Here is a 53,309-nt window from a genome sequence, read left to right on the forward strand (position 1 = left end):
CCTGCCGTGACGCGACGGCAGGCCGCCCCGGCCGCCCCGGCGGCGATGCCGACACCGGCCTCCGTCCGCTCCCGTCCCCTCCCGCCCCCGAGCCCGTTCCGTCCGATCTCCGCCGCGCCGACCCGGCCGATCCCGGCCTGGCGGTGCCGGCCGCACGCCATCACTCCCACCCGCCCCCGCCGGGACGGCAGCCCGGCGGGGTGGCGGCCCACCCCCTGTGAGGAGCATCCGCATGAGACGACGACACCCAGCCCGCCGACCGTGGCGCGGGATGTGGTCGCTGCTGTTGGCAGCGACGCTCTCGCTGCCCGTGGCCGGCCTCGTCCCCGCCGCGTCCGCGGCCGAGCCGGCCGACCGGGCGACCGCCTTCGCCGCAGCCGACCCCGACGCCCAGGTGCACGGGCTGAAGGGCGAGTACTACCGGATGTCGGCCCCGGGCGCCCGCGACTTCGCGGAGCTCGGCGGCGTCTCGCTCGACCCGAGCATCGACCTTCCCGGGCTGGCCGGCGCCTTCCAGGAGATGACGGGACGCCAGGAGAACACCACGGCCCGGTGGACCGGCCGGATCGAGGCCCCGACGACCGGCGACTACACCTTCTACGCGATCGGCGACAACGGCTTCCGGCTGTTCGTCGACGGTGCGCCGGTCATCGACCACTGGGTGCCGGACTGGGACCGCGAGCAGACCAGCGCCGTCCTGCACCTCAACGCCGGTGAGCGGCACGACTTCCGGCTGGAGATGTTCCAGGACGTCGGCGGCGCCAACATGTTCCTGCGCTGGTCGGGCCCGGGTCTGCCGAAGCAGCTGGTGCCCGAGTCGGCCTTCACCCCGCCGGACGGCTTCAGCGTCTACCCGGTCGCACTGGACGTCGCCGGGGACGGCCTGCGCCTGCAGGCCACCTTCAAGGGCAAGGTCGGCGGCACGGCGGGCCTCGCCGAGCACCTGCGGATCGAGGCGGACACCACGCCGATGCCGGTGAAGTCCGTCGCGGTCGCCGCCGACGACAAGCGGTCGCTGATCGTCAGGCTCGCCGAGCCGGTGCAGAAGGGCCAGCAGGTCCGCTTCCGCTACGACGGCACGGGCACCCTCACCTCCGGCGGCGAGGCCGTGCCGCAGATCGCCCGGACCTCGGCCAACGCCTCCACCCACCGCCTCACCACCCCGTTCGGCGACAAGGTCGACCCGAACCACCCGCTGCCCGAGTACCCGCGCCCGCAGCTGGTCCGCGACGACTGGCTGAACCTCAACGGCCCCTGGCAGTTCGCCGCCGCGGCCGCCGACGAGCAGCCGGTCTTCGGCAAGGAGCTCGGCGAGAAGATCGTCGTGCCGTACCCGGTCGAGTCCCTGCTGTCCGGCGTGGAGCGGCACGAGGACCACATGTTCTACCGGCGCACCGTCACCGTGCCCAAGGGCTGGAAGATCGGCAAGGACAACCGGCTGAAGCTGAACTTCGGCGCGGTCGACTACCGGGCGACGGTCTGGGTCAACGGCACGAAGGTGGCCGAGCACACCGGCGGGTACACCGGGTTCGGTGCCGACATCACCGACGCGGTCAAGGGCACCGGCCCGCAGGAGATCGTCGTCGCCGTCACCGACACGGCCGGGGCGAACCAGCCGATCGGCAAGCAGTCCAACACCCCCGGCGGCATCGTCTACACCCAGTCCTCGGGCATCTGGCAGACCGTCTGGATGGAGCCGGTCGCCGCCGCCTCGGTGGAGAGCCTGACCGCCACCCCCGACATCGACTCCGGCACCCTCGCGCTGACCGTCGACTCCCCCGGCGCGCCCGCCGGAACGCTGGTCAAGGCGGTCGCCAAGGACGCCAAGGGCAACACCGTCGGCTCGATCAGCGGGCCCGCCAACACCCTGCTGCACCTGCCGGTGAGCAACCAGCACCTGTGGACGCCCGACGACCCGTACCTCTACGACCTGAAGGTCACCCTGACCGGCGGCGGCTCGACCGACACCGTCAAGAGCTACTTCGGCATGCGGAAGATCGCGCTGGCCGACGTCGGCGGGTACCGGAAGATCGTCCTCAACGGGAAGCCGATCTTCTCGCTCGCCCAGCTCGACCAGGGCTTCTGGCCGGACGGCCTGTACACGGCGCCGAGCGACGCCGCGATCGCCTTCGACCTGAAGACGCAGAAGGACCTCGGCTTCAACGCCGTCCGCAAGCACATCAAGGTCGAGTCGCCGCGCTGGTACTACCAGGCCGACAAGCTGGGCCTGCTGGTCTGGCAGGACTTCGTCTCCGGCGACTACAGCACCGCCGCCGGCCGGCAGGAGTTCGAGGACGAGGGCGCGGCGGAGATGAAGCTGCTGCACAACTCCCCCTCGGTGATCGGCTGGATCGTCTTCAACGAGGGCTGGGGCGAGTGGGACCGGACGGAGACCGGCAAGCTCACCGAGGCGGTCAAGGCGGCCGACCCGTCCCGCCTGGTCAACGCCCACAGCGGGGTCAACTGCTGCGCCTCCAAGGGTGATTCCGGCAAGGGCGACATCATCGACCACCACGACTACGGCAACACCGACCCGGCCTTCCCGGACGCCACCCGGGCCGCCATGGACGGCGAGCACGGCGGCTTCACCCTCCGCTCCCCCGGCCACATGTGGCCCGGCGCCCCGACCGTGATCTACAGCGGTGTGGCGGACAAGGCGGCGCTCACCCAGAAGTACGTCCAAAACACCGAGACCTTCTACCTGGCGGCGGCCGGCGCCGAGCTCTCCGGCTCGGTCTACACCCAGGTCACCGACGTGGAGAACGAGCTCAACGGCCTCTGGACGTACGACCGTCGGCAGATCAAGGTCGACGCCGCCCAGGTCCGCGCGGTCAACCTCAAGGTCATCGCGGCCGGCGCCGCCGCCGGCGCCCGCTCCGAGCTGCACGGCGGCGCTTCCTGGGCGCTCGACGAGGGCACCGGCCCCACCGCCGCCGACCAGGGCCCCAACCACGCCGACCTCACGCTGAACGGCGCCTCCTGGGCGCCGGGCGTCAGCGGCAGCGCCCTGAAGGTCAACGGCCAGGGCCAGTACGCGCAGACCGCCGGCCCGGTCCTCGACACCACCAAGAGCTACTCGGTGTCGGCCTGGGTGACCCTGGACGCCCTGCCCGGCAACTACGCCTCCGCCCTCAGCCAGGACGGCCGGCGCGTCGAGAACCCCTTCTACCTGCAGTACGGCCAGGGGGCGTTCGCCTTCAGCCTGCCCGGCGGCAACCGAGCCCGGCTGCCGATCACCCCGCAGCTCGGCCGCTGGTACCACCTGGTCGGCGTGCACGACGGGGCGGGCAACACCATCCAGCTGTACGTCGACGGCGTCCTCGCCGCGTCCGTGCCCTCCGGCCCGGCCGACGTCAGCACCGGCCCGCTCGCGATCGGCCGCGCCAAGTACAACGGCCAGAACACCGACTTCTGGAACGGTTCGGTCGACCAGGTGCACGCCTACGACCGGGCCCTGACGGCGGCGGAGGTGAGCGGCCTGCACACCGCCGAGACCCCCGCGTAACGGCGGCATCCGGCCCCGGCCCCGGCAGCAGCACGCCGCTGCCGGGGCCGGGCGCATGTCTTCGAAGGCGCTCGGGCGGTCACTCCGGGGGCGCTGGGGGGTACCTCCCTGTGGTGCACCCGTGAGCTCTGAGGACGCGCCCGCGGGCCGCACTCGTCCGGACGGCTCGCGGCAGCGGGTCAGGGCGCGGCCGGTCCGAGGGCGGTGCGGGCGGCGGCGAAGAGGCGTGCGCAGCGCTGCGCCATCGCGTCCGCGGACTCCTCGGGGTGCTTGATCCACCAGCGGACCAGGGCGGTGGCCAGGCCGCGCCAGGCGTGGGCGAGGGCGTCCGCGTCGAGCGGGTCCGGTTCGGTCCGGTCCGCCCCGGGGTCGTCGGCGGGGCCGGTCCGGTGGAGGAGGTCGAGGGTGCCGGCCGCGGCGAGGTCGTCGACGGCGACCCGGTAGCGGGCGGCGAGCCGGGCGGGTTCGCTGTCGGGCGGCAGTGAGCCGTCGTAGAGGACGAACCAGGCCTCGCGCTGCCCCTCCAGTGCGGTGAAGAGGTTGTGCAGCACCCGCAGGGGCGTCGGCGGCCGGTCGTCGCCGTCCGCGGCCATGGCGGTGCGGACGGCCTCCAGCAGCCGGTCGCCGACCGGGGCGAGGCAGGCGAGGTAGAGGTCCTGCTTGGGGCCGAAGTACTGGTGCAGCAGGGTCTTGGTGACGCCGACGCGTGCGGCGACGGCCGCGAGCGAGGTGGCCTCGTAGCCGCGGCGGCCGAACTCCTCGGTGGCGGCCGCGAGGATCTGCCGTTCGCGGTCGGCCCGCGGGACGCCCTTGGTGCCGGCCCGGGAAGGGGGGATTGCCATGCCCTTGATCTTACCCTACGGTAATTTACCGCTTGGTAAGTTCCTGCCACCGCCGCCCGAGGGAGCCCCATGGCCGAGGCCGCCGCACCCCGCACGCACCGCACCCGCTCCTGGTGGGGCTGGGGTTGGGCCGACGCCCACCCGGACGACGCCGAGTGCGTCGCGATGGGCGCCCTCGTCCCCGGCACCCTGGCCCGCCCGCTCCCCCTCCCGCGGATCGCCGACCTGCGGATCGGCCCGCCGGCGGCCACCCCGCCGGCCGCCCTCGCCCCGCTGGTCACCGACGACCCGGCCGCGCGCGCCTCGCACGCCATGGGCAAGGCCTTCCGCGACGTGGCCCGCGCGCTGCGCGGCCGCCCGGGCCGGATCCCCGACCTGGTCGCCCACCCGCGCTCCGACCGGGACGTCGCCGACCTGCTGGAGTGGGCCGGCGAGCAGGGCGTGGCCGTCGTCCCCTACGGCGGCGGCTCCTCGGTCGTCGGCGGCGTGGAGTACCGCGGGGACGCCCACCGCGCCGTGCTCTCCCTCGACCTCAGCGCCATGGACGCCGTGCTGGAGGTCGACACCGCCGGCCGCTCGGCCCTCGTCCAGGCCGGCATCCTCGGCCCGGCCCTGGAGGACCGGCTGCGGCCGCACGGGCTGACGCTGCGCCACTTCCCGCAGAGCTTCGAGTTCTCCACCCTCGGCGGCTGGCTCGCCACCCGGGCCGGCGGCCACTACGCCACCGGCCGCACCCGGATCGACGACTTCGCCCAGTCCCTGCGGGTGGTCACCCCCGCCGGCGCCGGCACCTCCTGGCGGCTGCCCTCCTCCGGCGCCGGCCCCTCCCCCGACCGGCTCTTCCTCGGCTCGGAGGGCGCCCTCGGCATCATCACGCAGGCCTGGATGCGACTGCAGGAGCGCCCGCACCACAAGGCTTCGGCGGCGGTCGCCTTCGCCCGCTTCCAGGACGCCCTGGACGCGGTGCGCGCCGTCGCCCAGTCCGACCTGCTGCCCGCCAACTGCCGGTTGCTGGACGCCGGCGAGGCCGCGCTCTCCGGCGCCTCCCACGACGGCTCGGCCGTCCTGGTGCTCGGCTTCGAGTCGGCCACCGCCCCCGTCGGGGACCGGCTCGCCCTCGCCGTCGACGCCCCCCTCGCGCACGGCGGCACCGCGGACCCGACCGGCGGCGACGGCGCGCCACCGGACGCCGCGGTCGGGGCCTGGCGCAGCGCCTTCCTGCGGATGCCGTACCTGCGGGACGGACTCGCCCGCATGGGGGCGGTCGTCGAGACCTTCGAGACGGCCGCCACCTGGGACCGGATCCCGGCCCTGATCGACGACGTCCGCAGCGAGGTCGGCGCGGCGGCGCGGAAGGCCACCGGCCACCCCGCGCTCGTCAACTGCCGCCTCACCCACGTCTACCCCGACGGCGCCGCCCCCTACTTCACCGTGATCGCGGGCGGCCGGGACGGGGACGAGGACGCCGTCTGGGACGAGCTCAAGGCCGTGGCGGAGGACGTGCTGCACCGCCACCGCGCCACGATCACCCACCACCACGCCGTCGGCCGCGACCACCGCCGGTCCTACGACCGGCAGCGCCCGGAGCCCTTCGCCCTGGCGCTGCGCGCCGCCAAGGACGCGCTCGACCCGCACGGCGTCCTCAACCCCGGGGTGCTGCTGGACGCCTGAGGGCCGGGCGGCTACAGCGGGTCGCCGAGCGGCCCGTACCGGCCCTCCAGGCTCCGCGCCCAGTGGGCGGCGAAGTCCGGCTGCGTGCCGTCGACGTCGGTGAACCCGTACTCCCGGTACAGGCCCCAGGTGGCGAGCGCGCGGCCGCTCTTGGCCATGACGGCGGGGTCGGCGGCGAGGGCGGCCACCGCGCGGCCGAGGTAGGCGGGGGTCTCGGAGTGGGCGAAGTCCGGGTCCTTCGCCACACCGTCGCGCCAGTTCGCCTCGGTGACGCCGAAGTGGTCGAGCATGGCCTCCGAGCGCAGGAAGCCCGGAGTGATCGCGACCGCCGCGACGCCGTGCGGCTTCAACTCGGCGGCCTGCGCCACGGCGAGCCGGATCACCGTGGACTTGGCGAGGTCGTAGAAGAAGCTGCCGCGGTAGCGGGCGGTGTTGCCGTCGGTCACCTCGACGACCAGGCCGCTGCCGCGGGCGACCATCAGCGGCAGTGCGTGGCGGCTGGTGATCACGTGGGTCTCCACCGCCCGGCGCAGCAGGCGCAGTCCGGTCTCCAGGTCCTGCTCCCAGAGCGGGTGCTCCCAGTCGGTGAGGGCGTCGCCGCCCCACACGGAGTTGACCAGGAGGTCGAGCCGGCCGTCCTGCTCGGCCGCGATCCGGTCGACCAGGGCGCGGACCTCCTGCGGGCTGCCGTGGTCGGTGCGCACGGGGATGCCGAGGCCGCCGGCTTCGGTGACCCGCGCCGCGGTCTCCTCGATGGTCTCGGGGCGGTCCAGGTCCGAGCGGCCGGCCGTGCTGCTGCGGCCGGTGACGTACACCGTGGCGCCGGCGGCGCCGAGTTCGACGGCGATGCCGCGGCCGCCGCCGCGGGTGCCGCCGGCGACCAGGGCCACCGTGCCGGCCAGCGGCCGGGTCTCGATCGTCATGCTTCCTCCGGGGTGCGGGGGCGGTCGGGGTGGCGGGGAGCGTCGGAGTGACGGGCGGTCGCGTGCGGGGCGGTAGCCGACGAGGCGGCCGCGTGCGGGGCCGTCGTGTGCGGGGCGAGCAGGGCCCGCAGCTCGTACTCGACCCGCTCGGCGAGGGTGCCGCTGCGCTCCAGCGCCCAGGTCAGGCCGGCGCCGGTGGTGACCGCCTGCACGGAGCCCGCGAGGGCGGCGGTGTCCGTGCCCTCGCGCAGCTCGCCGGCGGGTGCGGCGGACGCGAGCAGCCGCTCGACCGCCCGGCGCTGGGCGAGGTGGGCGGCCAGGGCGTGCCGGTGGAGCTGCGGGTCGGTGAGGTCCAGGCAGAGGAAGGCCAGGTGGTTGGCGAAGCGCTCGGGGGTGTCCATGGGCGCCAGCCACTCGGTGACCAGCGCGGCGAGGGCGTCGAGGGCCGTGCCGTGCTCCGCGCGCGCCCGGCCGGCCGTCGCGTCGGCGTCCTTGACGGACTGCTCGGCGAGCGCGACCAGCAGGCCGCGCTTGGAACCGAAGCGCTGGACGAGGGTGCCGGGCACGAGTCCGACCTCCCGGGCGACCGCGGCCAGCGTGAGCCCGGCCGGGCCGACCCGGCCGATCACCTCCGCGGTCGCGCGCAGGATCACCACGTCGTCGACCCCGCGGGGACGCCCGGCCATGTCCGCTCCTCCCATTAATAAATGCCTGTTCATTCATTAAAGCGGGCGGCCGGACGGAACCGCAAACCGCGGCACCGGTGTCCGCTGAGCGGGACCCCCCGTGTCGTGTCCACGGCCCTGCGAACTATCATCGGCCGGGTACAGCGTCCCTCCGGAGGTCGCCCCGGCATGCCCGGGCGGCCTCGGCGGCCGGAGGCGACTCATCTCACCGGAGCGGGGCCTGTGAGAGCCCTCGGACTGCCTTGTGTCGTCGTGTCCCGAACTTGCCGCGCTCTGAAACGACTTGGGAATACGATGACTTCTCTGCCCGGGCGCGGCCGCACCGCCGTCACCGCCGTCCTCTCCTCCGCCCTGCTGCTGAGCGCCTGCAGCGCAACCGGCTCCGGCAAGAGCGAGGCCGACCTCCACGACCAGCTCCCCGAGGCCGTCAAGAAGGCCGGGGTGATCCGGGTGGGCGCCTCGCTCACCGCCGCCCCGGTGATCTTCCGCGGCACGGAGGGCCAGCCGGACGGCCTCGACCCCGACCTCGGCGCCGCGATGGCCAAGGTCCTCGGCGTCAAGGTCGAGTTCCAGGACGCCGGCCCGTTCAGCAACGTGCTGCCGGGGCTGCTGGACAAGAAGTACGACGTCGCGATGTCCGGCATCACCGACAACCTCAACCGCCGCCAGGGGCTGGACAAGACCGGCAAGCAGGTCAACGACGGCGTCGACTTCGTCGACTACTACATGGCCGGCATCGGCATCATGGTCGGCAAGGGCAACCCGGCGAAGATCGCCAAGATCGACGACCTGTGCGGGCACGGCGTCGCCGTCAAGAAGGGCACCACCCACAACGACCTCGCCGTCCGCCAGAAGGCGGTCTGCGACGGCCAGGGCAAGCCGCTGAAGGTCGAGGAGACCACGGACGACGCCGGGGCCATGGAGGAACTCCGCAGCGGACGGGTCGACGCCTACGTCACCGACTACCCCAAGGCGCTCTACAACTCGCAGACCGCGGCCGGCGGCAAGGCCTTCGACATCGCCGGCCCCCAGCTCCAGCCCAAGCCGTACGGCATCGCCCTGCGCAAGAGCGACCAGCAGCTGCGCGACGTCCTCGCCAAGGCCATGCGGCGGATCGTCGCGGACGGCACCTACGACGAGATCCTGAACCGCCGCAAGCTCACCGTCGGCGCCATCCAGAGCCCCGTCGTCAACGGTGGCACCAGCTGACGACGCCCCACCGCCCGCGGCGGCGGCCTTCCGCGCAGCGGCGTGTGATCCAGCGGAACGATCGTGGAGGAACCTCTCACTGCACGGCACCAAGGGCTTGCCGCCGGAAGGGCCGATGCGTGGTGCTACTCGGCGACCGGGTGGGGGATCCGGTCGGTGTCGAACTTCCCGCTCGCGATCTCCCCGGCCAGTTCCGCGAGCCGGAGCCGGTGCGCCCGGGCATAGGTGCGGAAGGCGGCGAACGCGTCGTCCAGGGAGAGTTGCCAGCGCTCGGCGAGGACGCCTTTGGCCTGTTCGACGGCGATCCGGCTGGTCAGCGCGGACTGGAGCTGGCCGCGTTCGAGTTCGCTGTCGTCGAGGGTGCGCTGCCGGAGGATGGCGACGGTGGCGACGTCCGCGAGGGCCTGGGCGAGCATGATGTCGTCGGCACTCAGCCGGCCGGGTGTGCTCTGGAACAGGCCGAGGGTGCCGATCACCCGGCCGCGCAGCCGCATCGGGATCGCGTTGGCGGTTACGAAGCCGATCTGCAGGGCCTGGGATGCGAAGGCCCGCCATTCCGAGGCGACCTGCACATCGGTGAGGTCGATGCCGACCCGCGCGGTGCCGGTGCGGTAGCAGTCCACGCAGGGACCCTGGTCGTGCTGGAGGGCGAAGAGTTCCAGCATGTGCGTGCGCTCGTCGGAGGCGGCGATGGTCATGAGCCGGCCCTGCTGGTCGGTGAGCAGGATTCCCGCCGCCTCGACGTCGAGGAGTTCCACGCAGCGCTCACACAGCTGCTGCAGGAATTCGATGACACCGAAATCATCGGTCAGCGAGTTGGCGACCTCCACGAACACCTCGGTCAGTCGTTGCACACGCGTCATGGAGCCGGTCCTTCTCGCCCGAAGCTATTCCTTTCCTCATTCTCGCCCAGCCGGAGGCGGCGGTCGACGATGTCGCGGGAGATGTCGCCGACCGGCCGCCCGGACGCGTAGGCGCACGCGCAGAGCCTGGCCAGGGCCTCGGACAGCGGGACGCCCAGCTGCACGCTGAGCATGCCGGTCGCCTGGTGGACGACGGCCCGCAGGAGCGCCGGCGGGTCCTCCTCCGGCGTGCCGGCGTCGTGGTCCGGGACGGCCAGGCAGAGCGAGGTGATCGCTGCGGCGAGGGCGAAGGCGTCGTCGGTCTGGGCTCCGGTGAGCGGTCCGCGGGTGCGGCGCACTGCGGTGAGGGTGCCGAGGTGGACGGCGCCGACGCCGAGGGGGAAGCAGAAGACCGCCAGGACAGGCAGCGGCGCCGACTCGGCGGCCAGCATCGGCCAGCGCTCGGCGCGGGTCGCGGCCAGGTCGGGAACCAGGACGGGCCGGCCGCGGGCGGCGGCCTCACCGCTCGGGCCCGACCCGAGCACGTATTCGATGTCCTCGAAACGGCGCGCGAGGGCGCCGGAGTACCACAGGGGCTCGCGTCTGCCGGTATCGGTGGTGAGGAGCGAGACGGCGAGGCAGTCCACACCGAGAGCGAGCCGCCCCGCCTCGCGGAGCGCGTCGAGCTCCAGGGTGCCCGCCTGTCTTCGGAGCCGGGGCAGGGTCCGGGCCATCAGGTCGCTGATCATGACCGCTCACGACGCGTACCCGGCCGCGGCACTCGGCGCGTGGCCGGGTGCGGCCGGGGGCGGGCCCGGTGCCGGGATCAGGTAGTCGGTGGTGTCGGTGAGGTCCAGCAGGCGGGCCACCGAGGCGGATGGGCGTCGCACCGTCAGGATGCCTCCGGCCGAGGCAGCCCGGCGGGCCGCGATCAGCAGCAGATTGAGGCCGCGGACGTCGCAGAAGGTGATGTCCCGGGTGTCGATGTCGATGGTGCTGATCCCCGCGCTCAGGCAGCGGTGGAGCGCCTTGCGCAGCGGCGCCAGGGAGTCGAGGTCGAGCTCGCCGGCCACGTGGACGGTGGCGCGCCGGGCGGGCACGGAACGCAGAACGGTGACGCGGAGGGCCGGAGCGGGGGTGGGCATGGTGCGGCTCCAAGTGATCAGGACAGCCGTCGGGTTTCGAGCCGGCCGGGGACGGGCCAGCGGACGTCGTGCACCCAGCCGAGGCGCTCCAACAGGCGGATGACGGCGGCCGTGGGGTCGATCTGTCCGCGGTCGACGCCGTGGCGGGCGCAGGTGGGGTCGGCGTGGTGGAGGTTGTGCCAGCTCTCGCCGAAGGACAGCAGCGCGAGGGGCCACAGGTTGGTGGCGCGGTCGTGGCGGCGGGTGCGGAAGGGGCGTCGGCCGATCATGTGGCACAGCGAGTTCACGCTCCACGTCACGTGCTGCAGCAGGGCGACCCGGACGAGGCCGGCCCACACCAGGGCGGTGAGTGCGCCGTGCCAACTCCCGCTGACGGCCCAGCCGAGCCCGAGGGGCAGCGCCAGGGAGAGCGCGCACAGGGCGGGGAACGCCCGGGAGACGGCTCGCAGGTCCGCATCGGCGAGGAGGTCCGGTGCGTAGCGGGCGGGCGGGGTGACGTCGGCGGTGAACAGCCAGCCGACGTGGGCATGGACAAGACCGCGCAGCTCACCGGCGAGGCTGGTGCCGAACCGGAACGGGGAGTGCGGATCGCCGGGGCGGTCGGTGAAGGCGTGGTGGCGGCGGTGGGTGGCGACCCAGGTGATCACGTCACCCTGGAAGCTCATCGACCCGGCGATCGCCGTCGCGATCTTCACCGGGCGGTTGGGTGTGAAGCTGCCGTGGGTGAGGCCGCGGTGGAAGCCGAGTGTCACGCCGAGGCAGGTGAGGCAGTAGAACGCGGCGGCCAGGATCAGATCGGTCGGGCCGACGAGGCTGCCCCACAGCCATCCGACGGCGATCACCAGCGCGATGAACGGGAACGTCACCACGACTGCGGTGGCAGCCAGTTGCCATCGGGGGATGCGGTGCCGGTCGGCGGGGTCGACACGAGGGAACGGCGAGACCCCGTCGTAGGGCACCGGGACGGTGCTGCGTTGCGCGGTGTCGGTGCCGCCGTCGGAGAGTGATGAGGCGCGGCGGTCTGTGACGGCCATCCCGGCTCCTTCGCCATTGGTGCGGCGCAGCCGGGGTCTGGGGCGGCAGATCGGACCCGACGAGTCTCCCGCCCGCAGAAGGGGGAGGCGTTCGTTCGGGTCTCCTCCGACGGTACGCCCGTCGCGGCCCCCCGCCAAGCATTCGCCCGCGTGCCCGCCCCCGTGCGGCTGGCGAACGCCGGATCCCGGCGCCGGCGGCCCGCACCGCGTCCGGCCGCCGGCCGTACCACCTACCGGCCGACACGCCGGTCCCATGCCGAGGTCTCGACCTCGGCCACGCCGGGCCGCCCTGGCCGCGCCTCGACCGGCGGTGACTTCAGCGACTCCACCGCGGACCGCACGTCCTGCGCCGTGAGGTCGTGTGGGGTGATGAGACTCAGGCGAACTCCGCCCGTAGCAGCGCTTCCGCCAGGAATCGGAGGTCCTCCCTGCCGGCGGCCGCGACGTCCACGCCGATCTCGATGCCGTCGTCGCCGATGAAGAGACGGACGGGCTCCACGGACCGGTGGGAGTGGGTGCCGAGGATCCCCTCGCCCGGACGCTGCGCGGGGCCCGCCCCCGGTCACCGGCCGCAAGCACCGGCGGACGCGGCACTTCGACGCTTGCGGGCGAGGCGGCCGTCGGGGCATGGGGCACGCCTGCCCGGTGACGACTCCGGTTCACGGCCGGGGACCGTTTGACGGTTCACCAGGTATGGGCGACGGCCTCCGGCCTCGTGGCCGACGGCTCCGATGATCCGGAGGATCAGTCCGATGAGGAGCGGGACAAGGCCGATCGTCCACGGGAAGCCGACGCCGGCGACCGGGCCGATGACGAGGAGGATTGCGACGCCGCGGACGATCATTGCGGCCTCCGGCGTGACGCCTCCTCGGCCGGCCCAGTCCGGCGCTGCACGGCTGCGGAGCGGGGCCGATCCCCGGGCAGGGGCCTTCGGCAACGGGATCGGGAGCGATGTACGGCTGTCCGGCGTGCCTTTGCGGTCAGCGGAAGATCGCGTCGGCGGCCTTCTTGAGCGAGCCGGGCTGTCGGGGCCGGCGGGGTGCCGTGGCGCGGGCCTCAAGCATGCGGGCCCCGATCTCCTGGAGTTCCCTGCGGCCCAGGGCGTCACGGACCTGGGGGAACCAGTCGTCCTCCTCCTCCTGGATGTGGTGGCCGACGGCTTCGACGAGGACGGTGGTCTTCGCGTCGAACCGCTCGTCGTCCGGGTCCATCGCGTCGAGTTCGGCGCACAGCAGGTCGGCGACGTGGTGCTCCTCGAAGGACTCCAGGATGTCCTGTTCGAGTGCGGGAACGAGTTCACGGATCGCGGGGTACATGACTTCGTTCTCGATGAAGGTGTGGACCGTCAGTGCTTCCACGATCCTGCTCACGAGGTCCGACTTGACCTCTTTGGCGTTCTCGTCGGCGGCTTCGAAGGCCCGGAAGAGGCGGCGCACCTCCTTGTGGTCCTCCTTCAGCAGAACAATGGCATCAGTGGACATGGGCTGGTTCCTCCGTAGGGCGAGGCATGGCCTCGCGTCTGCCCGCCGGGCTCGGGCTCACACGTCCGGTGCCCGCCGATCCCGTGCCGTCCGATCCCGTGCCGTCCGCGCCTGACAGGCTGCCGGGGGCGACCGACCTGCTGCACCTGCTGGACCGGCGGGTGAAGGGCGACCGGCCCGTTCACGGCGTTCGTCGAGCCCGGGCATGGAGTACGGCTTCCGGTCCGGCCGTGACCCGCGCCGCGCGTCACGGCCTTCGCCGGATCGGGTCGGTCGGGGATGTGCCGGTGCGGCCCTGCACGCCGCTGCCCGCACGTGGTCGTCCTGTGTGTCTTCGGGTTGCTCCCCATGCCCGGGAGCGGTGACGAGTGCACCGTCGAGGCGGGCAGTCGGCTTCCGTCCGGCCTGTGCCGCACCTGCGTGCCGAGGTGTCAGTCCGGCGGCGGGAGGAGGGTGCCGAGCGGGCCGAGGTCGAGGTTGAGGTCCTGAAGGGTCAGGCCGTAGCGGGTGCAGAGTTCGGTCATGCGGTCGTGGAGGGCCATGAGGGTGGCGCCGAGGGTTTCTTCCTGAGCGTCGGTGAGGTCACCGGACTCGACGCGGTGGAGTGCCTGGCGTTCGATGAGCTGGCGCAGGAGTTCGACGATGGTGAGGACCAGCTTCATGAGGTCGCGTTCGACGGTGTCCGGACCGGTACTGATCCTCCGGGCCGGGCCCCGGGGCCCGGGGGCGAGGAGCCGGGGGTCGTCGCGGGGCGTGGCAGGCAGCAGTCGGAAGGCGCGGGTGGCCGCTTCGGCGACTTCGTCGAAGCGGTCGGAGGGACGGGGTGTGTCCGTCATGGCCGTCCGGGTGGTTGCGGGACGCCCGTGGCCCACGGTGCGGGGTGCTGTTCACTGATGGACACGATGAGTGCTCGCAGCGATATCCGGACGAGGTCGATGTCCGCGATGGACAGGACGATGTCGCCGGTGAGGACGACGCCGCTGCCGAGCAGGCGGTCGAGCAGGTCGATGAGGGCGACCTGGCGCTGCGGCAGGGGGGCGTCGGGGGCGGCCGATCGGTCGTTGGCTGCCCTCACGGCGCGGTGTCTTCCTCTTCGTGCGGGGCGGCGAAGGAGTAGGGGGCCCAGGGGCCGGTGACGTCGACCCGGATCCCGGGCAGGCCGTCGGTCGACCGCATCACGTCGGCCCGGAAGGCCTCCGCGCGTTCCACGGGGACGAGGTAGGCGTCGTTGGTGACGTTGGTGCCGGGCCCCGGAGCGAGTTCGCCCTGCTGGACGCGGTGGCGGACGCGGTCGACGGCGTGGAGCCGTGCGGCTGCGTCGATCCGCTCGGCGGCCGTCCGGGCCGCGTCGTGGCTGTCCTGCCGGAGGTCCTGTTCGGCCCGGCGGTGGTGGAGGTAGGCGCGTCCGGGGCCGAGGTCCGCCGGTGGGGGCGGGGGCGGGGTGGCAGGGGCGTCGAGATAGAGCTTGACGCCCCACTCCAGCCGGTCGGCCAGCTGGGTGAGGCGGTCGAGGAAGGTCTCCTGCCGGGCGTCGAGCACGGCACGTACGCGGCCGTCGTCGAGGTGGACGGTGGCCAGCCGCAGCGGCAGGACGGTGGTGTGCGCGGCGATCGCCTCGATCACGCCGTGGTGGCTCCGGGCGACTTCCTCCAGCCACGCGAGTTCCTCCAGGTGGCGCCGGAGTGCGGTCTCGTCGAAGTCCTCGGCCGGCACCGGGCTGACGGCGGCCACCGGGTCACGGCCGCGCGTGGGCTGCACGAGGTGGACACGCGAGGCGGCCACTCCGGTGAGGGCCGCGACGACCTGCGCGAGTCCGTCGGTGTACCGGGCGATGGCGTAGGTGTAGGCGAGGTGCGGCCCGGTCATGGCTCGTCCCCCGTGTCTGGCCGGGTGCGGGGCGGTGTCCGCTTCGTGCGTGCGGGCCGGCGCGCAGGCTTCTCGTCGGCGGCCGCGGCGGGCGGCAGGCCCTTCTCGGCCCGCAGGGCCTCGAGCTGTTCGCGCAGGCGCCGGTTCTCCTCCTCCAGCGGCTCCCTGCTCCCGGCCCGGGAGGACAGTGAGGGGTCGTGCTCCCACCAGTCGATGCCCATCTCCTTGGCCTTGTCCACGGAGGCGATCAGCAGGCGCAGTTTGATGGTGAGCAGTTCGATGTCGAGGAGGTTGATCTGGATGTCCCCGGCGATGACGATGCCCTTGTCCAGCACGCGTTCCAGGATGTCGGCGAGGCTGGCCGAGGACTGCCCCCCGGGCGGCGCCGATCTGGAGGGGAAGGAACCCAGGCGGTTGGCGACGGGCTCGGTCACGGTCGTTTCGCCTCCTTCTCCGGCCGGGGTTGCGCGGTGCACTGTCAGGTGCCGGTCTGCTGCCTGTGGGCCCTGATCTCGTCCAGGCGGTCGAGGAGCTCGTCCTCACGCCGGTCGAACGTCTCGTCGTCGATCTCACCGGCCAGGAGTGCCCGCTCCAGAGCGCCGAGTTCCTGCTGGACGGGTCCGGGATCGTAGTACTCGTTCTCGGCGGTCTCCACCACGCGTTCCAGCACCCAGACCGTGCCGCGCAGCGGCGCGAGCGGGAGGGTGAGGATCTGGGTGAGCAGGCCCATGGCGGCTTCCTCCTTCCTCAGACGAAGCTGTAGGCGGGCAGCGGGCCGTGCAGCCGGAAGTCGAAGTCGTCGCCGAGTTCGGTGGTGAGGCCCTTCTCGGCCGCGAGGAACAGCTGCTCGTGCTCCCGGTCCACCAGGAAGGAGACGTTGAGGAAGTCGTCTCCCGTCGGCTCGGAGTTGACCTCCTGGCGGGCGTGGGGCCGCAGGGCCTCGGTGATGCCGGTGGCCAGCGCGTAGTGGCGGGCCCGGACCTCGTTGGCGACCAGTTCGCCGAGGGCCAGCGGCAGGTCCGGGTTGGTGTTGCCGCCGGTGATCTCGTCGTTGAGCTGCCTGGCCTCGGGGGAATCCAGCAGGATCTGGCGCAGCAGGGCGCTCTCGTCGATGGCCGCCTTCAGGTGGTACTCGGCGCAGCCCTCCAGGGCGGTGAGGCGCTCCAGGTACTCGTCGTGGCGTTCGGTGAGCGCCGCCCGTACCGCGTCGTCGTCCGGGGCGGTGAGGCCGAACTGCAGCGGCAGCACGGTGCCGTCGGACATCAGGCGTTCCTGGACGCTCTGGTGCGCGGTGAGGTCGCGGCGTTTGGGCCGCAGTTCGTCGGGGGCGTCGCTGACGACCGCGCAGAGCGGCCCGGCGCACACGCTGCGGAGCGTCGAGGGAGGCTCGCCCACGCCGACGAGCCCGGCCAACTGGCGGGGGTGGGAGGCGGCGGTGATGGAGTACACGTACACGGACACGTCATTCCTCCCGGCGCCGGGCGGGCCTGCGGGCCGGCCGTTCACGCTTGGGCGCGGGCTCCTTCTCGTCCTCGTCGTCGCTTCCGAGGTGGAGCGCGTCGGTGACGGCCTCCACGGCGCCGGACAGAGCGCCCTTGCTCTTGCCGTGTGCACCTCCCTCGGTGACCTCGCCGACGATGTCGGTGAGCTTGCTCGGCGCCTTCCGCCCGGCCTCCAGGTCGAGGCGGTTGCAGGCCTCGGCGAACCGCAGATACGTGTCGACGCTGGCGACGACGATCCGGATGTCGATCTTCAGGATCTCGATGCCGACCAGGGAGACCCGGATGAAGACGTCGATCACCAGCCCGCGGTCGAGGATCAGCTCGAGAATGTCGTAGAGACTGCCGGTGCTCCCGCCACGGGAAACGCCGGCTTGGCCTTGCGGCACCACCGTCACGGGTGCCTCCCTTCACCGGCCGCCGGTGCTTCCGGCGGGTGTGCCCCCACTGCAGCCGGGTGAGTGTCACGTCGGCCGGTCGACCTGCCCCCTGCTGTAGCGGCGGATCCGCTCGTAGCCGAGCAGTTCGCCGTCCTCGTCGAGCGTGACGCGGTAACTGGCCATCACGCTGGTCGTGTCCGGGATCCGTTCCAGTTCCACCACCTCCACGTCGGCCTGCCAGCCCTCCTCGGTCGGCTTCAGCGCCGACACCGACTCCGGCGGCCGGCCGAGCAGTTCGGCGAGTTGCTCGGCCGCGTAACGGATGGCACGGGGGGCCGAGACCCGCCGCGCGGGCTTGGCTACACGGCGGCGAGGGGCTGTTCGCGGCTCGTGGGAGCCTTCACGGGCACGCCTACCGGCCGTGGCACCGTGCTCACTGCCTGCGGCCATCTGCCTGCTCCGGAATCGGGCGTATCGGTTGCACCCATCAGCGCTACTTCCGTCCTGCTGTCCCATTGTCCCCTGCCCGGATCGGCGGCGCAGCCGCGCACGTCCGATGCACGGGACGACCGTTGATGTCGGCCCCGGGCCCACCGGGACAACATGGTTTGCCACACGCCGCCGCCGTACAGAAGCTCCGTACCCCGCGTGCACTCACCGGGCCGACTGACCAGACTGGAGATACGGCTCGCCGCGGCCCCGAGCGCCGAGAGGGTCCGTCCCTCGCGGTGTCACAACGCGGTTGACGGGGTGCGCGTGAGTGACGGGACGTCATGACGCCCCGCGCGCCGGGGTGGGTCAGGCCCTCCGGCCGCACCGCGTGTGCCCGCTCGCCGGGAACGTGGTGGCGAGCCCGGTGCAACGCTCCCGTCGCGGGTACGGGCCCTCGCGCCGCCGTGTACGCCCCTGGACGCGGTGCCCGATCGGGAAGGGGGACACGAGCCGAAGGGATGACTTCATGAACAACACCACCAAGGTCGCTCTGGGCGCCGCGGTCGCCGGCGGATACGTTCTCGGACGCACGAAGAAGGGGCGGCTCGCCTTCGCCGTCGCGACGTACATCGCCGGAAGGCGGTTCGGCCTCGATCCGAAGCAACTCGCCACCGAGGGGCTCCGGAAGCTGGGCGAGGTTCCGCAGGTCGCGGAGCTGGGCGAGCAGGTCAAGGGGGAGCTGCTGGAGACGGGCAAGAAGGCATTGGTCGCTGCGGCCAACCGACGCGTCGGCGAGTTCGCCGAGTCCCTGCACGAGCGCACGCTCAACATCGGCAAGCCGAAGGAGGAGCCCGAAGAGCCCGAGGACGAGGAAGAACCCGAAGAGCCCGAGGACGAAGAGGAGCCCGAGGAACCCGAGGACGAAGAGGAGCCCGAGGAGCCCGAGGACGAGGAAGAACCCGAAGAGCCCGAGGACGAGGAAGAACCCGAGGAACCCGAGGACGAGGAAGAGCCCGAGGAACCCGAGGACGAGGAAGAGCCCGAAGAGCCGGCGCAGGAGCGTGCTGCGCGGGGCCGCGCTGGTCGCACCTCGCGGTCGGCCCGCAGGGCCGAGCCTTCGCCTGAGCCCTCGCCTGAAGGCAAGCCGGCGAAGAAGGCCCCGACCCGGAGGCCGACCACGGCCGCCAAGAAGGCCCCGGCGAAGAGACCCACTCCAGCCAAACGCTCGACGGGTCGCGCGGCGCCGGCCAAGAAGGCGGCAGGACCGAAGGCGTCCGCCCCCGCGAAGAAGGCGCCCGCCAAGGGTGCCGCACCCGCCAAACGCTCGACGGGTCGCGCAGCGCCGGCCAAGACTGCGGCCAAGAAGGCGGCAGGACCGAAGGCGTCCGCCCCCGCGAAGAAGACCGCGGCCAAGAAGGCCCCCGCGAAGAAGGCCGCGGCCAAGAAGACCGCAGCGAAGAAGACCGCATCCGGCAGGTCCTCGACCCGCTCCAGCGGCAGGAGGTAGGCCATGGCCACGACGGAACGTGAGTCGCGCGAAAAGTCCCCGGAAGAGTCGTCCGAAAAATCGGGTTTCGACAAGCTGCGTGAGGAGGCCGTTCACTATCTCGGGGCGCAGATGGAGCACCTGGTCGAGAAGGCCGGTGACAAGGTCTCCGACCTTACGGGTCAACTCGGGGAGGTCGCCGAGAACGGGGGGGTGCTGCCGAAGGTCGGCGCCCGTGTCCTGCAGGGTGACTCGCCGATCAAGGCCTTCCTCGGCGAGAAGGCGAAGAGCGTCAAGGACAGCGTCGTCGACAAGGTCAAGGGGGCGTTCGGCGGGGGCGGCAAGCCCGGGCGGAAGTCCGGCAAGAAGCCGATGAACATGATCGAGGCCCTCGACGTCGGCGTGCCCGTGCGCACCGCGTACGACCACTGGACCAAGTACGAGGACTTCAGCGGCTTTGCCAAGGGAGTGCAGAGCGTCTCCCAGGGCGACGAGGTCACCACCGACTGGAAGGTCAAGGTCGGGCCGTCGAAACGGAGTTTCAAGGCCACCGTCCAGGAGCAGGTGCCGGACGAGCGCATCGTGTGGACCTCACAGGGCGCCAAGGGCAGCACCCGCGGCGCTGTGAGCTTCCATGAGATCACCCCGACGCTGACCCGCATCGTCCTCGTCGTCGAGTACTACCCCGCGGGCTTCTTCGAGAAGACCGGGAACATCTGGCGTGCCCAGGGCCGCCGCCTGCGGCTGGACTTCAAGAACTTCCAGCGCTACGTCTCCCTCACCAACGACGAGGCCGAGGGCTGGCGCGGCGAGATCCGCGACGGCGAGGTCGTCAAGACCCATGACGAGGCCGTGGAAGAGGAGGAGGCCGCCCGGGAGCGGGAGGACCAGGAAGGCGCGGACGAGGAGTACGAGGACACCGAGGGCGAGTACGAGGAGGAGCCCGAGGAAGGTGACGCCGAGGGCGAGTACGAGGAGGAGCCCGAAGAGGGTGACGCCGAGGGCGAGTACGAGGAGGAGCCCGAAGAGGGTGACGCCGAGGACGACTTCGACGACGAAGCGGAGTACGAGGAGGACGCTCCGGAGGACGACGACGAGTACGAGGACGAGTACGACGAGGCCGACGACGACGAGGCCGAGGGCTTCGAGCCGGATGAGGAGGAGGACGACGACCGCGCCCGCCGATGACAGTCCTCCCCGAGCTCCCTCCCTGGCCGCCACGATCGACGAGCGGAGTGGCCTGACCACCCGGATCACCGTGAACCCGGCCCGGTGGCCGGGCAACCGCGAGCGAGCTCCTCGCCGTGGAGGCGGACGGTGGCGCGGCGAAGCCGGTGAACGGTTCCGGTTTCCCGCCGGCGGCGGTCGCGCCCGCTGACGGACCGGGTGAGGCCGGCGTACGCACGGGCTCACCCGGAGCCGGGCCATCTCATGGACTGGATCCGCGTGGACGTTCTGTTGCTGATTGCCGGCAGCCACAGCGCCGGCCGATTCGTCCCGCAGGTGGAGGGCGCGGCCCGGGATCGGCTCCCGGGCCGCGCCCTCCAGCAGCGGCGCACCGAGTGTGGTAGTCGACATGCATGCCGATGGAGCCCCCCAGCGCTGCAGGCCGTCCGTCTCCGTATCGACGGCTGCGCCGGTGGATCCGCCGGTCGCCGGTCGGGCGTGGCTGGGCACGGGGCGGGGATCTGCAGCTGTCTCAGCGGGCGCTGGGCTTCGCGGCGCTCGGGTTCCTCACCCTGGTTCCGCTGCTGATCGTGGTCTCGGCGGCCGATCCGGACCGCGGGCGGGGGTTCGCGCAGTGGCTGGGGGACGGGCTCGGTGTGTCGCCGGCTTCCAGGCAGGAGGTCGAGCGGCTCTTCGGGCGGCCCGGCCAGGCGTTCCGGACGACGACGGCCTTCGGCCTCGCCGCCCTGGCGGTGTTCGGCCTGTCGTTCGGGGCCGCGGTGCAGAGCGGTTACGAGAAGGTCTGGGATCTGCCGCCGGCCCGCTGGTGGGCCCGGTGGCGGCATGTGCTGTGGCTCGCCGTCCTCATCGGGTTCCTCTTCCTGTTCGCCACCAGTACGCTCGTGCGCCGGTCCGAGGCCGGAGATCTCGGGGCGGCGCTGGGCGCGGTGGTGTTCGTCTGGTGGTCGCAGTGGCTGCTGCTCGGCGGGCGGGTGCGCTGGGGTGCGCTGCTGCCCGGGGCCGTGGTGACCGTGGTCGGACTGCTCGGCCTGCGGCTGTTCTCCCGGCTGGTCTTCTCACCGCTGATCGCGTCCAACACGGTGACCTACGGCCCGTTCGGGACCGTTCTGGTCATCCAGTCGTGGCTGGTCGGCGTGGGAGTCGTCGTCTTCGGTGGCGCGCTGGTCGGCCGTCTGATCCACGAAGACCTTCCGCGCGTGACGAGCGTGCTGAAACGATGGAAGTGAGACCCGACTCGGCAGCGCGGCCGTTGCGGGAGGGACATCCGCACCCGCGCCCGCGCCCGTGTGTGGAAGCCGGCCGGCCGGTCTTGACCGTGATCAGCCGGTCTTGACCGTGATCAGGAAGTGCGGCGCCCGTGTGCGACCGGAACGGCAGATGGCATCGCCCCGACCGCGGCGTGTCGTGACGTCGGGCAGGTGGGCTCTCGACAGCGCCGGCGGCTTACGCGGAGCGCCGCGGCCTCGGATCTGACGGCCCGGCGCCGCGGTCGGAATCTGCTGTGCGGATTCGCGATCGTGGCGCCGGGCCTTGGGAAGGGGCGCAGGTTGCGGCTCAGTAGTAGTGGGGGCGGCTGCCGACCTGGTGGCCGACCGCGCCCATGATCCACAGGATCAGGCCGATGACGACCAGGACGGCGCCGATGGTCCACAGGAATCCGATGCCGGCGACGAGTCCGATGACGAGGAGAATGGCTCCGAGAATGATCACGATGGTCTCCGTTGTGGTTTCCCCCCGTGGTTCTCCGTCAGTGCGGGGAAGGTGCTTTGCCTTTCCTGTTCTCGGTCTCCGTTCCAGAGGATTTGCGTCTTCCGGCCCCGGTCGTGGTCCGCGGGGTCCGGTGCCCGTGTCCGGCGTTTGTCGGTTTTCCGGGCCGGGGGGGTAGGGGTGGTGGTCAGGCCGGTGAGGAGGATGTCGAGCCCGCGCTCGAGTTCGGCGGCGCCGTCGTAGGTGGCGAGAGCGGTGGCGAGGGAGCGCAGGAGGGGGAATTCGCCGAGCGGCAGGCGGTGGAGCCCCAGGCGCAGCAGGTCGTCGGTCTCCTCGGGGTTGTCGACGAGTTCCTGGAGTTCGTCGAGGACGTGGCCGTTCAGGAATCCGAACAGGGCGCGGTAGATGTGCAGCGCGCCGGGGCCGTCGAAGCCGGCGCGGGTGAGCAGGGTGAGAACGGCTTCGAGCGGACGCAGTGTGCCGCGTGGGCGCAGGGCCAGTGGGGTTGCCAGGGGGCGGGTGACCAGGAGCGGTACGACGTTGGGGTGCTCGAGGGCGAGCCGGCGGTAGTCGCGGGCGACTGCGCGCAGTTGGGCCGCCCAGTCCGGGTCGGCGGAATCGACCGTGAGCTGACCGAGGACCGTCTCGGCGACACCGTCGAGCAGGGCGGCCTTGTTGGCGGCGTAGCGGTACAGGCTCATCGGGTCGTGGTCGAGGGCGCGGGCCAGACGGCGCATGGACAGTTTCTCGACGCCCTCGCGGTCGATGATCTCCAGGGCGCAGGCGAGCATCCGCTCGCGGCTCAGTTTTCCGTCCGTGTGTCGAGCGTGTTCCCGGACGGCCGGGTCGGCCGGGGTCTGGGGCATGGCGGTCCTCCTGTCACTCTCGGCCACCGCCGACGAACTTGAAGTTCGTAGACCTACGGTGTAGCTATTACCCTACTCCAGGAGTTAGCTGTATGTATACACCGTAGATCGTCTGGAGTTGCCATGATCCTTGTCCTTCTCGGACTTCTCGTTCTGGCGGCCGCGACCGTTGTCGCAGTCGCCGGAATATTCACCAACACCGGCGCCGTACACGAACTCACGAATTCGTTCTCGGTCTTCGGGCATCACATGACCGGCTCCACCGGCACACTCTTCCTCTTCGGAATCATCGTCGGGGCGGCGGGCATGCTCGGACTCGGACTCCTGTTGACCGGCGCGCGCCGCACCTCGCGTCGCGGCAGCGAGGCACGCCACGGACTGCGCGACTCCCGCCGCGAAACGGCGGCCGTCGCCGAGGGCCGCGACGACCTGGTCGAACAACGCGACACCGCACGTGCGGAGGCGACCTCGGCCGGCCGGGACGGCATCGCCGACGAACGCGACGACCTCGCGCGGCAGCGCGACGACCTCGCCGAACAGCGCGACGCCCTCGCCCGGCAGCGGGACGAGCTGATGAGCGATCAGCCCCGCTCCTTCCACGAGCAGACGGCCGGCACCCGCGTGGCCCCGATGCCCCCGGAGGGCGACGGCAACGCTCGCGCGAACGGCGAGCCGGAGCCCGACGGACAGCGCGCGCCCCACCTGATCGGGCACCGTTCCGCCTCCCAGTGAGGCCGGCGGCGACTGTCACCACGTCACGACACGCACGAGAAGGAGATCAGCCATGGGTATGGGCAAGAAGGCCGCGCACAAGGCCGAGGAAGTCAAGGGCGGGGCGAAGAAGGCCGCCGGCGCCGCCACCGGCAACCGCAGCCTGGAGGCCGAGGGCCGCGCCGAACAGATGAAGGGCGCCGCCAAGCAGGCCGGCGCCAAGGCGAAGGACGGCGGCATTCCCCGGACGGCACCGCCGCCGAGGTGTCCGCACCTGGCCCCCCTCAGCCGTCGCCCTCGCGAAACCGGGTGGGAGTTCTCCTGGATGCGGATCCGCGCGATCTCACGGACGTCCGAGGCGTCGCTCTTCCTCAGCCCGGAGATGTCGATCTCGGAGATGTAGCCGGAGCCCGGAGGGAGACGTAGGCGCCGTCCCCGACGATCGTCGTGTGCCGCGGGTCGCGGCCGACGGCGATCCGGGTGAGCGCCCCGTGCGACTCCAGGTCGACCACGGAGACGGTGTTGGAGCCGGAGTTGGAGACCGGCATGTGGCGGTCGCCGGGCAGGATGTCGAGCCCGCGCGGTCCGGAGCCGACGGTGATCCGGCCGACCTCGCGGTGCGTCAGGCTGGCAACCCGTGTAGAGCACCTGTCAATGGTGGGCGGCGAGGCCTCACAAGAACTCCCGATGCGCGTGAATTCCGCACCCTCCGGATTCCCGCCCACCGACCTGGTCCGCGCGCCGCACCTCCGTACCGCACTCCGTACCGCTCTCCGTGCTGCTCTCCGTGGCGCGTTCCGTGGTGCTCTCCGTGGTCAGCACGGAGGCGGAGGGCACACCGGTCGGGAGAGGCTGTGACCACGGCGATCGGGCCCGGCGGAGGCCCGGGCGATCACGGCCACGACCTCGGGAGCGAGTATGGGCGGTACCGGCGATCCGGGGCGGCAGTCCGCCCGGACGGGCGAGGAGCCGACGGCGGCCGGGCTCCGGCCGCGCGACCGGCGCCGGCGGGACACCGAGCACCGGCTCACCCACGACGTCGACGTCTGGGTGGCCAGCGCCTCGGCCGACGGCGATCCCCACCTGGTGCCGCTCTCCTTCGACTGGGACGGCGCGGCGCTGCTCGTGGCCACCCCGGCCGACAGCCCGACCGGCAGGAACCTGGCCGCCACCCGCACGGCCAGGCTCGGCCTCGGCCCCACCCGCGACGTGACGATGATCGACGGCGACGTCGACGTCCTCGAGATCGACGCACTGCCGCAGGAACAGGGCGACCGGTTCGCCGCACGTACCGGCTTCGACCCGCGTACCCTCACCACGCCGTACCGCTGGTTCCGCATCAGGCCGCACCGCATCCAGGCCTGGCGTGAGGCGGACGAACTGTCCGGCCGTACCCTGATGCGCGACGGCCGTTGGCTCGCCTGACCGTCTTACACAGCACCAACCTTGATCGCCCGTCAGACATTTTCACGAGAGGACGCCTCCCATGACGAACACCAAGAAGTCCGCCCCCGGCAGCAGCGCCGCCGAGGAGAAGTTCGACGGGTTCACGCCCGAAGAGCGCCAGGCGATGAAGGACCACGCCAAGGAGCTCAAGGCGTCCGCGCGCCGCAGTCCCCGCACCGCCAAGGCCGACGCGGAGCAGGACGTCCTCGCGAAGATCGCCGAGATGCCGGAGGCGGACCGCGTCCTCGCCGAGCGGATCCACGAGATCGTCCGCTCCGCCGCCCCGGACCTCGCCCCGAAGCTCTGGTACGGCATGCCGGCGTACGCGAGGAACGGCAAGGTCGTCTGCTTCTTCCAGAGCGCCCAGAAGTTCAAGACCCGCTACGCCACCCTCGGCTTCAGCGACCTCGCCACCCTCGACGAGGGCGCCATGTGGCCCACCGCCTACGCCCTGACCGAACCGACCCCCGAGGCCGAGGCCCGGATCGCCGAGCTCATCGCCAAGGCCGCGGGCTGAGGCCCGGCCCTGCACGGCGAACCGGCGGACCGGGGTTTCCCAAGGCTGTCGTCGTGGGGGGTCGTCGGGCCGCTCGATCAGGCGGTGAGGGCAGGCCTGCCGCCCCGGCGCAGTCCTCCGACCGGCGGCGGGCCCCACCCGCGCCGGCCCGGCGAACCCATGGGGTCACCCGCTGGAGGAGCAACTCCCAGGTGCCATCCGCCGACCAGCGGCGATGCCGCTCGTGCACCGTCTTCCACAGCCCGCGGCGCTCCGGCAGATCGCGGCACTGCACACCTGTCCGGATCCGGTACAGCACTCCGTCGATTACCTGCCGGTGGTCCCGCCACCGGCCACGGCGTCGGTTTCTCACCGGCAGAAGCGGCTCAAGTCGCTCCCACTGGGGGCCAGTCAGATCACCCCTGTGTTCGCCAGTCCTGTCAACGACTCGACTGATCGGCGGGGCACTGCCTGACTCCTGACCCACAGTCATGAGCGGAGTCGTCGGAGAAAGCCGGGAGCGAGCGTCGAAGATCGCTGGGTATAGTGCAGGCGCTTCGCCCCGATGACCCCGTCGCCGAGGAGGCCGTCCCATGGAACCCGTCACGCTGATCACCGGTGGCTCGACCGGAATCGGCGCCGCCACCGCCCGCGCCCTGCTCAAGCAGGGCCACCGCGTGGCCGTCACCGGACGCGACGCGGGCAAGCTGGCCGCCTTCGCCACCACCGCGGGGGCGGGCGAGCGGCTGCTGACGATCACCGGCGACGCCGGCGAAGCGGATGACGTCGCCGCCGCCGTCCGCCACGTGCTGGACACCTGGGGCCGGCTGGACAACGTCATCGCCAACGCCGGTTTCTCCCTGCCCGGCAACCTGGAGACCCACGCCCCCGAGGACATGCGCGCCATGATCCTCACCAACGTCCTGGGCCCCGCCCTGCTGATCCAGGAGACCCTGCCCCACCTGAGGACCTCCAAGGGCCGAATCGTGATCATCGGCTCGGTCGCCGGCGTCCGCCACACCCCCGGCAACCTCTACTCCGTCACCAAGTGGGCCGCCCACGCCCTCGCCGAGAACACCCGCCTCCTGGTCGGCCAGGACGGGGTCGGCGTCACCGTTGTCGCCCCCGGCATCGTGGACACCCCCTTCTGGCACGGCCGCGGCGGCACCCCCGAGGCAGCCGCCACGATGACCGCCGAGCAGATCGCGGACACCATCGTGTTCGCCGTCAACCAGCCCGCGGGCGTGGACATCAACCACATCACGGTCCGGCCGACGGGGCAGGTCGGCTGAGGCAGAGCTCCCAAGGGTCTTACGGGAAGGCGCCTTTGGCCCCGCCAGGCATGGTGTTGCGCGGGCCGGGGGCGCCTTCGGATCCGGGCCACCACCCCGCGGCGTTCCTGAGCACCGTTACCGCCGCTGCCTTGATCATCTGGCTTGGACTTGAGGTCATCCCACAACGCAAGGGGACGGTGGGCCGAACAATGGTCAAGAGTTGTGGATCGCGCAACGTATGCCCCCTGAACGCTCGCGTTTCCGGCCTTCCGGTCCCGATCCGGGCCGGGGCGGCCGGTTATGCCTCGTCGAAGCACAGGCAGAAGGGGTGTCCGGCGGGGTCGAACATCACCCGGACGTTCTCCTGCGGCTGGGACTCCGCGACGGTGGCACCCAAGGTGACCGCCTCGGCAACGGCGGAGTCCAGATCGCCGACTTGGAAGTCGAAGTGCATCATCGGGCGCTGTTCCCCGGCGATCGGAGGCCAGACCGGAGCCCGATAGCCCTCCGCCTGCTGGAAGACGAAGAACGGTCCTTGCGGGGAGGCGGCGACGATGGCTGTTCCAGGTTCCTCGTGTCCGATGTGCCAGCCAAGGAGCTCAGCGTAGAACTTCGCCAGACCGCTGGGGTCCGGCGCCTCGATCGTCGTTCCCCACCACATGCCGCCGGTTCGAGATCTCATGCCAGTAGCCTGCCCCATGATCACGACCTTGTCGTGTGCTTGACCGGGCATTCGTCGAGAACCGCCCGGCATCAGACAGCGGCGGCCTCCGCGCGCTCGACCAGGACGCCGTTCTCGAACCTGGCGCCGGAGCGGACCAGCGCGACCAGATGGGCGCCGGTGATCGCCCGCCAGCGGTCCTGGGCGGACTCGACCAGCTTGAACACCATCGCGAGGGCCACGGTCGGGCTGCCGGCGCCACGCGTGACCTTGGTCCGCAGCTTGACCGTGGAGAACGTGAACTCAATGGGATTCGTGGCCCGCAGGTGAATCCAGTGCTCGGCCGGGAAGTCGTAGAACGCCAGCAGCTCCTCCCAGTCCTCGGTGATCTTCGCGACGGCCTTGGGCCACTTCGTCCCGTCGGTCTTCGCGAACGCCTCGATCGCCTGCTCCGCGTGCGCTCGGTCCTCGGCGTTGTGGATCTCCTGCATCGCCTTCGTCGCGCCCGGCTGCGTGGACTTCGGCAGAGCGTTCGTGACATTTCGAGCCTTGTGGACCCAGCACCTCTGGTGCCTTGCGGCGGGGAAGACCTCGGCCAGGGCCTTCCACAGGCCCATCGCGCCGTCGCCGACCACCGGCTCGGGGTCGCGCATGCCGCGTCGACGGCAGTCGTGCAGGAGGTCCCCCCACGACTCGGTGGACTCACGCAGCCCCTCCGCGATGGCGATCAGTCCCTTGTGCCGTCGAGGCGGCCCCCGAGCCGGACCAGCACGCAACTGCGCGCCTGGCCGAGCCGAACCTTGGGATGCACGCCGTCGGCCCACACGTAGACGAAGTCGCGGTCGGACAGGTCCCGGTCCTGGAAGGCGGCGTGGTCGTCCTGCCACTGCTTCGTCAGCCGGGTCACCGTCGCCGGCGACAGTCCGGCCGCCGAGCCGAGGAACTGCTCCAGCGCGGGCACGAAGCCCCCGGAGGACAGGCCGTGCAGGTAGAGCAGTGGCAACACCTCGGAGACCTTCGGGGACTTGCGGCACCACGGGGCGAGGATCTTCGAGGAGAACCGCACGCGCTCACCGGCCTCGTCTACGCGGCGGTCGTTCACCCGGGGCGCGGTGACCTCGACCGGCCCGGCCGCCGTCACAACGGTGCGGGGCTGGTGGCGGCCGTTGCGGACCACACGATCGCCGGCACGCCGCCTCGTCCCCGGGCCACCCGGAATTGCCGCCTCAGGGGCCGTTGCCCGTGCCGGAGCCGGGGATCCAGCCGTGGTGGAAGCCGTGAGCCTCGTCGGAGCGGCTGACGACGTCCCGGGCCGTCCGGCCGCCGAAGAGTCCCGTCCCGGCGGAGAAGACCGGCAGCAGGGTGCGCAGCGCGCGTCGGCCGTGGAGTGCGACGAGCAGGGCCGCCTCCTCGGCGGCTCCGGGTCGGTCCACCGGTCGGGTGGTGGCGGCGGGGGCCGGTGGCAGTGGGTGGAGTCGGCGCAGCCGGGCGAGTTCGCGTCGTCCGGCCACGGTTCGGGGTCCGGCGAGGAGGAGGACGAGGGCCGCGGCGGCGAGCGGCGCGCCGGGTACGGCGGCACCGTGGAGGATCGCGGCGACGGCGGCACCGGCGGCGGCCTCCGAGATCAGGCGTGCCGCGGCGAGCCTGGCGGCGCCGCAGACCAGGTGACGGCCGGCCAGGTCCCGGCGCACTTCGCGCCGGGCCCGCTGCACGGCGGGTCGCCCGGCGAGGTCGGGAAGAGCGAGCGGTCTGGCCAGGCCGCTGCGCACGGCGCGGTGCACGGGGGTCGGTTCGGCGGGCAGGTCGACCCGGCCACGCAGCCGCAGCCGTCCCCCGCGGTCGGCGTCCAGCGCCCCGGCGAGGCGGTACTCGACGACGACCACCGCCAACGCGGCCTTCCCTCCGCCGCGCAGGGCCGCCAGCCGCACCGCCCCCAGGCCCTCCGCCCGCCCACGGACGGGCAGCCACCGCAGCAGCGCGGCCAGGAGCACGCCGGCCGCCGAGCAGACCGTCCAGATCGTTCCCATCGCCGGCCTCCGGAGCCGGACCGTGGTGCCGGTCTGCGGGGTGCATCCGACGGTGGAGAGACCACGGCCACGAACCGACGGATGCCCTCGACTCCCCCGCTGGACACCGGACTTGAGCGCCTTCTGAGCTTCGTGGGCCCATGTCGGGTCCGGCGTCCGTTCAGGCCGACAGTGCCTCGTCGTGGCCGTCCTCGTCCTCGGCGCAGGCTGCGGCCAGGCGGTCGAGGGAGATGTCCAGCGCCGCGGCGAGGGCGGCGACGGTGAAGAAGGCGGGGGTGGGTGCCCGGCCGGTCTCGATCTTGCGGAGGGTCTCGGCGGAGACGCCCGCCGCGGCGGCCACCTCCACCATGCTGCGGTCGCCGCGGGCCCGGCGCAGCAGTGCGCCGAACCGCTCGCCGCGCTCGCGCTCCCACGGGGTCAACGGAGTCCTCACCATGACCGTGATACTAATACCGGTATAAGTATTGGGTCCAACGAGGGTGGGAGTCACGCGCATGGTGGAGATCAAGTCGGACGCGGCGCTGGACGCGATGCGCGAGGCCGGCCGGGTGGTCGGCCTGGCGCTGGAGGCCGTCCAGGCGGCCGCGCGTCCGGGCGTGTCGCTGCAGGAGCTCGACGAGGTGGCTCGCGGCGTCCTCGCCGAGGCCGGGGCCCGTTCCCCGTTCCTCGGGTACCGGCCCTCGTTCGCGCCGACGCCCTTCCCGGCGGTGATCTGCACCTCCGTCAACGACGCCGTGGTGCACGGCATCCCGACCGGGTACCGGCTGCGCGACGGCGACCTGGTGAGCGTCGACTGCGGGGCCGAGCTGGACGGCTGGACGGGCGACGCCGCCGTCAGCTTCACCGTGGGCACCGCCCGGCCCGCCGACCTCGCCCTGATCGAGGCGACCCGCCGGGCCCTCGACGCGGGCATCGCCGCCGCGGTGGCGGGCGGCCGCCTCGGCGACATCTCCCACGCGATCGGCACCGCCGCCCGCCGGGCCCGCTGCGGCATGCCGGAGGGTTTCGGCGGCCACGGCATCGGACGCCGGATGCACGAGGACCCGCACCTGCCCAACCGGGGCCGCCCCGGGCGGGGATTCCCGCTGCGCCACGGCCTGGTCCTGGCGATCGAGCCGATGCTCATGGCCGGCGGCCGCGACGACTACCGCACCGGCGACGACGGCTGGACGCTGTTCACCACGGACGGCAGCCGCGCGGCCCACATCGAGCACACCGTCGCCGTCACCGAGGACGGGCCGCGCATCCTGACCCTCCCCTGACCCCCGTGGACGGCCGGGCGGGCCGGAATCCCCTTTGCGCGACCGTGTTCCGGGCGGGTTGGATCGCACCCGTGCCAGAAGAACCGCCGTCCGGGGACAGGTGCACCGTCCTCCACCGATCGCCGGCACCGGACTCCCCGTCCGCGGCCCGCGCCCACGTCCTCGGGCTGTGCCGGCGCACCGATCCGGCGCGCGTCGACGCCCTGCTCGACCTGCTCGACCGGGTCGACCGGCCCGCCGCGACGGCCGACGTGCCCTGGGACGAGGAGCTGGCGCGGGCGGTCGTCCGGGTCGCCGACGACCGTTTCGTCCCGCTGCTCGTCCGCCTCTGCGCGGCGCCGCGCCCGGTCGCCCTGGTGGCGCTCGACGCCCTGGCCGTCCTGCGCCCCGGCCCCGGTGCGGTGCGCACCCTGGTGGCCGTCTTCACCGGGTCGGTGGACGACCGGCGGGTGCACGAGGCGGCGAGCCGGGCGCTGGTCGCGGCGGGCCCGGCCGCGGTGGCGGCACTGGTCCCGTCGGTGCCGTGGACGCGGGAGGCCGACCGCCGGCTGCGGCAGTCGCTCGCCTGGTTCTTCGGACGGGCGGACTGCGGGACGGACCGCGCGGTGCGGGTGCTCGCGGAGTTCCTCTCCGATCCGTGCTCCCGCACCCGCGCCGAGGCCGCGGCCTCGCTCGGTCTGCGCGGCGACCCCTCGGCGGGCCCGCTGTTGCAGCGCGCCCTCGCCCACCCCGACGAGCGGGTCCGTGCCCGCGCCGCCACGGCGCTCGGCCGGGTCGGCGCGTACGAGGCGGTGGAGCGGTTGCGGCAGTCGGCCGCGCACGACGCCTTCCCGACCGTCCGGAACGCGGCCGCCGCGGCCCTCCGCGCCCTGGCCGCCGGGGAGCGCTGATCCCGGGCGGACACGGCCCCCCGGGGGCTCCGAGCGCCCGTCAGCCGTGGACCGCCGCACCCGGGTGGGCGTGCCGGCCGTGCTGCTCGTAGAGGCGGTCGGCCAGGAGGGCGTGGGCGAGTGTGCCGCCGGCGCGGACGGCGGCGGTCACGAAGGCCGTCTCGGCGAGTTCTTCGGCGCTGACGCCGTGTCGGCGGGCGGCGGCGGTGTGCACGTCCAGGCAGTAGGAGCACTGGGTCACGAGGGCGACGGCCACCGAGATCAGTTCGCGGTAGCGGCGCGGTACGGCGCCGTCCTCCCGGTCGACGGCCTCCTGGAAGGCGAGCCAGGCGGCGAACTCCGCCGGGGCGGCCCGGCCCACGGAGCGGGCGCGGTGCAGGTCGTCGGGGTGCTCGTACACGTCTGGACTCCTCGTTCGACGGGTGTCGGCGGGCTCTGTCGTCCGCCGTCACCCACCACCTCACCCGGGGCGGCCGGTGCCCGTCCAAGACCGGTTCCGGGCCTCCGGTTCCGTTCTCGGTATCGTGGCCGGTCATGGACCTGCGGGCGTTGCGCTGTTTCCTCGCGGTGGCCGAGGAGGGCCACTTCGGCCGGGCGGCGGCCCGGCTGCACCTGGCCCAGCCGCCGCTCAGCCGCCGGATCCGGGACCTGGAGGCGGACCTCGGCTGCCGGCTGTTCGACCGGATCCCGACCGGGGCGCGGCTCACCCCGGCGGGCGAGGTGCTGCTGGTGGAGGCGCGCGACCTGCTGGAGCGGGCCGAGCGGGCCCGGGAGCGGGTACGCGGCGCCGGGGCCGGCCGGGTGCTGGTGGTGGGTGTCGCCGCCGGTGCGGGCCTGGACGTCGGCCCGGCGCCCCTGGCGGCGCTGCGCCGCAGCCGTCCCGGGCTGCGGGTGCGGCTGCGGGAGGCGCCCGTGACCGACCCGAGTGCCGGGCTGCGGGAGCGGCGGGTGGACGTGGCGCTGACCCGGTTGCCCTTCGACGCCGCCGGCCTGACCATCCGTCCGCTCGGGGTGGAGCAGGTGGTGGCGGCCGTGCCGGCCGGCGATCCGCTCGCGGCCCGTGAGCGGCTGCACGTCGGCGAGTTGGCCGGCCGGCCGCGGTTCCGGTTGCCGCCCGGGACGGACGCCCGGTGGCGCGCCTACTGGCTCGCGGCCGAGGACGACTCGCCGGGCCCGGTGGTGGCCTCGGTCGAGGAGTGCCTGCACAGCGTGGTGTGGGAGGGCGCGGTGGGCCTGCTGCCGGCGGGAGCCTCGGTGCGGCACGCACGGTCCGGGGTGGCGTTCGTGCCGGTGGACGGCCACCCGCCGAGCCGGATCGTCGCCGCCCGGCCCGCGGACTGCACCGATCCGCTGGTCGACGCCCTGGTCGAGGCCTTGGCCGAGGCGTTGGCCGCCGTGTCCCGGGACGCCCGGGCGTAGCCGCCGGCCGGGGCGTCGGACCGCGGACCGGTCAGGCGGTGGGCACCGGTTCGGCGGGGCGGTCGGCGGCGGCCGGCGGTGCGGTGCGGTGGGCGCGTTCGACGGCCTGGCCCCAGTAGGTGCCGGCCACCATGAGGACGGCGCCGAGGGCGGCGGGTGCGGTGAGCCGTTCGCCGCCGAGGCCGATGCCGACGGCGACCGCCCAGACGGGTTCGGTGCCGAGGAGCAGGCTGGCCCGGCTGGCGGAGCTGCGCTGCACCGCCCAGGTCTGCGCCAGGAAGGCGAACACGCTGCAGAACAGGGCGAGGTGCAGCAGCGATCCCCAGGTGGCCGCGCTCGCGTGCGCGAGGCCGGGCAGGCCCGCGACGGCGGGGGCGGCGAACAGGACGGTGCCGACGACGGTCTGGACGGCGGTCAGGTGCATCGGGCGCAGCTCGCGGCCGGCGGTGAGGCGGCCGACGAGGGCCACGTGTCCGGCGCGGACGACCGCGGCGGCGAGCATCAGCAGGTCGCCGAGGCCGGGGGTGTGCAGTCCGGTGCCGGACATCAGCAGGCCGACGGCGAGGACGCACAGCCCGGCGGCGGCGAAGAACCGGCCCGGCAGCGCGCCGCGGCCGGCGCCGCCGTCGAGGAGGGGGGTGAGCACGATGGTGAGGCTGATGATGAGTCCGGCGTTGGCGGCGCTGGTGTGGGCGACGCCGTAGGTCTCGATCGCGAGGACGGCGGCCTGGGTGAGGCCGAGCACCGCGCCGTACCGCAGTTCGGCGGGCCTGGGCCGGGCCGGGCCGCGGCGGTGGGTGCGCAGCAGGGCGCTACGGCCGGTGCTGCGGCGGGAGCTGCGGGCGGCGCCCGCGGCGATCACGGCGGCGGCCGCGAGCGCGGCGAGCGCGTAGCGCACGAAGAGGACGGTCAGGACGGGGACGGCCCCGGTCGCGGCCTTGGCGGCGAGATAGCTGGAACCCCAGACGATCGCGACGAGCAGCAGGACCAGGTCGGTACGGCGGGTGTCAGGCACGGTGGGCACGGCCACCACGCTGCCGGAGTGCGACTATGAAGCCAAGGACCACTTACTGAAACGATCTTTTAGCAAGGCCTACACGGTCGGGCCTAGACTGTGCGGATGGACGAACGCCAACTGCGGGTCCTGCGGGAGCTCGGCGAGCTCGGCAGCGTCACTGCGGTCGCGGAGGCGATGACGGTGACGCCGTCGGCCGTGTCGCAGCAGCTGCGGCTGTTGCAGCGATCGGTGCCGGTGCCGCTGACCGAGCGCGCCGGGCGGCGGCTGGTGCTCACCGATGCCGGGCGGGCGCTGGCGGACGCGGCGATCGACGTGTCCGCGGCGCTGGCCCGGGCCCGGCACGCCGTCGACCGGTTCGTGGAGCAGCCGCAGGGTCTGGTGTCGGTCGCGGCGTTCCACAGTGCGGGTGCGGCGTTCTTCCCGTTGCTGCTGCGGCAGTCGGCCGCCGAGGCGGACTTCCCGCGGCTCGCCCTCGCCGACGAGGACGTCGCGCAGGAGCGGTTCCCGCGGCTGACCCGGGACCACGACCTCGTCCTGGCCCACCGGCTGGACCACACCGCGCACTGGCCGGGCACGGTGGCGGTGACCCCGCTACTGAACGAGCCGCTCGACGTGGCGCTGCCGGCCGGGCATCCACTGGCGGCCCGGGACCGGCTGACGCCGCACGACGTGGCGGGCCTGCCGTGGATCACCGTCCACGACGGCTTCCCGCTGCTGGCCACCGTGGAGGCGATCGCGGCGGTGGCCGGCAGGCAGCCCGAGATCGTCCACCGGATCAACGAGTTCACGGTCGCGGCGGAGGTCGTCTCGGCGGGCGGCGGGCTGGCGCTGATGCCGCGCTGGACGGCCCGGCGGCACCCCGGCGTCGTGCTCCGCCCGCTGACCGGGGTGCACGCCAGCCGCCACGTCGACGTCCTGCACCGGCCCGAGCGCACCGCCCGGCTGGCCGTGCGCACCGTCCTGGCCGCCCTGGTCCGGGCGGCGGACACCGTCCGCGGCAGCGACCGAGCGGACCCGCCAGCGCCGTAGGAGCCGTCTTCCAGGGGCGCCCGGTTGGGCAACTCAGGGGCGCGTGGGGGCACCTCTGCGGCATCCGTACGCGGCTCAGGAGGTCAGACGGGTCCGTAGTCGGCGCAGGCGGCCCCGGTGATCAGCGCCCAGTACCGGTCGCCGTAGGACCAGTGCCACCACTCGGTGGGGTAGTTGACGAAACCCGCCCCGCTCATGGTCCGGGCCAGCAGGTCGCGGTTGTGGCGGGCCCGGGCGGACAGTCCCGGGGCGTCCAGCGGGCAGGAGCGCTCGTCCCCGCTGCGGTGGCCGTTGACGGCCCCGCCCATGTCCAGTTCGACCCCCTCGGCATCGACGAGGGTCAGGTCGAGGGCGGCCCCTGCACAGTGCGGCGCCACCTCGACCGGGGAGACGAAGGCACTGGCCCGGTGCCGCAGTTCGACGGGGTCCGTGATGCCCGACCGGCGCAGGCGGTCCTCGTAGCGGGCGAACCGCCGCGCCTGCTCGGTGCTGCTGCGGTGCCCCTCCACGACGAGGAGCCCGACACCGTCCGGGAGCGTCCCGGCCGCCGAGCGGAGACGTTCGAGCGCACCCGCCCTGACCCGGCCGTACGTCCCTGCCGCGTCCCGCTCCCGGGGGTCCAGGGCGATCGCCGGAACGGAGGAGATCTCCACGAGCGGCTCGCCGCACTCGTGAACGGGGACTTCGGCAACCCGGGGATCGCTCAGCAGGATCATGGCTCCCGAGCGTAGGGCCCGGTGTCCCGGCCGGGGCGGGACACTGCTGGGATGTTGCTGAGATGGATTGCCGAAGTGGCCGACGAACCACTGGTGCTGGAGCCGGACGACCGGCGGGTGGAGTGGCGGACCAACACCTGGTGGCTGGGTGCGGAGGAGGAGGACGGACGGGCGCTGACCGTGCCGGAGGTGGTCACCGCCTTCGAAAGGACCGCCGAGTGCATCCGGCGCCGCGTCCGCGGGATGGGTTTCCCGGGGGTGGTGACCTTCTACGTGTGGCACGACGAGCAGGCCGGGCAGCTCCGGTGCTCGACCGGTTCGGTGGCCGCGGACGCGTTGCCCTTCGGCGGGGCGTACGTGCCCTCCGACGATCTCGGCCCGGTCGTCGAGGCGTTCCTGGGCGACCTGACGCCGGGTCTGGTCCCCTGGCCGGACCTCGACGAGGTGCACGATCCCTCGGAGACCGTGCCCGTGCCCGTGCCCGAGCCCGAGCCCTTCGCCGTCTGGGTCCGCAGCGTCGGCGCGGTCACGCACTGACCGCCCCGCCGGCCCGCGGCAGTCGCGGTCGGCCCGGACGGCGGTCAGACGCGTCAGGCGGCCACCACGGCCGGGTCGGCCGGGGCGGGCGCGGGGCGGGTGAGCGCGATGACGGCGATGTCGTCGGTGAGGTGGTGGGTCCAGTCGCCGACGTCCGAGGCGAGGTGGCGCACCACGCCGTCGGGGCCGACGGGCGCCGCGGAGAGGCGTTCGGCGAGCGGTAGAACTCGCCGGAGGAGTTGCGGGCCTCGCTCAGGCCGTCGGTGTGCAGCACCAGGGTCTCGCCGTCCTGCACGGCGATCCGGGTCGCCGCGGGTGCGGCTCCGCTACCGAGGGCGCCGAGGCCGAGCGGCAGCAGGGCGGGGACGTCGACCTCGCGGGCGCCGGCCGGCCCGACCGCCAGCGGCGCCAGGTGCCCGCAGTTGACGGTGTCGACGGTGCTGCCGCCGCGGTGCTCCAGGACGAGCGCGGTGGCGAACAGTTCGTCGTCGCCGCGGGCGGCCGCGGCGCGGACGGCCTGCCGGTCCAGCCGGGCCACGAGTTCGCCGAGGTCCGCGGTCTCGTGGGCCTGGCTGCGGAAGCACCCGAGCAGGTCGGTGACGGTCTGCACCGCCTGCAGCCCCTTGCCCCGGACGTCGCCGATCAGCAGCCGGGTGCCGTACGGGGTGTGCACGGCCTCCAGGAAGTCGCCGCCGATCCCGGTGTCCGCCGTGGCGGGCCGGTAGAGCGCGGCGAGGTGCAGTTCCCCGAGGCGGGCGGGCACGGGGTGCAGGGCGGCGTGCTGCAGGGCGGCGGAGGTCTCCTCGGTGCGGGCCAGCCGTTCGGACCGGCGGCTGCGCAGCCACGCGGCGAGCCCGGCGAGGGCGCCGACCACCAGGGCGGCGGTGATGGCGACCGGCCGGTCGGCGTGGTGCGCGCTGGAGAGCGCGAGGAGCAGCAGGTACTGGGCGCCCGCGGCCGCGGCGACGGCCAGGCAGACGGCGGGCCGCCCGAGGACGGCGGCCGCGGCGCCGACCACGGCGGTGCCGAGCCACAGTAGTTCGTCGGCGCCCCGCAGGCCGGGTGCGGTGGGCAGCGCCGAGGCGTACGGCAGGGCCTGCGCGGCGGCCTCGCCGAGCTGGTCGGCCGCCGGGTGCACCGGGGACGCGGCACAGCGGCGCCGCTGTCGACGAGGACCCGGCCGAGGACGTAGGACCAGGGGGCCTGGGCCGTGACGAGGAGGAGGCCGCCGGTGCACACGGTCGCGAGGGCGCCCAGCAGGGCGCGGCGTTTGCCGAAGGCGTCGGCGGCGCGTCCGGTGGCCACCATGGCGGCGAGCGCGGCGGCGATGCCGAGCACCTGGGCGAGGGCCGCGGTGGCGGGGCCGAGGCCGAGTTCGGCGCGGGCGGCGGGTGCGGCGGAGCCGTGCAGGACGGGTGTGAGGACGCACAGCGAGGCTGCGGCGGCGAGCACGGCCCGCAGGGCACGCGTCGAACCTAAGGGGCGGGTCGTGCCGACCGCCCTGCCGCTCGTCACCGGACTGCCGGGCATGGGTCCGGCCTCCTCTCTCCCGCCCCTGCGAATGTCTCCATACCAAGAGTTTCAGAACATGAAATCTATGCATAAGTGAAGAAAGTCCTTATTCACACCTCCTTCATCGCGGCGGGGCGGCCGACGGCGGGCCGGAAGGGTGGGCCTAGCCTGCTACCCATGGGCGATCAAGGAGCGGCGATGGGCGGGGGCGGCCGGTTGGTGCCGGGCGCGGCGGGCTACGCCGAGGCGGCGGACGCGCTGGCGGTGCAGTACGAGGAGGTCACCTTCGAGCAGGTCCACCACGAGGTGCTGCACCTCGTGCCGGGCCGGCCCGGGTGGGTGCTCGACGTGGGCGCCGGGACGGGGCGCGACGCCGCCGCCCTGGCGGCCCGCGGCCACCGCGTGCTCGCGGTCGAACCGACGGCGGCCCTCCGCCGCCACGGGCGGCGCCTGCATCCCGGCGCCGGGATCGACTGGGCCGACGACAGCCTGCCCGAGCTGGCCTCCGCCGGGGACGGCCGGCGGTTCGACGCGGTCTTCGCCACCGCGGTCTGGATGCACCTGGACGCCGCGGAGCGCTCGCACGCCCTGGCCAGGATCGCCGGACTGCTGGCACCCGGCGGCCGCTTCTTCCTGCAGCTGCGCCACGGCCCGGTGCCCGCCGGGCGGCGCATGTTCGAGGTGTCGGCGGCGGACACCGTCACGGCGGGGCGGACGCACGGCCTGCGGCCGCTGCACTGCTCGGAGCGTCCCGACCTGCACGGCCGGGACGGCGTGCGCTGGAGCAGTCTGGTGCTGCAGGCGGACGGCGCCCCGGGCGGGGCGTGAACACCCGGGGCGTGAACGGACCTCCGGGGGCCGCCGGTCAGCCGTGCTGCCGGTCGAGGCCGTCCAGCCCGGCGGCCAACTGCGGCCAGGCGGCGGCGAATCCGGGGTGGAGGCGCAGCCCGGCGACCTCGGTGCGGCTGCACCAGCGGTGGGCGGCCGCCTCGCCGTCGCCGCGGCGCGGGCGGAACGGCTCCAGGGCCTCGGCGACCACGGTGTGGTAGGCCCAGCCGCCGTGGTCGTCGACGAAGGTGTGCAGCCGGCGCAGGGCGGGGAGGCTGCCGAGTTCCTCCGCGAACTCGCGGCGGGCGCCGTCCCAGGGGCTCTCGCCCGCCTCCAGGGCGCCGCCGGGGATGCTCCAGGTACGGCCGTGGTGGACCCGCCAGGAGCGGCGCTGGAGCAGCAGGTCCTCGCCCCGGAGCAGCAGCAGCCCCGCGGCGCCGTGCGGTCCCCAGTGGCGGCATCCGCGCGCGTCCCTGACGAATCCGCGGCTGCTGTCGGCCATGCTCTCCCCCTGTGCGGTGTGCCCTTCCGGCGGGCGCGGCCGGTGGCGGCCACCGTGCGTCCCTGCGGCGATTCCACCGCGTCCGGGCGGTGCGGGGCAATCCGCGGCGGGGCGACGGCCCGCGTCGCTCTCAACGGCCCGCTCGGTGTCGGCGGCACGTTGTACGGTGCTCGGTGTGGACATCGCCGATCTCGCAAGGCTGCGCCGGGCACGTGACCGCATGGACCGCGACTACGCGGAGCCGCTGGACGTCCCGGCCCTGGCCCGCGACGCGCTGATGTCGCCGGGCCACTTCTCGCGCAGCTTCCGGGCGGCCTACGGCGAGACGCCGTACAGCTACCTCATGACCCGCCGGATCGAGCGGGCGAAGGCGCTGCTGCGGCGCGGCGACCTGTCGGTGACGGAGGTCTGCATGGCGGTGGGCTGTACGTCGCTGGGCTCGTTCAGTTCGCGGTTCACCGAGCTGGTCGGCGAGAGCCCGAGCGCGTACCGGGCCCGCGACCACGACCCGGGGGCGCCGATCCCTGCGTGCGTCGCCAAGATGCACACCCGGCCGATCAGGAACTGAGAAGCACAATCGGCCGCCGGTCCGTAGCGTGTGGGCCATGGACATCAAGCTTTCGCAGTGCTTCATCGCCGTCGACGACCACGACAAGGCGCTCGCCTTCTACCGCGACGCGCTCGGCCTGGAGGTTCGCAACGACGTCGGCTTCGAGGGGATGCGCTGGGTGACGGTCGGCTCGCCGACCCAGCCGGACGTGGAGATCGTGCTGGAGCCGCCGCTCGCCGACCCGAACGCCTCGGAGGCCGACCGGCAGACGGTGGCCGAGCTGATGGCCAAGGGCATGCTGCGCGGGGTCATCTTCCAGACCGACGACTGCGACGCCACCTTCGAGCGGGTCAGCGCGGCCGGCGCCGAGGTGCTGCAGGAGCCGATGGACCAGCCGTACGGGGTGCGCGACTGCGCCTTCCGCGACCCGTCCGGCAACATGCTGCGCTTCACCCAGCCCCGCACTCGGTAGCACCTGACGCGGCGTGGGCGGCCCGGCGGCCGGAGACGGCACCGCCGGGCCGTCCGCATGCCCGCGGGCCCTCATGGCTTCATGCCTTCATGCCTGCGGGCAACTCGGCTGACGGGTCGTCCGGTCGGGCACTAGGGTGGCCGCATGGTGGAGCCCACGGGCACGGTGGTCCTGATGTGCGGTCTCCCCGGGGCGGGCAAGACCACGTACGCGCGGGCGCTGGTCCGCCGCGGGTACGTCCGGCTGTCGATCGACGAGGTGGTCTGGCAGCGGCTCGGGCAGCGCGACGCCGGCCTGGTGCTGGCGGAGGCGGCGTTCGACGCGCTCAAGGAGGAGGTCCGCCGCGAGCAGCGGCAGGAACTGATCCAGCTGATGCGGGCGCGCCGGAACGTGGTGGTGGACTACAGCTTCTGGAGCCGGGCCGCGCGCGAGGACTACAAGGCGCTGATCGAACAGCACGGCTGCCGCTGGGAGTTGGTCCACCTAAAGGCGGACCGGGCGACGCTGCAACGCCGGCTCGCCGTGCGCAACCGCGAGGTCGGCGCCGATGCCGTCACCGTGGACGAGCGGCTGCTGGCACGCTACCTGTCCGCGTTCGAGGAGCCGGTCGGCGAGGGCGAGCAGGTCCTGCCGCAGCACTGACCGGTCCCCGCCGCGCCACCCCGGCCCGGGTCGGAGGCTGTTGACGCCGTGTCCGGCGGCGGCCGGCGCCACTCCGGGGTGCCGTCGGCCGTGGGGGCGGGCCGGGCGTTCCCCCGCGACGGTGCCGACGGCATGATGCCTCTGTCCCACCGGCCCGGAAGTCCAGGCCGGTCCCCGACCCGTACGCCGACCTGCCGCCGAAAGGGCCCGCTCCGTGACGAGTACCGCCTCGACGCCCTCGACCGCCCCCGACCCCGGCGACGCCCCCGCCCCCGCCGCGTCCCCCAACTCCGCCGCATCCGCCGACGCCGCATCCGCCGACGCCGCATCCGCCGAGGCCGCGCCCGTCGACGCCGCGCAGCGCCGCGTCCTGACCGTCCTGGTCGCCTCCCAGGTGCTCAGCGGGGCGGGCCTCGCCGCGGGGATCACCGTCGGCGCCCTGCTGGCGCAACAGATGCTCGGCTCGGCCGGGCTGGCCGGCCTGCCCAGTGCGCTGTTCACCGCGGGCAGTGCGATCGCCGCGATCGCGGTCAGCCGCGTCTCGGCGGCCCGCGGCCGCCGGCCGGGGCTGGCGCTCGGCTACGCGACCGGCGCGGTCGGCAGCGCCGGGGTGATCGCCGCCGCCGTCGCCGACAGTCCCGTCCTGCTGTTCGCCGCCCTGCTCGTGTACGGCGCGGGGACGGCAACCAACCTGCAGGCCCGCTACGCCGGGGCCGACCTCGCCGCGCCCACCCACCGGGCCCGCGCCGTGTCGACCGTGCTGGTCGCCACCACCCTCGGCGGCATCGCGGGCCCGAACCTGGCCGCACCCACCGGGGACCTCGCGGCGGTCCTCGGCATACCCCGGCTGGCTGGGCCGTTCCTGCTGGCCGGGGCCGCCTACGCGGCGGCGGCCGCCGTCCTCGCGATCGGGTTGCGCCCCGACCCGCTGCTGCTCGCCCGGGAACGCGCCGAGGCCGCCGGTGCGGATGCCGCCGCCGGCCGGGCGGACGCCGTGCAGGAGCCGGCCGCGGGGATCCGGCGCGGTGTGCTGCTCGGCACCTCGGTGATGGTCCTCACCCAGGTCGTCATGGTGGCCGTGATGACCATGACGCCCGTCCACATGCACGACATGGGGCACGGGACCGCGGCCTCGGGGCTGGTGATCGCGATCCACATCGGCGCGATGTACCTGCCGTCGCCGCTGACCGGCCGGCTGGTCGACCGCTACGGGCGGACGGCACTGGCGACGGCCTCCGGTCTGACCCTGCTCGCGGCGGGCGTACTGGCCGCGCTCGCACCCGGCGGGTCCGTCCCGCTGCTGGCGCTGGCGCTGGCCCTGCTCGGTCTGGGCTGGAACTTCGGGCTGGTCGCCGGTACCGCGATCATCACCGACGCGGTGCCGCTGGCGACCCGGGCCCGGACCCAGGGCATGGTCGACGTCGCCATCGCCGTCTCCGGCGCCGCGGGCGGCCTGGCCTCGGGCGCCGTCGTCGACCTCGCCGGCTACCCGGTGCTGGCGCTCGGCGGCGGCCTCCTCGCGGTCGCCGAGGGCCCCGCCGTCGTCCTGACCGCCCGCGGCGGCCCGGTGGTGCGTTAGCCGTACCGATCGCAGGTCCGCAGACGACTGCCGCCGCCGGCAGGGCCCCCCCCGGGGGGGGGGGGGGGGGGGGCGGCAGTCGGAGGATGCGGGCGTCCGCGGACGTCAGCCGGCGAAGGCCTCGACCACGGACCAGACGGCGAGCAGGCCCATGCAGACACCGCCGACGCGCTGGACCATCCGCAGCGGCACCCGCTTGGCGATGAAGCGGCCGACCACCAGGGCGAGGGCGGAGACGCTCATCAGTGCCGCGGCCGAGCCGATCGCGGTGGAGAGCACGCCGTTGGTCGCGGCGAGGTTCGCGGTGGTGATCTGGGTCAGGTCGCCCCACTCGCCGATGAACACGGCCATGAACGCCGCCGTCCACACCGGCCAGAACCCGGTGACCGTCCGGCCGGCCTCGTCCGCGCCGTCCTCGTCTCCGCCGCTGCGCAGCAGCACGAAGGCGCCGAAGGCGAACAGGGCGGCCGAGACCAGCTTCACGGCGACGTTCGGCAGCAGGCCGATCAGGCTTCCGGCGCCCACGGCGATGGCGACGTGGACGATGAAGGCGCTGGAGGCGCCGATCCAGACGTAGAGCGGGCGCATCCGCGTGCCCATGGCGAGGGACGCGAACATCGTCTTGTCGGGGAGTTCGGCGAGGAAGATCAGACCGAAGGCGGTGAGGATCGCCAGGGGGTCGAGGGACATCCGGAGGCTCTCTACTGGGGCCGGGCCGGAGTGTCGGTGCGAACACCCGTCGTGGGTGGTCCGGGAGGACGCCTCGGCCCGGCACGACGAATCGACCCCCGCGGGTGCGGGCGCCGGTCATGCCTTGCCGAAGGTCTCGTCCACCGCACCACCCCGAGGTGCTGCGGCCCGGCGGCCGGGCCGTCCGCTGGTGTGCGGGCGTCCAGTGTGTCGACGTACCGGTGTTTCGGGACTACTCCCCTTCGCACCTCCAGTGTATCGGGCCCGTGCGGGACACCCGCCCCGGGGCGGCCGCGGGGGCCGCGGCCAGTCGACGACCGGGCTGCGGCGCTCCAGCAGGACGACGTCGCGCCTCGGCCGTCCCGACGGCCGCCCGCCCCCCTCGCGGGTGCCGACGACCCGGAAGCCGGCCCTGGCGTGCAGGGCGAGGCCGGCGGTGCTCTCCGGGAAGACGCCGGACTGCACCGTCCGGATGCCGGCCGCGTCGGTGGAGGCGAGCAGCGCCCCCAGCAGGGCGAGGTGCGGGCGGCCGGCACGGGCCATGAGCCCTGGGAGGTGTACGTCGTGAAGGCCTACGCCGACACGCTCACCAAGGGTGCCGACGGCCCGGACGCCTGTTGCGGCACGACCTTCGATGCGGCCGCCGACACCGCCGCCGCGGGCTGCGCCTGCGCCCCCCCCCCCCCCCCCCCGCCCCGCCCCCCCCCCCCCCGGCGGCGCGGCCCGGCGCGGCGGACGGCAGGCTGGAGACGGCGCCCCTTAGGTGAGGCTAACCGCAGTCGGCCCGGGGCCGTCCGCCGCCGCGTCCTCCCGGAGGGTGTCCGATGTCCGGTCCGCAGATCGCCCTGCTCGGCGCCGTCGCGGGTGTCACCGTCTTCCTGGGACTGCCGGTGGCCCGCCTGCGCCGGCCCGCGCCACGTCTGCGCGCCGCGCTGAACGCCGTCGCGATCGGTGTCCTCCTGTTCCTGCTCTGGGACATCCTCGGCGCGGCCTGGGAGCCCACCGACGAGGCGCTGTCCGCGCACCACTGGGGGACGGCGGCACAGAACGGCCTGGTGCTGGCCGCGGGGCTGGCGGTCGGCCTGCTGGGGCTCGTCCGCTACGAACGGTGGGCGGCCCGCCGGAACGCGGCGGCCCCGCCCCGCTCCCCCGGCCCCGGTGCCGCGGCGGCCACCGAACCGGCCGTCGGCGCCCGCTCGCACGCCGCCGGCCTCGCCCTGATGATCGCCACCGGGATCGGCCTGCACAACTTCGCGGAGGGCCTCGCCATCGGCAACTCGGCCGCGCAGGGCGACATCTCGCTCGCCGTCCTGCTGGTGATCGGCTTCGGCCTGCACAACGCGACGGAGGGGTTCGGGATCGTCGCGCCGCTGGCGGCCGCGGGCGAACGGCCGTCCTGGGGCAGCCTGGCGGTGCTCGGGGTGATCGGCGGCGGTCCGACCTTCGTCGGCACCCTGATCGGCCAACGGGTGGTCGACGAGACGGTCGGCGTCGCCTTCCTCGGCCTGGCCGCCGGCTCGATCCTCTACGTGGTGATCGAGCTGCTGGCCGTCGCCCGGCGGGCCGGTACGAAGGAGCTGACCGCCTGGATGATCCTGCTCGGGCTGCTGCTCGGCTTCGGCACCGACGCGGTGCTCGTCGCCGCCGGCGTCTGAGAAGGGTTCGCACGGCCCCGGGGCGGGCCCGTTCGGCAGCCGTACACCGGGGTCGTCTATTGTGCGGCGCGGTCCGACCAGTCCCCGGGGGAGAGAACGATGAGCATGTCGACCGCACCGGCCGGGCCGGCCGGGCTCCAACGGCACCTGGGCCTGTTCGACGCCGTGGTGATCGGCCTCGGGTCGATGATCGGCGCCGGCGTCTTCGCCGCGCTCGCCCGGGCGGCCGAGGCCGGTCTCCGCCGCGCCCGCCGCGGCGGCCGCGCCCACCGGCCCCTGGCTGCTGCCCGGCCTCGCCCTCGCCGGGGCGGTGGCGTACTGCAACGCCACCTCCTCCGCCCGCCTGGCCGCCCGTTACCCGGCCTCGGGCGGCACCTACGTGTACGGCCGCGAGCGGCTCGGGCCGTTCTGGGGGTACCTGGCCGGCTGGGCGTTCGTGGTCGGCAAGACCGCGTCCTGCGCGGCGATGGCGCTGACGGCGGGTGCCTACCTGTGGCCCGCGCAGGCGCACGCCGTGGCGGTGGCGGCCGTGGTGGCGCTGACCGCGGTGAACTACGTCGGGGTGCAGAAGGCCGCCCGGCTGACCCGGGCGATCGTCGCCGTCGTGCTGGCGGTGCTGGCCGCGGTGGTGACGGCCTGCCTGTCCGGCGGCACCGCCGGTCCCGCCCACTGGGCGGTCGGCGCGGACGCCGGGCCGCACGGCGTGCTGCAGGCGGCGGGCCTGCTGTTCTTCGCCTTCGCCGGCTACGCGCGGATCGCCACCCTCGGCGAGGAGGTGCGCGACCCCGCCCGGACCATCCCCCGGGCCGTCACCCTCGCCCTGGCGGTCACGCTCGTCGTCTACACCCTGGTCGCCCTGGCCGCCCTGGCGGCGCTCGGCCCGGACGCTCTCGCCGCCACCACCGCCCCGCTCGCGGACGCCGTCCGGGCGGCGGGCGCCCCCGGACTCGTCCCGGTCGTCCGGGCGGGTGCGGCCGTCGCCGCGCTCGGCTCCCTGCTGGCCCTGATCCTCGGCGTCTCCCGCACCACCCTCGCGATGGCCCGCGACCGGCACCTGCCGCACGCACTGGCCGCCGTCCACCCGCGCTTCCACGTCCCGCACCGCGCCGAACTCGCCGTGGGCACGGTGGTCGCCGTCCTCGCCGCCACGGCGGACGTCCGCGGCGCGATCGGCTTCTCCTCCTTCGGCGTGCTCGTCTACTACGCCATCGCCAACGCCTCCGCACTCACCCTCGCCCCGGCCGAGGGCCGCCCGCCGCGCGCCGTCCCGCTGGTCGGCGCCGCCGGCTGCCTGGTCCTGGCCTTCGCCCTGCCGGCCGCCTCGGTCCTGCAGGGCGCCGCGGGGCTCGCCGCCCTCGAGGCGACCACCGAGCACGAGGAGCGCCCTTCCCCCTCCCGCCCCCCTCGCTCCTGGCGGGCCCCGCGGTGCTCGCCGCCGGCGCCGTCGCCTTCGGCCTGCGCCGCCGCCTCACCCGCGGCTGACCACGCCCCACGGCCCGCGACTCAGGGCCGGCCGAGGCAGAGGGTGTAGTCGGTACGGCCGCGCCGCAGCACGAGCGAGGCCTCCGAACCGCGCACGGCGGCGCAGACGCCCGGATCGACCGCGTCGAAGCGGGCGACGACCCGGAAGTCCGCCTCACGGTCGGTGCAGTCGACGACCGCGGCCCCGGGCAGGGCCGACTCCGCGTCACGGTGGATGCAGTCACCGACGGCCGCGTAGTCCGTGCTGGTGGTGGCGTCCCAGGCGAAGGCGCCGACGATCAGGGCCGGGATCAGGAGCCCGAGGAGCTCGACGCGCAGGAGCAGCGGCCGGCCGGGGCTCAGTGGTGCACGGCTCGTCCCCGGGACGGGGACCGGGACCGGCAGTCGGCGGATCCGCCGCAGGTTCAGCAGGTTGATGAGCAGCACCACCGGGTTGACGGCCAGTGAGAAGATGCCCGTCCAGCCCTGCCAGAGCGTGCGCGCGGTCAGGCTCCGGTGCACCGCCGTCCCGCAGTTGCGGCAGAACGGGCCCTCGGCCTTGGGGAAGCGCATCAGCAGGAAGAAGGCCTGGTGCCCGCGGAAGGTCGCCTCGGCAGCTGGCCCGGACCCGCAGACCTCGCAGCGCGGCACGGCACGGGAGGGATCCGTCGGCGTCGTCTCGGCCGTACGGGCGGCCGGTCCGGGAACGTGCGGAGGTATCTGACGGCTCACTCGGCGGCTCCCCTCGGGTCCGGGATGCGGGTGAGGAGTTCGCGGGCGGCCCGGGTGAGGCGGGCGTGGGTCTCGGCGGTGGAGGGGCCTGGCGGGCGGGGGCTCCAGAGGGCCCGAACCGCGTCCAGCATGGGGGTCAGTTCCTCGTGGGCGCCGTGGACTTCGACGATGTCGTCGATGATCAGGGCGGCGCCCTCGGCGGGGTCGAGGCGGCCGGCGGCGATCTCGGCGGCCCACCAGCGGGCGAGCAGCAGGCCGCCGGGTCCGCCGTCGGCGGGCGGCAGGCCGAAGCCGAGTTCGTCGGTGACCCGGCCGAACAGCTCCGCGGCGAGGTCGCGTTCGACGGTGAGCAGTTCGGCGAGCGGTGCGAGTGAGGGGGCGTCCACCCCGGCCCACAGGGCGCGGTCGGCCGCGCGGATCAGCTGCGCCGTGCTGCCGCGGCGGCCGTCGGCCCACCGGTGGGCGACGGTACGCAGTTCCTCCACCGCCTCGGCCGTGGTCCGCGGTTCGCTCGTGGTCATCCCGGCATGCTGTCATGCGCCACGGACCGTCCGTGCCGGAGGGTGGTCGGCGGAATCGTGCGTGCGGGTGGTGGCGGGCGCAGGTTCCGTGCGGTTCCGGTGGGCGGGGCGTCCCGCGGGGGGACCATTCGGGGACCGTCTACCCCGGAGGAGTGGCCATGTCGGCTCCCGTTCATCCGTCCGCGCTGCGCGAGTCGGCCGAAGGGCTGCGGCCCGGTCTGGTGGAGCTGCGGCGGGCGCTGCACCGCGAGCCCGAGATCGGGCTCGATCTGCCGCTGACCCGGGCGCGGGTGCTGGCCGCCCTGGAGGGGCTGCCGCTGGAGGTGACCCTCGGTGAGAAGCTGAGTTCGGTGACGGCGGTGCTGCGCGGCGGCCGTCCGGGCCCGGCGGTGCTGCTGCGTGCCGATCTGGACGCCCTGCCGGTGCAGGAGGCGGCCGAACTGCCGTACGCCTCGCAGGTGCCGGGGGTGATGCACGCCTGCGGCCACGACCTGCACACCGCCGCGCTGGTGGGCGCGGCCCGGCTGCTGGCCGAGCGGCGGGAGGAGTTGGCGGGCAGCGTGGTGTTCATGTTCCAGCCGGGCGAGGAGGGCGGGGGCGGGGCCGCGCTGATGGTCGACGAGGGGGTGCTGGACGCGGCCGGGGAGCGGGTGGTGGCGGCGTACGCGCTGCACGTGGGTGCGGCGCTGCTGCCGGGCGGCTGGGTGGCGAGCCGGCCGGGGCCGATCATGGCGGCCTCGGACACGCTCCGGGTGACGGTGCGGGGCCGCGGCGGTCACGGGTCGAGTCCGCACCTGGCGCTGGACCCCGTCCCGGCGGCCTGCGAGGCGGTGCTCGCGCTGCAGACGATGGTGACCCGGCGGTTCGACGCGTTCGACCCGGTGGTGGTGACGGTGGGCACCTTCCACGCGGGGACGGTGGAGAACGTGATCCCGGACGAGGCGGTGTTCGCGGCGACGGTCCGTTCCTTCTCGCCGGAGGCGCGCGAGCGGGTGGTCGAGGAGGCGGTGCGGGTGGTGCGGGGTGTCGGCGAGGCGCACGGCATGGAGGTGACGGCGGTCGTCGAGCCGGGCTATCCGGTGACGGTGAACGACGCCGCGGAGGCGGCCTTCGCCGCGGACACCGCCCGGCGGTTGCTCGGTGACGACCGGTACGTGGAGATGCCGCGTCCGGTGGCGGGCTCGGAGGACTTCGGTGTGCTGGCGCAGCTGGTGCCGGGGGCGTACCTGATGCTCGGTGCCTGCCCGCCCGGGCGCGACCCGTTCACGGCGGCGTACAACCACTCGGCGCAGGCCGAGTTCGACGACGCGGTGCTGCCGGACGCGGCGGCCCTGCTGGCGGCGCTGGTGCTCGGCCGGCTGGAGCGCGGCTGACCGCGGCTGCTCGGCGCGTGCCGTGGCCCGTCGGGCCGCCCGGGATCACTCCGCGGGCGGGCCGGCGGGCCACGGGTCGATGGGGACGTAGCCGTGCGCCCGGCCGTCCGGGGTGAGCAGCCGGCCGACGAGTTTGACGGTGCGCAGGGTCACCAGCCGGTCGCGGACCCGCAGCCGGTCGAAGCGCCGGGCGAGTTCCTCCTCCAGCCGCCGCAGTTCCGGAAGCCGGCGGACCATCAGGTAGAGCGCGAGGTTGGCCCGGCCGACGGTCACCGCGCACATCCGGGCCTGCGGCAGGCCGGCCAGCCAGCCGGCGGCCTCCTCCAGCCGGGCGGGCGGCACCTCCAGCCAGAGCAGCACGGCGAGCGGGTTGCCGGTGACCCTCGGGGAGGCGTCGCAGCGCAGCACCAGCCGTCCGGAGTCGCGGAGTTCGGCGAGCCGGCGGCGGACGGTGGTGGCGGGCAGGCCGGTCCGTTCGGCGAGTTCGGCGTACGGCATGCGCCCGTCGCCGCCGAGGGCCTGCATCAGGGCGAGGTCCTCCTCGATCTGCCGGCCGCCGCGGGGGCTGCGGAGCTCGCCGGGCGGTTCGGCGATCGCGCGGCGCTGTTCGGCGTCGAGGGCGCCGCCGCTCCACCGGCTGCCCTCGCGGACGGTCCGTTCGACGAGGGACGTCCGGGTGCGCCCGATCCCGGGCACGGCGCAGAGCTGTTCCAGCAGGTGCCCGGCGAGGGCGGCCGGGTCGGCGGCGCCGACGGTGAGCAGCAGGTCGGCGCTGCCGGTGACGACCTCGATCGAGGCGATCTGCGGGTGCCCGGACAGGGCGTGGGCGACCTCGGCGACCCGGCCGGAGGAGCACTCGACCTCGACCAGGGCGGTGAGGCCGCGGCCGATCCGGTCCGCCGACGGGTAGCAGGTGACCCAGGCGTCGCCGTCCGCCTCCAGCTTGGCCCAGCGGCGGGAGAGGGTCGCCGGGTCGACGCCGAGCGGTCCCGCCAGCCGGGACCAGGGGGCCCGCGGGTCCACCCGCAGCGCGTCCACCAGGGCCAGGTCCAGCTCGTCGATCATGGCCGATCCTTGCGCGGGGAGGGCCGCAGGTGCGAAATCGTGCGGCTCGGGCTCGTGGACCCCCAGGTTAGCCATCCTTACGGCCACCCCCACCGCCCCTCCGGCCCCCACGGATGTGCCCATGACCGAGACCGTCCCCCTTGCGGTCACCCCCGTCCGGACGGCCGTCCGGGCGACCGTCCCGCTGCTCGTCCTGGTGGAGTTCGCCAGCGGCGTCCTGCAGGGCGGCTTCCCGATCCTGCTGCCGCGTCTCGGTGAGCAGCTGCACCTCGACGCCGGTGACCTGAGCCTCGCGCTCGGCGTCGAGTTCCTGGTGTCCGGCGTCGCGGTGCCGCTCACCTCCCGGCTGGGCGACCTGCACGGCCACCGGCTGCTGCTGCGCGTCACCGTGCTGCTGACCCTGCTCGGCGCCGCGTGCACGGCGCTCGCCCCGGACCTGCCGCTGCTGCTCCTCGGGCGTGCCCTGTCCGGGTTCCTGGCCTGCTGGCTGCCGCTGGAGTTCGCGATCCTGCGCGACGGCCTCGGCGAGGAGCGCGGCGGCCGGGCGGTCGGCCCGCTGGTCGGCTCGCTCACCGTCGGCTCGACCCTCGGCGCGCTCGCCGTCGGCGGCCTCGGCACGAGCGACGACGCCACCCGTCCGCTGCTGTGGGCGCTCGCGGTGCTGCCGCTGCTCGCACTGCCGGTGGTGTGGTGGCTCGTCCCGGACTCGCGGACCCGGGCGCAGGGCCGGATCGACTGGCCCGGCGCGGCGCTGCTCTCCCTCGGTCTGACCCTGCTGCTGGCCGGCCTCGGCGGCAGTGCCGTGCTGCCGGGCGCCGCGGCCGTGCTGCTGCTGGTGCTCGGGCCGGTGCTGCTGGCGCTGTTCGTCCGGCACGAACTGCGCACCGACCGGCCGATGGTGGACGTCCGGTTGCTGGCCCGGCGCGCCACGGCGCCGGTCTTCGCGCTCAGCTTCCTGCTGGGCTGCGCCCTGTACGGCGCGCAGGGCCCGACCCTGGCCTTCGAGGCGGCGGACCCGACGGAGACCGGCTACGGCCTCGGCGCGGTGCCGCTGCAGCTGGGTCTGCTGTACCTGCCGCAGACCGTGGCCGCGATGGCCGGTGCGGTCGTCGCCGACCGGCTGGCCCGCCGGTACGGCGCAGCGGGCGTCCTCGCGGTGGGCTTCGGGCTGTGCGCCGCCGGCTATGCGGCGATCGCGGCGGGGCACCACGCTTTCTGGCAGTTCGCCGTTCCCGGTGCGGTCTGCGGGTTCGGCGCCGGGCTGGGTCTGAGCCTGCTGCCGGGTCTGCTGATGCGGCGTCTCCCCCGCGACCAGACGGGGATCGGCACCGGTGTCTACAACACCCTCAAGTCGCTGGCGGGCGCCGCCGCGGGCGCGGGGGCGGCCGCCGTGCTGGACGCCCTGCTGCTGCGGCAGGGCGTCCCGCGGGAGGGCGCGTACACGGCGGTCTGGACGGTCTGCGCACTGGCCTGCGCCCTCGGCACCCCGATCGCCCTGGCCCTGCGCCCGCGGGTCCGGTAGCCAAGGGCGTGCGGGTCCACCGCTCAGGGGCGCGTGGGGCACCTGGGGTGACCGCCCGATCGAGAGTTCGGTACGGCTTCCTGCGCCCCTGGGGTCCTCTTCGGTCAGGCCGGGTGGCAGTAGCGGCGGACGAGTTCCTCGTGGTCGGGGAAGCGGCGCAGTAGGTCCTCGACCCGGCCGAGGGTCATGTCGGCGTAGTCGAAGCCGGGCACCACGGCCTCGCTGATCAGGCCGTGGTCGCCGGCCGTGAGGTGGGAGGCCTTCCAGACGCCGCCCGGGACGGCGAGCGTGAGGAGGTGGCCGCGGCCCGGGTCCTGGCCGAGGACGGCGCTCTCGTAGCGGCCGTCGGGGTGGAGCAGGTGGTAGGTGATCGGGTCGCCGTGGTGGTGGAAGTGCAGGATGTCGGAACGGTTGAGGTGCCAGTGCCCGATCGGCGACCAGTGCGTCAGCAGGTAGTGGATGGCGGTCACGGCGAACCGTTCGCCGGCCGGGGTCCGCACCGTGGGCCGGTGGTCGGCCTGGTAGGTGCGCCGGAAGTAGCCGCCCTCCACGTGCGGTTCCAGACCGAGTGAGTCGATCCATTGCTGCGCCGTCGGCATGGCGTCCCTTCGTTCGGCGGGTCGGTGACCGGGGGTCATCCCTCGGGCACCTCGACGATGACCAGTGTGCCGTGGCTGCCGGGGCGGACGGCGTGCCGCGCTCCGGCGGGGACCCAGGCCAGGCCGCCCGGGCCGACGGTGGTTTCGGCGCCGTCCACGACGAGTTCGAGCCGGCCGTCGAGGACCAGCAGGGCTTCGGCGGTGGGGTGGTGTTCGATGGCGAGCGGCTGCCCGTCCATCCGGAGGACCTTCACGGCGGCGCTGCCCACGTGCCCGAGCAGACGGGAGCTCCAGGCGTCGGGCAGCGCGGCGGCCGCCGCGGCCAGGTCGACGGGCGTCGGGGCGACAGCCACCGGGGCGACGGGCATCGGGTGGTCGGGCATCGGGTGGTCGGGGCTCGGGTGGTCGGGGGTCGGGTCGATCGCGGTCACGGCAGGCCTCCTCGGCGGCACGCCCCCGTGCGGGGCGTCCGATGCGGTTTTCGGGGTTGCCTGGAACCTATCCGGACGGGCGGGGCCGTTGGTCGACCGTTCGGTAAAACTTCGCGGGGCCGAGGGGGCGTCAGTCCGCCACCGCGCCGCAGGTGATGTTGACCGAGGCCGCGGTGATGCTGGCGGCTCCGTCCGAGGCGAGGAAGGCGGCGACCCGGCCGACGTCCGCGAGGTTCGCGGCGCGGCCGAGCATGGTCCTGCCGACGATCATCTCGGTGATCGCGTCGCGGGCCGGATCGGAGGCCGGGACGGTCTCGGGGATGCCGCCGGTGTGCAGGGTCACCACGCGGATGCCGTGCGGGCCGAGTTCGGCGGCGAGCTGGCGGCGCAGGGTGCCGGTCGCCTCCAGGGCCACCTGGAAGCCGCCGATGAAGTAGTCGCGGATCGGGTCGTGGCCGCCGTCGCCGCCGAGGTTGAGGATCACCCCGGACCGCTGCGGGATCATGTGCCGGGCGGCGGCCCGTGCGGTGAGGAACATCGACCGGACGGCGTTCACCACCGGCCGTTCGAAGTCCTCCAGCGACATGCCGGCCAGCGGGGTGCCGTGCACGTCGCCGTAGGAGATCAGGTCGAAGGAGATGTCGATCCCGCCGAACCGTTCGGCGACCGCGTCGGCGTGCCGGTCGACGGCGGTCTCGTCGAGCGCGTCCACGACCGCCGTCTCGGCCGCGCCGCCGGCCGCGCGGATCTCCTCGGCCACCCGGTCCAGCCGGGCCTGCGTCCGGCCGGCCAGGTGGACCCGGGCGCCCTCCTCGGCGAACGCCCGCGCCACGGCGCCGCCGATCGCACCGCCGCCGCCGTAGATCACGGCGTTCCTGTTCTCCAGCAGCACCCGTGTCCTCCTCCTGGCCGTCCCCTCCAGGGAAC

The 53,309-nt window shown here is 74.0% G+C and carries 58 protein-coding genes and 3 pseudogenes; 25 read left to right on the top strand and 36 right to left on the bottom strand.

Going from position 1 to position 53,309, the window contains the following annotated elements; genetic code table 11:
- Window positions 1-232 precede the first annotated feature (232 nt).
- Complete coding sequence (locus ABD353_RS17895; protein WP_344624615.1) at window positions 233-3,505, top strand: LamG-like jellyroll fold domain-containing protein; 3,273 nt, start codon at window positions 233-235, stop codon at window positions 3,503-3,505.
- Between the two features lie 179 nt (window positions 3,506-3,684).
- Here the strand turns inward: ABD353_RS17895 and ABD353_RS17900 are convergent, their stop codons facing one another.
- Entirely contained in the window at window positions 3,685-4,347 is a 663-nt protein-coding gene (locus tag ABD353_RS17900) for a TetR/AcrR family transcriptional regulator (protein WP_344624616.1), read from the bottom strand.
- Between the two features lie 69 nt (window positions 4,348-4,416).
- Here ABD353_RS17900 and ABD353_RS17905 point away from each other — a divergent pair, with 69 nt between their 5' ends.
- On the top strand, window positions 4,417-6,018 hold the full coding sequence (locus ABD353_RS17905; RefSeq protein ID WP_344624617.1) for an FAD-binding oxidoreductase: 1,602 nt from the start codon (window positions 4,417-4,419) through the stop codon (window positions 6,016-6,018).
- 11 nt (window positions 6,019-6,029) lie between these two features.
- Here the strand turns inward: ABD353_RS17905 and ABD353_RS17910 are convergent, their stop codons facing one another.
- Together ABD353_RS17910 and ABD353_RS17915 are read right to left on the bottom strand one after the other, a co-directional pair.
- Window positions 6,030-6,941: an SDR family oxidoreductase gene (locus ABD353_RS17910; RefSeq protein WP_344624618.1), complete on the bottom strand. Its 912-nt coding sequence runs from the start codon at window positions 6,939-6,941 to the stop codon at window positions 6,030-6,032.
- A complete protein-coding gene (locus ABD353_RS17915; protein ID WP_344624619.1) occupies window positions 6,938-7,627 on the bottom strand; it encodes a TetR/AcrR family transcriptional regulator in 690 nt (229 codons plus the stop codon). The genes ABD353_RS17910 and ABD353_RS17915 overlap by 4 nt, the downstream gene beginning before the upstream one ends.
- A gap of 294 nt (window positions 7,628-7,921) precedes the next feature.
- Here ABD353_RS17915 and ABD353_RS17920 point away from each other — a divergent pair, with 294 nt between their 5' ends.
- Complete coding sequence (locus tag ABD353_RS17920) at window positions 7,922-8,836, top strand: ABC transporter substrate-binding protein (protein ID WP_344624620.1); 915 nt, start codon at window positions 7,922-7,924, stop codon at window positions 8,834-8,836.
- A 125-nt stretch (window positions 8,837-8,961) separates the two neighbouring features.
- Here the strand turns inward: ABD353_RS17920 and ABD353_RS17925 are convergent, their stop codons facing one another.
- The 14 genes from ABD353_RS17925 to ABD353_RS17990 all read right to left on the bottom strand — a co-directional run bounded on the left by ABD353_RS17925 (window position 8,962) and on the right by ABD353_RS17990 (window position 17,533).
- Window positions 8,962-9,699, bottom strand: coding sequence for a GAF domain-containing protein (locus tag ABD353_RS17925; RefSeq protein ID WP_344624621.1), 738 nt, complete (start codon window positions 9,697-9,699; stop codon window positions 8,962-8,964).
- The gene (locus tag ABD353_RS17930) at window positions 9,696-10,427 is read right to left on the bottom strand and encodes a GAF and ANTAR domain-containing protein (protein ID WP_344624622.1); all 732 of its coding nucleotides are present in this window, start codon (window positions 10,425-10,427) and stop codon (window positions 9,696-9,698) included. Before ABD353_RS17930 ends, ABD353_RS17925 begins: the two co-directional genes overlap by 4 nt.
- Before the next feature lie 6 nt (window positions 10,428-10,433).
- Entirely contained in the window at window positions 10,434-10,823 is a 390-nt protein-coding gene (locus tag ABD353_RS17935) for an STAS domain-containing protein (RefSeq protein ID WP_344624623.1), read from the bottom strand.
- A 17-nt stretch (window positions 10,824-10,840) separates the two neighbouring features.
- Entirely contained in the window at window positions 10,841-11,857 is a 1,017-nt protein-coding gene (locus ABD353_RS17940; protein ID WP_344624624.1) for an acyl-CoA desaturase, read from the bottom strand.
- 376 nt (window positions 11,858-12,233) lie between these two features.
- Window positions 12,234-12,356 (bottom strand): hypothetical protein, encoded by a 123-nt coding sequence (locus ABD353_RS17945; RefSeq protein ID WP_344624625.1) that lies wholly within the window; start codon window positions 12,354-12,356, stop codon window positions 12,234-12,236.
- A gap of 481 nt (window positions 12,357-12,837) precedes the next feature.
- The gene (locus ABD353_RS17950) at window positions 12,838-13,338 is read right to left on the bottom strand and encodes a hemerythrin domain-containing protein (RefSeq protein ID WP_344624626.1); all 501 of its coding nucleotides are present in this window, start codon (window positions 13,336-13,338) and stop codon (window positions 12,838-12,840) included.
- Window positions 13,339-13,769: 431 nt separating this feature from the next.
- Complete coding sequence (locus tag ABD353_RS17955) at window positions 13,770-14,174, bottom strand: gas vesicle protein K (protein WP_344624627.1); 405 nt, start codon at window positions 14,172-14,174, stop codon at window positions 13,770-13,772.
- Window positions 14,171-14,413, bottom strand: coding sequence for a gas vesicle protein (locus tag ABD353_RS17960; RefSeq protein WP_344624628.1), 243 nt, complete (start codon window positions 14,411-14,413; stop codon window positions 14,171-14,173). The genes ABD353_RS17955 and ABD353_RS17960 overlap by 4 nt, the downstream gene beginning before the upstream one ends.
- Window positions 14,410-15,204: a GvpL/GvpF family gas vesicle protein gene (locus ABD353_RS17965; RefSeq protein WP_344624629.1), complete on the bottom strand. Its 795-nt coding sequence runs from the start codon at window positions 15,202-15,204 to the stop codon at window positions 14,410-14,412. The genes ABD353_RS17960 and ABD353_RS17965 overlap by 4 nt, the downstream gene beginning before the upstream one ends.
- Entirely contained in the window at window positions 15,201-15,638 is a 438-nt protein-coding gene (locus tag ABD353_RS17970; protein WP_344624630.1) for a gas vesicle protein, read from the bottom strand. The genes ABD353_RS17965 and ABD353_RS17970 overlap by 4 nt, the downstream gene beginning before the upstream one ends.
- A 44-nt stretch (window positions 15,639-15,682) precedes the next feature.
- On the bottom strand, window positions 15,683-15,934 hold the full coding sequence (locus ABD353_RS17975) for a gas vesicle protein GvpG (protein WP_344624631.1): 252 nt from the start codon (window positions 15,932-15,934) through the stop codon (window positions 15,683-15,685).
- A gap of 17 nt (window positions 15,935-15,951) precedes the next feature.
- Complete coding sequence (locus tag ABD353_RS17980) at window positions 15,952-16,665, bottom strand: GvpL/GvpF family gas vesicle protein (protein ID WP_344624632.1); 714 nt, start codon at window positions 16,663-16,665, stop codon at window positions 15,952-15,954.
- Between the two features lies 1 nt (window position 16,666).
- Window positions 16,667-17,101, bottom strand: coding sequence for a gas vesicle structural protein GvpA (locus ABD353_RS17985; RefSeq protein ID WP_344624633.1), 435 nt, complete (start codon window positions 17,099-17,101; stop codon window positions 16,667-16,669).
- Between the two features lie 66 nt (window positions 17,102-17,167).
- Complete coding sequence (locus ABD353_RS17990) at window positions 17,168-17,533, bottom strand: gas vesicle protein GvpO (RefSeq protein ID WP_344624634.1); 366 nt, start codon at window positions 17,531-17,533, stop codon at window positions 17,168-17,170.
- A 508-nt stretch (window positions 17,534-18,041) separates the two neighbouring features.
- Here ABD353_RS17990 and ABD353_RS17995 point away from each other — a divergent pair.
- The 3 genes from ABD353_RS17995 (at window position 18,042) to ABD353_RS18005 (ending at window position 21,415) form a co-directional block, all read left to right on the top strand.
- Window positions 18,042-19,022, top strand: coding sequence for a histone protein (locus ABD353_RS17995; protein ID WP_344624635.1), 981 nt, complete (start codon window positions 18,042-18,044; stop codon window positions 19,020-19,022).
- A 3-nt stretch (window positions 19,023-19,025) separates the two neighbouring features.
- Window positions 19,026-20,189 carry an SRPBCC family protein gene (locus ABD353_RS18000; RefSeq protein WP_344624636.1) on the top strand — a complete coding sequence of 388 codons (1,164 nt, stop codon included), beginning with the start codon at window positions 19,026-19,028 and terminating at the stop codon, window positions 20,187-20,189.
- A 392-nt stretch (window positions 20,190-20,581) separates the two neighbouring features.
- A complete protein-coding gene (locus ABD353_RS18005) occupies window positions 20,582-21,415 on the top strand; it encodes a YhjD/YihY/BrkB family envelope integrity protein (protein ID WP_344624637.1) in 834 nt (277 codons plus the stop codon).
- 328 nt (window positions 21,416-21,743) lie between these two features.
- Here ABD353_RS18005 and ABD353_RS18010 read toward each other — a convergent pair whose 3' ends face one another.
- On the bottom strand, window positions 21,744-21,899 hold the full coding sequence (locus tag ABD353_RS18010; protein WP_199922906.1) for a DUF6131 family protein: 156 nt from the start codon (window positions 21,897-21,899) through the stop codon (window positions 21,744-21,746).
- Window positions 21,896-22,762: a TetR/AcrR family transcriptional regulator gene (locus ABD353_RS18015; RefSeq protein WP_344624638.1), complete on the bottom strand. Its 867-nt coding sequence runs from the start codon at window positions 22,760-22,762 to the stop codon at window positions 21,896-21,898. The genes ABD353_RS18010 and ABD353_RS18015 overlap by 4 nt, the downstream gene beginning before the upstream one ends.
- 123 nt (window positions 22,763-22,885) lie before the next feature.
- On the opposite strand from ABD353_RS18015, the gene ABD353_RS18020 reads away from it, so the two are divergent.
- The 4 genes from ABD353_RS18020 (at window position 22,886) to ABD353_RS18035 (ending at window position 25,436) form a co-directional block, all read left to right on the top strand.
- Window positions 22,886-23,494, top strand: a complete 609-nt coding sequence (locus tag ABD353_RS18020; protein ID WP_344624639.1) for a hypothetical protein — start codon at window positions 22,886-22,888, stop codon at window positions 23,492-23,494.
- Window positions 23,495-23,546: 52 nt separating this feature from the next.
- A complete protein-coding gene (locus tag ABD353_RS18025; protein ID WP_344624640.1) occupies window positions 23,547-23,876 on the top strand; it encodes a CsbD family protein in 330 nt (109 codons plus the stop codon).
- A gap of 515 nt (window positions 23,877-24,391) precedes the next feature.
- Window positions 24,392-24,898: a pyridoxamine 5'-phosphate oxidase family protein gene (locus ABD353_RS18030; protein ID WP_344624641.1), complete on the top strand. Its 507-nt coding sequence runs from the start codon at window positions 24,392-24,394 to the stop codon at window positions 24,896-24,898.
- Between the two features lie 61 nt (window positions 24,899-24,959).
- A complete protein-coding gene (locus ABD353_RS18035; protein ID WP_344624642.1) occupies window positions 24,960-25,436 on the top strand; it encodes an iron chaperone in 477 nt (158 codons plus the stop codon).
- 166 nt (window positions 25,437-25,602) lie between these two features.
- Here the strand turns inward: ABD353_RS18035 and ABD353_RS18040 are convergent.
- Window positions 25,603-25,872: pseudogene (locus ABD353_RS18040) on the bottom strand (transposase); the annotation flags it as partial.
- Window positions 25,873-26,008: 136 nt separating this feature from the next.
- Between ABD353_RS18040 and ABD353_RS18045 the strand changes: the two are divergent.
- A complete protein-coding gene (locus tag ABD353_RS18045; protein ID WP_344624643.1) occupies window positions 26,009-26,707 on the top strand; it encodes an SDR family oxidoreductase in 699 nt (232 codons plus the stop codon).
- Between the two features lie 280 nt (window positions 26,708-26,987).
- Here ABD353_RS18045 and ABD353_RS18050 read toward each other — a convergent pair whose 3' ends face one another.
- The 4 genes and pseudogenes from ABD353_RS18050 to ABD353_RS18065 all read right to left on the bottom strand — a co-directional run bounded on the left by ABD353_RS18050 (window position 26,988) and on the right by ABD353_RS18065 (window position 29,813).
- Window positions 26,988-27,371, bottom strand: a complete 384-nt coding sequence (locus tag ABD353_RS18050) for a VOC family protein (RefSeq protein ID WP_344624644.1) — start codon at window positions 27,369-27,371, stop codon at window positions 26,988-26,990.
- Window positions 27,372-27,442: 71 nt separating this feature from the next.
- Window positions 27,443-28,527, bottom strand: a pseudogene (locus ABD353_RS18055) (IS256 family transposase); the annotation flags it as partial.
- Between the two features lie 49 nt (window positions 28,528-28,576).
- Window positions 28,577-29,377: a hypothetical protein gene (locus ABD353_RS18060; protein WP_344624645.1), complete on the bottom strand. Its 801-nt coding sequence runs from the start codon at window positions 29,375-29,377 to the stop codon at window positions 28,577-28,579.
- Window positions 29,378-29,537: 160 nt separating this feature from the next.
- Window positions 29,538-29,813 carry a helix-turn-helix domain-containing protein gene (locus ABD353_RS18065; protein WP_344624646.1) on the bottom strand — a complete coding sequence of 92 codons (276 nt, stop codon included), beginning with the start codon at window positions 29,811-29,813 and terminating at the stop codon, window positions 29,538-29,540.
- A gap of 58 nt (window positions 29,814-29,871) precedes the next feature.
- Here ABD353_RS18065 and map point away from each other — a divergent pair, with 58 nt between their 5' ends.
- Entirely contained in the window at window positions 29,872-30,639 is a 768-nt protein-coding gene (gene map, locus ABD353_RS18070) for a type I methionyl aminopeptidase (RefSeq protein ID WP_344624647.1), read from the top strand.
- Between the two features lie 71 nt (window positions 30,640-30,710).
- Complete coding sequence (locus ABD353_RS18075) at window positions 30,711-31,529, top strand: HEAT repeat domain-containing protein (protein WP_344624648.1); 819 nt, start codon at window positions 30,711-30,713, stop codon at window positions 31,527-31,529.
- A 40-nt stretch (window positions 31,530-31,569) separates the two neighbouring features.
- On the opposite strand, the gene ABD353_RS18080 is transcribed toward ABD353_RS18075, so the two are convergent.
- The gene (locus ABD353_RS18080; protein ID WP_344624649.1) at window positions 31,570-31,929 is read right to left on the bottom strand and encodes a carboxymuconolactone decarboxylase family protein; all 360 of its coding nucleotides are present in this window, start codon (window positions 31,927-31,929) and stop codon (window positions 31,570-31,572) included.
- Window positions 31,930-32,063: 134 nt separating this feature from the next.
- On the opposite strand from ABD353_RS18080, the gene ABD353_RS18085 reads away from it, so the two are divergent.
- The gene (locus ABD353_RS18085; RefSeq protein WP_344624650.1) at window positions 32,064-32,948 is read left to right on the top strand and encodes a LysR family transcriptional regulator; all 885 of its coding nucleotides are present in this window, start codon (window positions 32,064-32,066) and stop codon (window positions 32,946-32,948) included.
- A 31-nt stretch (window positions 32,949-32,979) separates the two neighbouring features.
- Here the strand turns inward: ABD353_RS18085 and ABD353_RS18090 are convergent, their stop codons facing one another.
- Window positions 32,980-33,963: a DMT family transporter gene (locus tag ABD353_RS18090; RefSeq protein ID WP_344624688.1), complete on the bottom strand. Its 984-nt coding sequence runs from the start codon at window positions 33,961-33,963 to the stop codon at window positions 32,980-32,982.
- Between the two features lie 105 nt (window positions 33,964-34,068).
- Between ABD353_RS18090 and ABD353_RS18095 the strand changes: the two genes are divergently transcribed.
- Entirely contained in the window at window positions 34,069-34,995 is a 927-nt protein-coding gene (locus ABD353_RS18095; protein ID WP_344624651.1) for a LysR family transcriptional regulator, read from the top strand.
- An 83-nt stretch (window positions 34,996-35,078) separates the two neighbouring features.
- Here the strand turns inward: ABD353_RS18095 and ABD353_RS18100 are convergent, their stop codons facing one another.
- Window positions 35,079-35,711 (bottom strand): M15 family metallopeptidase, encoded by a 633-nt coding sequence (locus ABD353_RS18100; protein WP_344624652.1) that lies wholly within the window; start codon window positions 35,709-35,711, stop codon window positions 35,079-35,081.
- Between the two features lie 75 nt (window positions 35,712-35,786).
- Between ABD353_RS18100 and ABD353_RS18105 the strand changes: the two genes are divergently transcribed.
- Complete coding sequence (locus ABD353_RS18105; protein WP_344624653.1) at window positions 35,787-36,248, top strand: hypothetical protein; 462 nt, start codon at window positions 35,787-35,789, stop codon at window positions 36,246-36,248.
- Here ABD353_RS18105 and ABD353_RS18110 read toward each other — a convergent pair.
- Window positions 36,238-37,386 carry a PP2C family protein-serine/threonine phosphatase gene (locus ABD353_RS18110; RefSeq protein WP_344624654.1) on the bottom strand — a complete coding sequence of 383 codons (1,149 nt, stop codon included), beginning with the start codon at window positions 37,384-37,386 and terminating at the stop codon, window positions 36,238-36,240. The genes ABD353_RS18105 and ABD353_RS18110 overlap by 11 nt on opposite strands.
- Before the next feature lie 551 nt (window positions 37,387-37,937).
- On the opposite strand from ABD353_RS18110, the gene ABD353_RS18115 reads away from it, so the two are divergent.
- A complete protein-coding gene (locus ABD353_RS18115; RefSeq protein WP_344624655.1) occupies window positions 37,938-38,588 on the top strand; it encodes a class I SAM-dependent methyltransferase in 651 nt (216 codons plus the stop codon).
- Between the two features lie 37 nt (window positions 38,589-38,625).
- On the opposite strand, the gene ABD353_RS18120 is transcribed toward ABD353_RS18115, so the two are convergent.
- Window positions 38,626-39,090 (bottom strand): NUDIX domain-containing protein, encoded by a 465-nt coding sequence (locus ABD353_RS18120; RefSeq protein WP_344624656.1) that lies wholly within the window; start codon window positions 39,088-39,090, stop codon window positions 38,626-38,628.
- A 175-nt stretch (window positions 39,091-39,265) separates the two neighbouring features.
- Between ABD353_RS18120 and ABD353_RS18125 the strand changes: the two genes are divergently transcribed.
- From ABD353_RS18125 to ABD353_RS18140, 4 genes are all read left to right on the top strand, one after another.
- A complete protein-coding gene (locus tag ABD353_RS18125; protein WP_344624657.1) occupies window positions 39,266-39,658 on the top strand; it encodes a helix-turn-helix transcriptional regulator in 393 nt (130 codons plus the stop codon).
- Window positions 39,659-39,695: 37 nt separating this feature from the next.
- The gene (locus ABD353_RS18130) at window positions 39,696-40,112 is read left to right on the top strand and encodes a VOC family protein (RefSeq protein ID WP_344624658.1); all 417 of its coding nucleotides are present in this window, start codon (window positions 39,696-39,698) and stop codon (window positions 40,110-40,112) included.
- A gap of 144 nt (window positions 40,113-40,256) precedes the next feature.
- Window positions 40,257-40,754: a P-loop nucleotide/nucleoside kinase family protein gene (locus tag ABD353_RS18135; protein WP_344624659.1), complete on the top strand. Its 498-nt coding sequence runs from the start codon at window positions 40,257-40,259 to the stop codon at window positions 40,752-40,754.
- Between the two features lie 370 nt (window positions 40,755-41,124).
- Window positions 41,125-42,333 (top strand): MFS transporter, encoded by a 1,209-nt coding sequence (locus ABD353_RS18140; protein WP_344624689.1) that lies wholly within the window; start codon window positions 41,125-41,127, stop codon window positions 42,331-42,333.
- 105 nt (window positions 42,334-42,438) lie between these two features.
- Here ABD353_RS18140 and ABD353_RS18145 read toward each other — a convergent pair whose 3' ends face one another.
- Window positions 42,439-43,023 (bottom strand): TMEM165/GDT1 family protein, encoded by a 585-nt coding sequence (locus tag ABD353_RS18145; RefSeq protein ID WP_344624660.1) that lies wholly within the window; start codon window positions 43,021-43,023, stop codon window positions 42,439-42,441.
- An 824-nt stretch (window positions 43,024-43,847) separates the two neighbouring features.
- Between ABD353_RS18145 and ABD353_RS18155 the strand changes: the two genes are divergently transcribed.
- Both ABD353_RS18155 and ABD353_RS18160 read left to right on the top strand, forming a co-directional pair.
- Window positions 43,848-44,678, top strand: a complete 831-nt coding sequence (locus tag ABD353_RS18155) for a ZIP family metal transporter (RefSeq protein ID WP_344624661.1) — start codon at window positions 43,848-43,850, stop codon at window positions 44,676-44,678.
- Between the two features lie 99 nt (window positions 44,679-44,777).
- A pseudogene (locus ABD353_RS18160) lies at window positions 44,778-46,029 on the top strand (APC family permease); the annotation flags it as partial.
- A 152-nt stretch (window positions 46,030-46,181) separates the two neighbouring features.
- Here the strand turns inward: ABD353_RS18160 and ABD353_RS18165 are convergent.
- Both ABD353_RS18165 and ABD353_RS18170 read right to left on the bottom strand, forming a co-directional pair.
- Window positions 46,182-46,871 carry an LppU/SCO3897 family protein gene (locus ABD353_RS18165; protein WP_344624662.1) on the bottom strand — a complete coding sequence of 230 codons (690 nt, stop codon included), beginning with the start codon at window positions 46,869-46,871 and terminating at the stop codon, window positions 46,182-46,184.
- Window positions 46,868-47,392, bottom strand: a complete 525-nt coding sequence (locus ABD353_RS18170; RefSeq protein WP_344624663.1) for a hypothetical protein — start codon at window positions 47,390-47,392, stop codon at window positions 46,868-46,870. Before ABD353_RS18170 ends, ABD353_RS18165 begins: the two co-directional genes overlap by 4 nt.
- A 158-nt stretch (window positions 47,393-47,550) precedes the next feature.
- Between ABD353_RS18170 and ABD353_RS18175 the strand changes: the two genes are divergently transcribed.
- The gene (locus tag ABD353_RS18175; protein ID WP_344624664.1) at window positions 47,551-48,765 is read left to right on the top strand and encodes a M20 metallopeptidase family protein; all 1,215 of its coding nucleotides are present in this window, start codon (window positions 47,551-47,553) and stop codon (window positions 48,763-48,765) included.
- A 45-nt stretch (window positions 48,766-48,810) separates the two neighbouring features.
- Here the strand turns inward: ABD353_RS18175 and ABD353_RS18180 are convergent, their stop codons facing one another.
- Window positions 48,811-49,830, bottom strand: a complete 1,020-nt coding sequence (locus ABD353_RS18180; RefSeq protein WP_344624665.1) for an Lrp/AsnC family transcriptional regulator — start codon at window positions 49,828-49,830, stop codon at window positions 48,811-48,813.
- Window positions 49,831-49,951: 121 nt separating this feature from the next.
- Between ABD353_RS18180 and ABD353_RS18185 the strand changes: the two genes are divergently transcribed.
- On the top strand, window positions 49,952-51,352 hold the full coding sequence (locus tag ABD353_RS18185; protein WP_344624666.1) for an MFS transporter: 1,401 nt from the start codon (window positions 49,952-49,954) through the stop codon (window positions 51,350-51,352).
- A gap of 104 nt (window positions 51,353-51,456) precedes the next feature.
- Here ABD353_RS18185 and ABD353_RS18190 read toward each other — a convergent pair whose 3' ends face one another.
- The 3 genes from ABD353_RS18190 to ABD353_RS18200 all read right to left on the bottom strand — a co-directional run bounded on the left by ABD353_RS18190 (window position 51,457) and on the right by ABD353_RS18200 (window position 53,274).
- The gene (locus ABD353_RS18190; protein WP_344624667.1) at window positions 51,457-51,990 is read right to left on the bottom strand and encodes a cupin domain-containing protein; all 534 of its coding nucleotides are present in this window, start codon (window positions 51,988-51,990) and stop codon (window positions 51,457-51,459) included.
- The gene (locus tag ABD353_RS18195; protein ID WP_344624668.1) at window positions 51,987-52,382 is read right to left on the bottom strand and encodes a cupin domain-containing protein; all 396 of its coding nucleotides are present in this window, start codon (window positions 52,380-52,382) and stop codon (window positions 51,987-51,989) included. Before ABD353_RS18195 ends, ABD353_RS18190 begins: the two co-directional genes overlap by 4 nt.
- A 130-nt stretch (window positions 52,383-52,512) precedes the next feature.
- On the bottom strand, window positions 52,513-53,274 hold the full coding sequence (locus ABD353_RS18200) for an SDR family NAD(P)-dependent oxidoreductase (RefSeq protein ID WP_344624669.1): 762 nt from the start codon (window positions 53,272-53,274) through the stop codon (window positions 52,513-52,515).
- Window positions 53,275-53,309 lie beyond the last annotated feature (35 nt).

The sequence above is a fragment of the Kitasatospora arboriphila genome (genome assembly GCF_039528095.1).
In the GTDB taxonomy this organism is placed as follows: domain Bacteria; phylum Actinomycetota; class Actinomycetes; order Streptomycetales; family Streptomycetaceae; genus Kitasatospora; species Kitasatospora arboriphila.

Excerpts from the sequence above, each read along its gene's own strand:
- map (WP_344624647.1), top strand. The coding sequence starts at position 29,872 with ATGGTGGAGATCAAGTCGGACGCGGCGCTGGACGCGATGCGCGAGGCC.
- ABD353_RS17910 (WP_344624618.1), bottom strand. The coding sequence starts at position 6,941 with ATGACGATCGAGACCCGGCCGCTGGCCGGCACGGTGGCCCTGGTCGCC.
- ABD353_RS17935 (WP_344624623.1), bottom strand. The coding sequence starts at position 10,823 with ATGCCCACCCCCGCTCCGGCCCTCCGCGTCACCGTTCTGCGTTCCGTG.
- ABD353_RS18095 (WP_344624651.1), top strand. The coding sequence starts at position 34,069 with ATGGACGAACGCCAACTGCGGGTCCTGCGGGAGCTCGGCGAGCTCGGC.
- ABD353_RS17940 (WP_344624624.1), bottom strand. The coding sequence starts at position 11,857 with ATGGCCGTCACAGACCGCCGCGCCTCATCACTCTCCGACGGCGGCACC.
- ABD353_RS17915 (WP_344624619.1), bottom strand. The coding sequence starts at position 7,627 with ATGGCCGGGCGTCCCCGCGGGGTCGACGACGTGGTGATCCTGCGCGCG.
- ABD353_RS17925 (WP_344624621.1), bottom strand. The coding sequence starts at position 9,699 with ATGACGCGTGTGCAACGACTGACCGAGGTGTTCGTGGAGGTCGCCAAC.
- ABD353_RS17995 (WP_344624635.1), top strand. The coding sequence starts at position 18,042 with ATGAACAACACCACCAAGGTCGCTCTGGGCGCCGCGGTCGCCGGCGGA.
- ABD353_RS18000 (WP_344624636.1), top strand. The coding sequence starts at position 19,026 with ATGGCCACGACGGAACGTGAGTCGCGCGAAAAGTCCCCGGAAGAGTCG.
- ABD353_RS18170 (WP_344624663.1), bottom strand. The coding sequence starts at position 47,392 with ATGACCACGAGCGAACCGCGGACCACGGCCGAGGCGGTGGAGGAACTG.
- ABD353_RS18020 (WP_344624639.1), top strand. The coding sequence starts at position 22,886 with ATGATCCTTGTCCTTCTCGGACTTCTCGTTCTGGCGGCCGCGACCGTT.
- ABD353_RS17905 (WP_344624617.1), top strand. The coding sequence starts at position 4,417 with ATGGCCGAGGCCGCCGCACCCCGCACGCACCGCACCCGCTCCTGGTGG.
- ABD353_RS18155 (WP_344624661.1), top strand. The coding sequence starts at position 43,848 with ATGTCCGGTCCGCAGATCGCCCTGCTCGGCGCCGTCGCGGGTGTCACC.
- ABD353_RS17965 (WP_344624629.1), bottom strand. The coding sequence starts at position 15,204 with ATGACCGGGCCGCACCTCGCCTACACCTACGCCATCGCCCGGTACACC.
- ABD353_RS18065 (WP_344624646.1), bottom strand. The coding sequence starts at position 29,813 with ATGGTGAGGACTCCGTTGACCCCGTGGGAGCGCGAGCGCGGCGAGCGG.
- ABD353_RS18120 (WP_344624656.1), bottom strand. The coding sequence starts at position 39,090 with ATGGCCGACAGCAGCCGCGGATTCGTCAGGGACGCGCGCGGATGCCGC.
- ABD353_RS18005 (WP_344624637.1), top strand. The coding sequence starts at position 20,582 with ATGCCGATGGAGCCCCCCAGCGCTGCAGGCCGTCCGTCTCCGTATCGA.
- ABD353_RS18185 (WP_344624666.1), top strand. The coding sequence starts at position 49,952 with ATGACCGAGACCGTCCCCCTTGCGGTCACCCCCGTCCGGACGGCCGTC.
- ABD353_RS18060 (WP_344624645.1), bottom strand. The coding sequence starts at position 29,377 with ATGGGAACGATCTGGACGGTCTGCTCGGCGGCCGGCGTGCTCCTGGCC.
- ABD353_RS18045 (WP_344624643.1), top strand. The coding sequence starts at position 26,009 with ATGGAACCCGTCACGCTGATCACCGGTGGCTCGACCGGAATCGGCGCC.
- ABD353_RS17990 (WP_344624634.1), bottom strand. The coding sequence starts at position 17,533 with ATGGCCGCAGGCAGTGAGCACGGTGCCACGGCCGGTAGGCGTGCCCGT.
- ABD353_RS18130 (WP_344624658.1), top strand. The coding sequence starts at position 39,696 with ATGGACATCAAGCTTTCGCAGTGCTTCATCGCCGTCGACGACCACGAC.
- ABD353_RS17955 (WP_344624627.1), bottom strand. The coding sequence starts at position 14,174 with ATGACGGACACACCCCGTCCCTCCGACCGCTTCGACGAAGTCGCCGAA.
- ABD353_RS18190 (WP_344624667.1), bottom strand. The coding sequence starts at position 51,990 with ATGACCCCCGGTCACCGACCCGCCGAACGAAGGGACGCCATGCCGACG.
- ABD353_RS18015 (WP_344624638.1), bottom strand. The coding sequence starts at position 22,762 with ATGCCCCAGACCCCGGCCGACCCGGCCGTCCGGGAACACGCTCGACAC.
- ABD353_RS17895 (WP_344624615.1), top strand. The coding sequence starts at position 233 with ATGAGACGACGACACCCAGCCCGCCGACCGTGGCGCGGGATGTGGTCG.
- ABD353_RS18180 (WP_344624665.1), bottom strand. The coding sequence starts at position 49,830 with ATGATCGACGAGCTGGACCTGGCCCTGGTGGACGCGCTGCGGGTGGAC.
- ABD353_RS17900 (WP_344624616.1), bottom strand. The coding sequence starts at position 4,347 with ATGGCAATCCCCCCTTCCCGGGCCGGCACCAAGGGCGTCCCGCGGGCC.
- ABD353_RS18145 (WP_344624660.1), bottom strand. The coding sequence starts at position 43,023 with ATGTCCCTCGACCCCCTGGCGATCCTCACCGCCTTCGGTCTGATCTTC.
- ABD353_RS18050 (WP_344624644.1), bottom strand. The coding sequence starts at position 27,371 with ATGAGATCTCGAACCGGCGGCATGTGGTGGGGAACGACGATCGAGGCG.
- ABD353_RS18175 (WP_344624664.1), top strand. The coding sequence starts at position 47,551 with ATGTCGGCTCCCGTTCATCCGTCCGCGCTGCGCGAGTCGGCCGAAGGG.
- ABD353_RS18035 (WP_344624642.1), top strand. The coding sequence starts at position 24,960 with ATGACGAACACCAAGAAGTCCGCCCCCGGCAGCAGCGCCGCCGAGGAG.
- ABD353_RS17930 (WP_344624622.1), bottom strand. The coding sequence starts at position 10,427 with ATGATCAGCGACCTGATGGCCCGGACCCTGCCCCGGCTCCGAAGACAG.
- ABD353_RS18030 (WP_344624641.1), top strand. The coding sequence starts at position 24,392 with ATGGGCGGTACCGGCGATCCGGGGCGGCAGTCCGCCCGGACGGGCGAG.
- ABD353_RS18115 (WP_344624655.1), top strand. The coding sequence starts at position 37,938 with ATGGGCGATCAAGGAGCGGCGATGGGCGGGGGCGGCCGGTTGGTGCCG.
- ABD353_RS18100 (WP_344624652.1), bottom strand. The coding sequence starts at position 35,711 with ATGATCCTGCTGAGCGATCCCCGGGTTGCCGAAGTCCCCGTTCACGAG.
- ABD353_RS17975 (WP_344624631.1), bottom strand. The coding sequence starts at position 15,934 with ATGGGCCTGCTCACCCAGATCCTCACCCTCCCGCTCGCGCCGCTGCGC.
- ABD353_RS18135 (WP_344624659.1), top strand. The coding sequence starts at position 40,257 with ATGGTGGAGCCCACGGGCACGGTGGTCCTGATGTGCGGTCTCCCCGGG.
- ABD353_RS18025 (WP_344624640.1), top strand. The coding sequence starts at position 23,547 with ATGGGTATGGGCAAGAAGGCCGCGCACAAGGCCGAGGAAGTCAAGGGC.
- ABD353_RS17920 (WP_344624620.1), top strand. The coding sequence starts at position 7,922 with ATGACTTCTCTGCCCGGGCGCGGCCGCACCGCCGTCACCGCCGTCCTC.
- ABD353_RS18085 (WP_344624650.1), top strand. The coding sequence starts at position 32,064 with ATGGACCTGCGGGCGTTGCGCTGTTTCCTCGCGGTGGCCGAGGAGGGC.
- ABD353_RS17950 (WP_344624626.1), bottom strand. The coding sequence starts at position 13,338 with ATGTCCACTGATGCCATTGTTCTGCTGAAGGAGGACCACAAGGAGGTG.